This window comes from Bacillus sp. C28GYM-DRY-1 (assembly GCF_030519405.1).
In the GTDB taxonomy this organism is placed as follows: Bacteria; Bacillota; Bacilli; order Bacillales; family Bacillaceae; genus Bacillus; species Bacillus spizizenii_A.
In genome coordinates this window covers 1-47,512 of record NZ_JAUMKF010000024.1, presented here as the reverse complement: position 1 = coordinate 47,512, position 47,512 = coordinate 1, and the positions used below count along the sequence as shown (strand labels likewise).

Genomic DNA, 47,512 nt, shown 5'->3' with positions numbered 1-47,512 from the left:
AGAAGAATTTCTTGTGTGGAACATAAGAAAGACACCGTCCTTTTGAAGTCTTTCTTTTATTTTATTACAGGAGAATGGATATTTTAAGGGAAAATAAAGGCTGTCGAGATTTTCTCGACAGCCTGAGACAAACCAATAAGGTTTGTCTCTTTTTCAATTTAATGGCCGCCGCCGGGCATCATGATAAAAATCGAGTAATATGTAAAGCCGGCGAAGAAAATCGTTAAATAAGCTCCGAAAATATAAATATACATGCGTTCGGTTAAGTTCAAATACGATAGAAATACAAATAAGATCGTCTGTCCAAAAAATAAAAGGGAAGCATCTTTCATATCACCTAAATAAAACATGACTGCAAAAATTCCCGTCCAAAATCCTAACACCCGGAACATGCGATTCATTTTTATCCCCTCCCGAGAGTCCCTCTGACTGTTATTATAATAGATCACACCTATAAATGTAAACATTTTCATTATTGATATACAAATGGAATTTATTCCTTTGATTGTATTTTCTATTATATGAATGATCTTTTAAAATTAATCCGAAAAAAGTTTCTGTAAATGGTTTAAACGAAAAATGATCCGGGTAGTTATTCTACAAAGAGTTGGTTAACTGAGGAGGAAAATACAAATGGAACAATTAATTTTTTATTCATATCCAAGCTGCACGTCATGCCGAAAAACAAAACATTGGCTTAAGGCGCATCAAATTGAATTTAACGAACGGCACTTATTCAGAGAAACCCCGACAGTGGAAGAATTAAGGTACATCTTATCATTAACGACAGAAGGAATTGATGAAATTTTAGCGACAAGAAGCCAAACCTTCAAAAATTTAAACCTAAACATCGAAGAGATGACGGTAAATGAGGTGCTGGCACTTTTAGTCGAGAAGCCGAAGCTATTGCGACGTCCGATTCTTGTGGATAACAAAAAGCTGGTAATTGGTTATAATCCGGGAGAACTGTTGAAGTTATCGAAGAAGAAAACAGTTCATCAATCTGCATGATGAAAAACCGAAGATCCGCTGATTTACAAAATCAGCTTATCTTCGGTTTTTCACCTGTTCAGAAACTGGGCTAGCTGGATTCGAACCAACGATCACGGAGTCAAAGTCCATTGCCTTACCGCTTGGCTATAGCCCATTGAATGTAAACATAGTATGTGTAGGGGCAGACGGGATATACATATGAAGCATATATTTTTTAAAAAAACAGGAGGTAGCTCATTAAAATGATAGCTCTTGATCAGCATGTAACAGAGCACAAAGAAGATATTATGAAACAATGGCTGGATACTTGCTCGTCAAAAGGAAGCTGGCTGCATACCGCTAAAGATCAGCAAAAATTAGAACAAAAGTTAAAAGTCCAGAACGAATCATTAGTGACCATCGTGGCGAAATCCCTTAGAAAAGCAGAAGACGTAAAGGATGAGCTCAATCGATGGTCTCTTCAATGCGCAAGAGACCGTGCCGTTCATGAAGTGACTGTAACTGAAAGTGTTGGGCAGTTTAACGCCTTCAGGCATATCATGTTTGAATGGATTCAGAAATTCAGCGAATCCTACTCTCAAGAAATCAGCATCCAGGACATTTGTGAGTGGAGCAAAATTTTGAATCAAACCATTGATGAGATCATCGAAGTGTTTACTGAAGAGTATTACCAGGTCACTATGATACAATTAAACGCGCAAAAAGAGATGATTAATGAATTGAGTGCGCCGATTATGCCGATATCTGAGGGGATAGGGATTCTTCCGCTGGTCGGTGAAATTGATACGTACAGAGCGAGGACAATTTTGGAGTCGGTGCTGCAGCAGTGCTCAGCGTTAAAGCTCTCGTATTTATTTTTAGATATTTCGGGCGTTCCCATCGTTGATACAATGGTGGCTTATCAAATTTTTAAAGTGATTGACAGCACCAAACTGCTCGGCATTGAGACAATTATTTCAGGAATTCGACCTGAAATTGCTCAAACTGTGGTGAAGCTGGGTCTGGATTTTTCGAATGTGAAAACCGAGCAAAGTCTTGCTAAAGCCCTGGCCAATAAGGGATTTAAGATAAAAGAGTGTTGATGACATTGTGATGGTCCTCTGGAAAAAGCAGCTGAACAGCCTCCCTCGGGCTATTCAGCTTTTTTTACTTCTATAAATAAAATGTGATGACTGTCGATGTCTTTTACCTTAAAAGAGTAGCCGCCATATACAATAACACTTTCAGGCTTGGCGTCTATGTTTTGTGTGAGAAACCAGCCGCCCAAGGTGTCCACTTCTGCGTCTGACAGGTCTGTTCCAAGCAGGTTATTTACATCGCTGATTAATAATTTAGCATTTAATAAGTAGTGATTCTTTCCGAGCTCGCGAATATGAGGAACTTCATCGGCATCAAATTCATCACGGATTTCTCCTACAATTTCTTCAATAATATCTTCTGCAGTGACCAAACCGGAAGTCCCGCCATATTCATCAATGAGGATTGCCATATGAGTGCGTTCCTTTTGCATTTTCAGCAGTAATTGATAAATTGGAATTGTCTCAATAACGTGGATAACAGGCTGAATGAAAGGTTCAATTTGCTGTTTTTTAAGTGAAAAATCTTTCGACAGCATTGAAAACAGCACTTCTTTCATATTAATTACGCCGATGACATTATCTTTATCCTCCCTGACAACTGGGTACCGTGTATATTTTGTTTGCTTCACTGTTTCCTGCAGATTTGGAATGGAGTCTTCATCAAGTGACAAACTGACCATTTCATTTCGCGGCACCATGATTTCCTTTGCCATTCGTTTATCAAAGGTAAAGATATTATTCATGTATTTTAATTCGCTTTTTCTGATTTCACCGCTTTTATAGCTTTCAGCCAAAAGAACCCGCAGTTCTTCCTCCGTATATGCCAGCTCATGCTCTGATGCCGGCTTCAGCCCAAACGCCCCTGTAATCAACCGGGCTGAGTGGTTCAGCAGCCAAATGAATGGAAACATAATCTTATAAAACCAAATAAGCGGTTTGGCGAGCATCAATGTAATGCTTTCCGCTTTTTGAATGGCGAAACTCTTTGGCGCCAGCTCCCCGATGACGACGTTTAAATATGTCACCGTCAAAAAGGCGATGGCGAGTGATAGAAGGTGGGTCAGCGATTCATTTAAGCCTGCTTTATGAAAAAGCGGCTTAAGCAGAGTTTGCACAGTCGGTTCCCCAAGCCAGCCCAGTCCTAAAGCTGCAACTGTGATGCCCAGCTGACAGGCTGATAAATATTCATCAAGGTGAGTGATGACGTGCTTTGCTGCTTTAGCACCTTTCTTTCCTTTTGCGACAAACTGATCAATTCTGGATCGCCGCACTTTTACGATTGAAAATTCTACGGCAACAAAAAATCCTGTTAACAAAATAAGAATAGCGACTGCTAGTAAATTGATAAATTCCAAAACAACTGCCTTCTCCAAGGAAGGCATGCACCTCCCTTTTCCAATGTCTTTCTACATTCCATACCACCGGAATTTGCTCACAAAACATGCGTTGGAGCGGCTGACTGGTTTAGTAGTGCCTTTCTTTGGGCATTAAAGAATAAAGAACAAAAGTTTGGAGGAGCTTGACATGAAGGCACATACGGGAAAGGAATGGTTTTGGTACCAAATGGGGCCTCAGGAGAGAGATAAGGCAAGAGATCTGATCCATTTTTCTCACTGGCCTCAATGTGAAAAGTGGTTTGAAAATAACCATCATATTAATTTTTTGCGCGTAGACACGACTGAAACGGAAAATGAAGCGGTATTTGGCTCAATTGTATATGATCAGGGGCTGGATGAGGAAAAAGACCATACCGTTTTTCACTTTTATATAACCAGGCAATATTTTTTCACCATTAACTTTGATTTTTCAATTTTGAAGGAGATTAAGGGAAAACAAGTTGTCCAGCAAATGGAAAAAGCGGATAGTACCATGGAGGGATTTTTGATCCTTCTCGGCGAGTTAATGAATGCGTATCTAATCGGTTTAGATGAATTTGAAGTAAAGCTGAGAAAGCTCAGATGGCAAATCAAAGACGATAATAGCAAAAGCATTTTAAACCGTGTACATCGCCTGCACCATGAGCTGATGAGTTGGAAAGACTTAATCCTGGGCACTAAAAAAATTGAAATGGCATTGAAAGAAACCTTTTTGCCCCAAAATGAAAGTAAAAATGTTTATCAGCGGATACAACTTAAAATTGACAGGGGATTTACATACATCAGTGAATTTGAAGGGGAGCTTAATAGTCTGTTGCATTCAGAGGAAGTCATTACCTCTCACAGGGGAAATGAAATATTCAAAGCGCTGACCATTTTCACGACGCTCTTTACGCCGGTTACAGCACTCGGTGCCCTTTGGGGAATGAACTTTTCAGTGATGCCTGAGCTGAATTGGAAATACGGATATCTCTATTCTCTCTTATTGATTCTCACTTCGACGGTTCTGATCTACCTCTATTTGAAGAAGAAAGGGTGGACGGGAGATATGCTGCAGGAGCGGAAGAAGAAAAAGAAAACCCGAAAAAGGCGGACACTGTAGGATGTTTCATTTTTATTCAGCTGGTAAAGAATAAGAGAATTAAGTAAAATTTCTAAATCAGCATAGAAGGATGGAGTGAAGCAGGCATAGCAGGCATGATGATCATCATGCCTGCTTTTTTATTGGGAAAATAGCGAAATCAATGAGGTACATTCAGTTGAAATAATCTTTTCTGTCAACAAGAATTATATTTTCTGCATATAAAATCTCCAGAAATCACTTTTCCACGGTTTGATTACAGATCCTTCTTTTTCTACAATACGCATTGAAAGGAGAGGGAATTAAATTGGATTCAATAGAAAAGATAAGCAGGGCCTTGATTGAAGAGGCGTATACAACAAAGGCTTCTGACATTCACATTGTACCGAGGGAGCGGGACGCCATCATTCATTTTCGGGTTGATCATGCCTTGCTAAAAAAAAGGCACATGAAAAAAGAAGAGTGCATAAGGCTGATTTCACACTTTAAATTTCTCTCAGCGATGGACATAGGGGAAAGGCGGAAGCCGCAAAATGGTTCGCTTACGTTAAAGCTAGAAGAGGGACATGTTCATTTAAGAATGTCAACACTCCCCACAATTAATGAAGAAAGCCTCGTGATCAGAGTGATGCCTCAATACAACATCCCTTCGATCGATAAACTGTCATTATTTCCGAAGACGGGAGCCACTTTACTCTCATTTTTAAAACATTCGCACGGCATGCTCATTTTTACAGGGCCGACTGGCTCAGGGAAGACCACCACACTATACTCTCTCGTTCAATATGCAAAAAAACACTTTAATCGAAATATTGTCACACTGGAAGACCCTGTTGAAACAAGGGACGAGGATGTTCTTCAGGTGCAGGTGAATGAAAAGGCCGGTGTGACATATTCGGCAGGTCTGAAGGCTATTTTGCGCCATGACCCGGATATGATTATTTTAGGTGAGATCAGAGACGCGGAAACAGCTGAAATCGCAGTACGGGCAGCGATGACGGGGCATTTGGTGCTGACGAGCCTTCATACGAGAGATGCGAAGGGCGCGATTTACAGGCTGCTTGAATTCGGCATCAATATGAATGAAATCGAACAGACCGTCATTGCGGTAGCGGCTCAGCGCTTGGTTGATTTAGCTTGCCCGTTCTGTGAAAACGGATGTTCATCGGTGTATTGCCGCCAGTCACGAAACACCAGAAGAGCAAGCGTTTATGAGCTGCTTTACGGAAAAAACCTTCAGCAATGCATTCAAGAGGCAAAAGGAAATCATGCAAATTATCAATATCAAACGCTTCGGCAAATTATTAGAAAAGGGATTGCGCTTGGCTACTTGACGACAAACAATTATGACCGGTGGGTTTATCATGAAACAGATTAGAAAAACATGGCCTTTAAAGGATCAAGCTCAGTTATTGAAGCGGCTCGGTGAAATGACGGCGGGCGGGTATACACTTCTGGACGCCTTACGCCTGATGGAACTCCAGATGAACAAGAGGCAAGTGGCTGATTTGATTGACGCAGTCACTCGTTTGGGGGAAGGAGCGCCGTTTTATCAAGTACTAAAAAGTTTGTCATTTCATAAGGAAGCTGTAGGCATTTGTTACTTTGCTGAAACGCATGGGGAACTGCCTGCTTCCATGATCCAAAGCGGAGAGCTGCTGAAACGAAAAATTGCACAGGCAGACCAGCTGAAAAGGGTGCTGAGATATCCGCTTTTCCTCATCTTTACGGTCGCTGTCATGTTTTATATGTTACAGTCCATCATCATTCCTCAGTTTTCCGGTATTTATCAATCGATGAATATGGAAACCACACGTTCAACTGACATACTTTTTGCTTTTTTTCAGCACGTTGATCTTTTAATTATTTTGGCAGCTCTTTTTGCAGCAGGTTTCGGGCTTTATTATTGGCTTGTGTTTAAGAAAAAATCACCTGTCCGGCAAATGCTTATTTGGGTCAGAATTCCTTTGGCCGGAAACCTTGTCAGGCTGTTTAACAGCTACTTTTTTTCCTTGCAGCTAAGCAGTCTTTTACAATCGGGTCTTTCAATATATGACAGCCTTAACGCATTTAAACATCAAACGTTTCTCCCTTTCTACCGCTGCGAAGCTGAACAAGTAATTGAACGGCTAAAAGCTGGTGAATCACTAGAGACCGCTCTTAGCGGAAGCCCTTTTTATGAAGCTGATCTTACAAAAGTCATATCTCACGGCCAGCTGAACGGCCGACTGGATCGGGAGCTTTTCACATACAGTCAGTTCATAATGCAGAGGCTGGAACTCAAGGCGCAAAAATGGACAGGAATCCTTCAGCCAATGATTTATGGATTTGTTGCTGCGATGATTTTAGTTGTGTATTTATCTATGCTCTTGCCTATGTATCAGATGATGAATCAAATGTGAAAGGAAGAGGCTGATGAATGAGAAAGGATTCACACTTGTTGAAATGTTGATTGTGCTCTTTATTATTTCAATCTTGCTTTTAATTACGATACCGAACGTCACGAAACATAATCAAACCATTCAAAAAAAGGGCTGTGAAGGCTTGCAAAACATGATTAAGGCACAAATGACTGCATTTGAGCTTGACCACGAAGGACAGACACCGAGCCTTTCAGATTTACAATCAGAGGGCTATGTGAAAAAGGATGCAGTTTGTCCAAATGGGAATCGCATTATCATCAGTGGCGGAGAAGTCAAGGTTGAACATTAAAGTAAACAAGGAGAAGGGTTTTACCCTTCTAGAGAGCTTACTTGTGTTAAGCCTCGCCTCTATCCTCTTGATTGCCGTATTTACTGTACTTCCCCCTATTTATGCCAATACTTCTGTTCGCCAGGCGGCATGGCAGCTGAAAAACGACATTATGCTTGCACAGCAGACTGCAATTTCCAGTCATCAAAGAACAAAAATTCTCTTTCAGAGAAAAGAATATCAATTAGTTATGGGTGATACGGTAATTGAACGGCCGTATGCCAAGGGACTTTCTATAGAACCGCAGACATTAAAAGACCGTTTGGAATTTAATGAGAAAGGGCACCCGAATGCAGGCGGAAAAATACGCATAAAAGGACATACTTCTTATGACATGACGATTTATTTAGGGAGCGGAAGAGTCAATGTGGAGAGAAAATAAAGGCTTTTCTACAATTGAAACAATGTCTGCACTAAGTTTATGGCTGTTTCTGCTGCTGACAGTTACCCCCATGTGGGACAAGCTGTTAGCTGATGAAAATATGGCGGAATCACGAGAAATTGGTTACCAGTTAGCGAATGAAAGCATTAGCAAATATATGATGACTGGTGAAGGAACTGCGTCAAAAACAGTAACAAAGAACAATCATATTTATAAGCTGAAGTGGGAGGAGGAGGGGGAATATCAAAACGTATGCATATCAGCGGCAGCTTATAAAGAAAAAGCATTTTGCCTCACCATTCTGCGGACAGACTGGCTATACGCTTCTTAACGTATTATTTTCGCTCTCTGTCTTCTTGCTCATATCTGGATCGTTAGCTATGCTCTTCCATCTGTTTTTGTCACAGCAGCAGGAACATGACGGTTTCACACAGCAAGAATGGATGATTTCGATGGAACAGATGATGAACGAATGCAAGCAGTCACACGCAGCCAAGACAGCCGAGCATGGGAGCGTGTTGATCTGTACCAATCCTTCTGGGCAAGATATACGTTTTGAAATTTATCATTCAATGATAAGAAAAAGGGTAGATGGCAAAGGGCATGTTCCGATTCTAGATGATATTACAGCCATGAGAGCCGATATCAAAAATAATGTTATTTTTCTGGAAATAGAGAGTGAGCACCAAAAAGTGTATCAAACTGCTTTTCCGGTCTATTCGTATTTAGGAGAAGGATAAATGGACAGCACGAAAGGATTTATTTATCCCGCTGTTCTTTTTGTGTCTGCGCTAGTGCTGCTGATTGTGAACTTTACTGCGTCTCAATATATTTCACGCTGCATGTTTGAAAAGGAAACAAAAGAGTTTTACACAGGAGAGAATTTGCTTCAGAATGGCGCACTTCTGTCAATTCGGCATGTTCTAGAACAGCGGAAAGGCCAAAAGAATTCAAAGCAGTTTCCATATGGGCGGGTTTCTTATTGCATTCACGATACATCGATAAAAGAGCGAAAAGAAATCAACATAACAGCGTTGACGGAATCGGGAACAGAAAGAACTGCACAGATCATATTCGATCAAAAACAGAAAAAACTGCTGAGCTGGACAGAATAAAGCAAAGCAAAGGGTATAAAAAAAGTCATGTGAGCCAACACTTCATAATAATTGAATGATGAGGTGATCACGTGAAAACGAATGATTATGTCAAATACATGACTCAGCAATTTGTCAAATATATAGATACTCCGAGAGATGAGCGAAAAGAACGAAAAGAGGTGCGTAAAGAAACAAAAACGCCCGCTTCACAGCATTGGTTCGGTATTTTACCCTATGGTTTCAGGCTATGGCTGAAACGAAAAAAATAACCGCAAATATAACAAATAAGGTCCTCCAAACATGGAGGACCTTATTGATATTCTTCTAATATGACAACTTTATTAACCTTTTGGCTATAGGGATCAAATGAAATCGTGACAAATACGCCGAATTCCTTTGATCCTTCCCTCAGGGTTAAATGGTATTGCTTTACTGCTTCATCTTTTCTTTTGCGGTCCCATACTTTCTGTTTAAACAGTACCTGTGCGAGCGGGTACCTTTTTTTTGCTTCTTTTACTGCAAGCTCTTCCCATTTGGACATCTGGCGGGCGGTCACAAGCGGTGCTTCTTCTGCGTGAGCGGCAGCGGTGCCGAGAACGAGAAGAGAAAGACAAATCACACATTGTTTGATCATCATGCTGTCACCCCTTCTTTGTTTATTATTTCCAAAACATATTTTGGCATTCGTTCATTTTTTCACATAATACTACCAAAATTTTCAAAAAGATGAGCAATACTGAGTAAGGCTTTGTAATATGACGAAATATTCTCTTAAACGAACAAAATGGTCAATTTTGGTGTTTTTCAATCGACTGAACGTTGATTATACTTTATTTATAATATTCTTTAAAAAGAACGATCGTTGATCAAGTGGTGTTTTACAGGAGGTAAGATATGTTTCGATTGTTTCGCAATCAGCAAAATGCGAAGACGAAAATGAAAGTTATACTTATTTTTCAGCTATCGGTCATTTTCAGTCTGACTGCCGCGATATGCTTACATTTTTCCAGTGATACAAGCGCTGCTTTTCATGATATTGAAACATTTGATATCTCGCTTCAAACATGCACAGACTTTCAGCATACAGATAAAAACTGCCATTATGACAAAAGATGGGATCAAAGTGATTTGCACCTGTCAAATCAAACGGATACGAAAGGCATTGTATGCTCACCTATTTCTCTGTTTGCTGAGGTTGAAAATACAGGCAAGGAACTCAGGAAATCAAAGTGGAAGTGGGAGCTTCATAAGCTGGATAATGCCCGCAAACCGTTAAAGAATGGGAACGTCATTGAAAAAGGGCTTGTCTCGAAACAAATCGGGGCTTCACTTTATAAAATTGAGACGAAGAAAAAAATGAAACCCGGCATTTATGCATTTAAAGTATATAAACCGGCCGGGTACCCTGCAGACGGCAGTACATTTGAGTGGTCGGAGCCTATGACGCTTGCAAAGTGCGATGAAAAACCGACAGTCCCGAAAAAAGAAACGAAGCCGGCCGTCAAAAAGGAGAAGGAAACATCACAAAAGGATATACAAGAAAAATCAAATAAAGAAGATCTATCCGAAGAAACCGTAGCAGAAGAAAAAGAAACTCAATCAGTTCAAAAGGAAAGCGGGGAAGAGGATGAAAAAAGCAACGAAGCTGATAAGTAATATTCTCTACGTGATCATCTTTACTCTCATTATTATGCTGACACTTGTCGTGATTTCAACACGTTCATCCGGGGGAGAGCCGGCAGTGTTTGGATACACGCTGAAATCAGTTCTGTCAGGTTCGATGGAGCCGGAGTTCAATACAGGTTCTTTAATATTGGTCAAAGAAATCACTGATGTGAAGGAGCTCCAAAAGGGTGACGTCATTACATTTATGCAGGATGCAAATACGGCGGTCACCCACAGGATTGTTGACAAAACGAAGCAAGGAGACCATTTGTTATTTAAAACCAAAGGTGACAATAACGCAGCAGCTGATTCAGCGCTAGTATCGGATGAAAATGTCCGCGCACAATATACAGGTTTTCAGCTTCCATATGCCGGCTATATCCTTCATTTTGCCAGTCAGCCGATCGGAACTGCTGTTTTACTGATTGTTCCCGGCGTGATGCTGCTGGTGTACGCTTTTGTGACGATCAGCATGGCCATTAGAGAAATCGAAAGAAAATCTAAAGCCTTGGAAACAGATACAAAGGACAGCACCATGTCCACTTAACATCAGTTGTAAACCTGGTAACAGGTTTCGATATAATATCATTCAATAAAAGGGGAGTTTGCCATGGGTATGAAAAAGAAATTAAGTTTAGGAGTTGCTTCTGCGGCACTAGGATTAGCTTTAGTTGGCGGAGGAACATGGGCAGCATTTAACGACATTAAATCATCGGATGCTACTTTCGCTTCAGGAACGCTTGATTTATCTGCTAAAGAAAATTCAGCGAGTGTGAACCTGTCAAATCTAAAGCCGGGAGACAAATTGACGAAAGATTTCCAATTTGAAAATAACGGCTCACTTGCAATCAAAGAAGTATTAATGGCGCTGAATTACGGTGAATTTAAAGCAAATGGCGGCAGCAATACATCGGCAGAAGATTTTCTCAGCCAATTTGAAGTGACCTTATTGACAGTTGGAAAAGAGGGTGGCAATGGATATCCGAAAAATATTATTTTAGATGATGCCAATCTTAAGGATTTGTATTTAATGTCCGCTAAGAATGATGTAGCGGCCGCTGAAAAAATCAAAAAACAAATCGACCCTAAATTCTTAAATGCAAGCGGTAAAGTCAATGTAGCAACAATTGACGGTAAAACAGCTCCTGAATATGATGGTATTCCAAAAACACCGACTGATTTCGACCAAGTTCAAATGGAGATCCAATTCAAGGATGACAAAACAAAAGATGAAAATGGGCTCATGGTCCAAAATAAATACCAAGGCAATTCCGTTCAGCTTCAATTCTCGTTTGAAGCGACACAATGGAATGGTTTGACAATCAAAAAGGAACATACTGATAAAGACGGATACGTGCAAGAAAATGAAAAAGCGCACAGTGAGGATAGAAATTAATGACAGAAATAAAGAGACGGTCCAGTATGTCATATATTGGGCCGTCTCAATGTTTATTGACAAAAGAGGAGTTAGTGCCTCTGCTCAGGCACTACTCCTCTTTTTGGGATTTTCTCCATTTTTGATAATCTAAAAATTCACGAAATTGTTTTTTCGATACCCCGGATGTCATTGCATCGCGAACCAATTTCTCCCATTCACTATCTAATTGACCATCGTATTCGGTTTCATGTTTCTCATCGAGCAAAGTATGAACCGAGACGTCCAGAACAGCGGAGACTTTTTCGAGAAATTGAATGGAGGGGTTCGTTTGTAGATTTCGTTCTATTGAGCTTAAATAAGACTTCGCTACCCCAGCTTTTTCAGCTAGTTCCGATAGTGAGTAGCCTTTTTCTTTACGGTATTGTTTAATACGCTGGCCAATCAATGTCATCACCTTCCTTGTGATATTATAGCACATTCAGAAAGGATTTACGGTATGACTTCTGGCTGCCGGACCAGGATGAGCAGACTTTTTGTCTAAAAGTAAATATTTTCGTATTTCTTCCAGGCTGATATTTGCCTCTTTGGCTTCCATCATTAATTCAACCCATTCTTGATCTAATTCGAAGTGCTCTTGTTTTGCATTTTTCATGCAGTTCTCCTCCTAAAATACTTGTTTATGTATTTCAGCCAGTCCGGCCATGGCTCATTGTATGCTTCATTGGTCTCTGGAAGTCATTTTCCATAGTAATTGCCAGAATTTTTTTAAATGTACCTTTATTATAATCGCAATTTTTCAAAAAAAACGAGAACGATGTCGAATGGTAAAAAAAGTTAGACTGACATATTGCTTTGCAGATAAAATAATCCGCCATTTTCAATTTCAACTGATATCTTTGGCTGATACAAGGCTTTCAGCGCCTGTTTCTCTAGATGATACTCTTCTGGTTTTTCTTCTATATGCTCATAAAACTTGTCAAGCAATGTCGTATCATTTTTCCACCTGCTTACCGCCTGTTCTGCCCAGTCTGACGGTTCCTGCATGGCGGATTTGGCAATGTAGTTTTCCATCCGCTTAAGGCCGCTTTCTGGTTTGATCATAGGCGATATGGTGAAGCAATAGTCACATATTTGAGATGTGAGTGGCAGCTGTGTCAGTTTACAGTGAAAATCTTCAATTATGGTTCCAGAGACTAGGTGAAGACCTAGTGACAATAGTTTATCTTTTTTCATGTCGGACTGGTATGAAATCGTGACATTTATACCGAGCCAAGGCTGAAGTGAGACTTTAGCTCCGGCTGATTCAATTTTCTCATACATTCTGGTAAATCTCCCATTTTGTTTAACAGCTTTAAACATTTGAAAAAGGCGCGGTGCCCCAAAATAAATAAATTCGCCGTCTAGGTCTTTTGGGGCAGATTCTTTATCTGTAATAAAAGTGATTTTCATCGGATTCGGATCGCCGCCTGTCTTCTCGCGCCAGTGCCAGTAGAAAGGGCGGTTCATGATCTGTTTGTCCATTTCAACTGTAAGCTGCACTGTCATATAGCCTGAACCTTGATCGACAATTTGGCAGCTGTTTGCCTGAAAAAAACGAAGCAGAAACTCGTGAACCTCTTGCTGTCTCACTTATAAAACCTCCTTACAGGCTAAGATCCTCTTTTTTCAGCAGGATGCTGTTTTTTATAAGACAAAAATGAGGTTAAGTTATCCATTTTTAATTTCATTTCTTCTTCTGTTGCTGAATGGTACAAAATATCGTGCAGGTGCTCTTCAAAATTATTCACTTGAATTTTCGTTAAAATATCATCAAGTTCGCCGACCACTTTTTCAAACAAATGAATTTTTTCATATAGCAGCTTTAAAATATGCTCTTCCACCGTATGTTTTGTCGCCATGTTGTAAATGTGCACGTCACGCTCCTGCCCGAGCCTGTGAATTCTTCCGATTCTCTGCTCAAGACGCATCGGATTCCATGGCAGGTCATAGTTGATCATGTGATTGCAAAATTGCAGGTTGATCCCTTCGCCGCCTGCTTCAGTTGCAATCAGGACTTGGACTTTTCCGCCGCGAAAAAGATCCTTCATCCAGTCTTTTTTCCCGCGTTTAAATCCGCCTCTAAACGGTACAGAGCTGATACCGTTTTGCTGAAGAAACCATTGCAGGTAAATCTGGGTGGCTCGGTACTCTGTGAAAATAATGACTTTATCATCTATCTTTTTAATCAGGTCAACCACTTGAAGCGCTTTAGAGTTTTGTGTCACTTGATTGATGCGGTCTATTAAAACCGAAATGGTATGTTCATCAATGGCCGGTGCTTGCTTCTCTTTTTGGTCAAGCATTTTTTTCAGCGTCATGTACACAGCTTCCCTGCTCGAACAGCATTCTCTTTGCAGGGTCATAATAGAGAACATGCTGGCTGGCTTATTGATGCCTTCCTTCAGGCTGGAAATTTCATCGTAAAGCGCCTGCTCTGATGGAGAAAATTTAATTGGCACTGTTTCAACATGGCGCTGTTTCCAATTCAGCCCAGTATCATGCCGCCTGTTGCGGATCATGACTTTATTCACAAGATCTTTTAAATGCTCATGAGCTTCTAAACTGTTTTTCTTCTTGGCAAACTCTTCCTGGAAGTGATTCTGACTGCCTAAATGGCCAGGCTTTAATAAGGACACCAAATTGAAAATTTCTTCGATACGGTTTTGAATTGGCGTCGCAGTAAGAAGCAGGCAATATTTTTTTACAAGATTCCGGACAAATTCATAGTTCTTCGTTTTACTATTTTTTAATTTGTGTGCCTCATCAATAATGACGAGATCATATGGGATTGACAGCACAATTTCACGGTGGGGCGATCGCTTTGCAGTGTCGATTGATGAGACGACAATATCGCATTGCTCCCACACATAGCTTTTCTTTTGTTCAACAGCCGGGATCAAAAATTTTTCCTGAAGCTCTTTAACCCACTGAGACACAAGGGAAGCGGGCACAAGGATCAAAATCTTTTTGGCTAAACCGCGAATCATATATTCTTTTAGAATCAGTCCGGCCTCAACCGTTTTCCCGAGACCCACCTCATCTGCTAAAATCGCTTTCCCGTTCATTTTTTCAACCACTTTTTGCGCTACCTCCAGCTGGTGGGGGAGCGGTGTAAAGGAAGGCAGGTATAAAGGGGCTCGTAAGCCTTCAAATTCAGGAATGGCTAATGTTTTCTGGATTTCTGCAGAGAGTTTGTACAGTTCCCAGTTCGCCCACGGGCCATCGTTTTTCAGTCTTTCAGCGAATGTTTCAGGCCATTTTGCATCGTAGATCATTTCTGGATTCATTGCTTTGAACCGCCTTTCTTATTCTTCGATTCTTAAAATGAATAATATAAGAAAAATCTGCCCAAATTGCTGTTGCCCAGCATATAGTGATGATGGTAGGATATGAGTATGTATTTGATGTAAGATTTTGCTATAGTATGTCCATAACAGCATGAAAATATGAGCGAATGACAGCAAGGGGAGAGACCTGACCGAAAACCTCGGGATACAGGCGCCGAAGGAGCAAACTGCGGAGTGAATCTCTCAGGCAAAAGAACTCTTGCTCGACGCAACTCTGGAGAGTGTTTGCGCGGATGCGCAAGCCACCAAAGGGGACGTCTTTGCGAACGCAAAGTAAACTTTCAGGTGCCAGGACAGAGAACCTTCATTTTACATGAGGTGTTTCTCTGTCCTTTTTTGTATGTTTTTTAGCCGCGCCGTTGAAAAAGGGGAGGAATTCGATGCTGAAAAGAACGCCGTTATTTGAACTGTATAAGGAATATGGAGGGAAAACGATTGATTTCGGGGGCTGGGAGCTTCCTGTTCAATTTTCTTCTATAAAAAAGGAACACGAGGCTGTCCGAACTGCGGCCGGACTGTTTGATGTATCTCATATGGGAGAAATCGAAGTGTCAGGAGCCGATAGTCTGTCTTTTTTGCAAAGGCTTATGACAAATGATGTTGCCTCATTATCGGCAGGCCGTGCGCAATATACGGCGATGTGCTATCCAGATGGCGGAACCGTCGATGATTTACTTGTCTATCAAAAGGGAGAGAACCGCTACCTGCTGGTCGTTAATGCTTCTAATATGGATAAAGACCTGGCTTGGATGAAAGAACATGCAGCTGGTGATGTGCAGATTGACGATCTGTCAGATCAAATCGCACTCTTGGCTGTACAGGGGCCGAAAGCAGAAACTATCTTAAAAAATCTGACAGCTACAGATGTGTCTGCATTAAAGCCGTTTGGGTTTATTGACAACGCTCATATCAGCGGCTGCAAAGCACTTATTTCGCGCACCGGCTATACGGGTGAGGACGGGTTTGAAATTTACTGCCGCTCTGTTGATGCTGTGCATATTTGGAAACAAATCATTGATGCAGGGGAAGTATACGGACTGGTTCCATGCGGTCTCGGCGCACGTGATACGCTCCGGTTTGAAGCGAAGCTCCCGCTCTACGGCCAGGAGCTGACCCGGGATATTACACCGATTGAAGCAGGTATTGGCTTTGCCGTAAAACACAAAAAAGAATCTGATTTTTTCGGCAAGTCAGTATTGAGTGAACAGAAAGAAAACGGAGTGAAGCGAAAGCTTGTCGGACTCGAAATGACCGAAAAAGGGATACCGCGGCACGGATATGAAGTGTTCCATAATGGCAAGTCTGTCGGAAAGGTGACAACCGGCACGCAGTCGCCGACATTAGGAAAAAACGTCGGTCTTGCCCTAATTGCTGCAGAAGTGAGTGAAATCGGAACAGTTGTAGAGGTGGAGATTCGTAAAAAATTAGTGAAAGCAAAGGTTGTCAAAACACCATTTTATAAACGCTAATATTTTTTCTTGGGGAGGGGTCAACACATGAAGCACCGTTATTTGCCTGCAACAGAAGAGGATAAACAGGAAATGCTTGCCACTATCGGCGTAAGCGGCATCGATGAATTATTTGCTGATATACCGGAAAATGTCAGATATAAAAAAGAGTATCAAATCAAAAAAGCGAAATCAGAAACGGAATTAACAAGAGAACTGACAAAGCTGGCTTCTAAAAATCGTGATACGGTACAACACGCGTCTTTCTTAGGAGCAGGTGTATATGATCACTACCAGCCTGTCATTGTAGATCATGTCATTTCACGCTCTGAGTTTTATACGGCGTATACTCCTTATCAGCCGGAAATTTCACAGGGGGAGCTTCAGGCTATTTTTGAATTCCAAACGATGATTTGTGAACTGACAGGAATGGATATTGCCAACTCCTCTATGTATGATGGCGGAACAGCCTTGGCGGAAGCCGCAATGCTTGCCTCAGGCCACACGAAAAAGAAAAAAATCGTTGTGTCAAAAACCGTGCATCCCGAATCGAGAGAAGTGTTGAAAACGTACGCAAAAGGTCAGTATATTGAAGTCGTTGAAGTCCCCGCTGCAGATGGCGTTACCGATCTTGATGCTTTGCGCCAAACCGTTTGCGAGGACACCGCCGCCGTAATCGTTCAGTACCCGAATTTTTTTGGCCGGGTCGAACCGTTACAGGATATTGAGCCTATCGCTCATCAAGGGAAATCTATGTTTATTGTGTCAGCCAACCCGCTTGCGTTAGGTCTCCTCACTCCACCGGGCAAGTTTCAGTCTGATATCGTCGTCGGTGATGCGCAGCCTTTTGGCATTCCTTCAGCATACGGAGGACCGCATTGCGGCTTTTTTGCCGCCACCAAAAAATTAATGAGAAAGGTGCCGGGCCGCCTCGTCGGACAAACGGAAGACGAAAACGGAAAAAGGGGCTTTGTCCTTACTTTACAAGCTAGGGAGCAGCATATCCGACGGGATAAAGCGACATCCAATATATGCTCAAACCAAGCTTTAAATGCGCTGGCAGCTTCTGTCGCCATGACTGCTCTCGGAAAAAACGGTGTAAAAGAAATCGCCCGCCAAAATCTTTTAAAAGCCAACTATGCAAAGCAAGAAGCAAAAAAAGCAGGCCTTGCCGTTATGTTTGACGGACCGATGTTTAATGAGTTTGTCATCAGATTGGATGAACCGGTGAAAGCTGTGAACCAGCGTTTGCTGGCAAAAGGCATCATCGGCGGATATGATCTTGGGCTGACGTATCCGGAGTTGGACTGTCATATGCTGATTGCTGTTACGGAGCTGAGAACAAAAGACGAAATCGACGCACTCATTCAGGAATTGGGGGATCACCATGAATAATCAGGATCAGGCACTTATTTTTGAGCTTTCCAGAGAAGGCCGAATCGGCTACAGTCTGCCGGAACTCGATGTACCGGAAATCGAATTGGAGGAGCTATTGTCAGACGACTATATTCGTGACGAGGACGCAGAGCTGCCGGAGGTGTCCGAGCTGGATATTATGCGCCATTATACAGCGCTGTCCAAACGTAATCACGGGGTGGATTCCGGCTTTTACCCGCTCGGTTCTTGCACAATGAAATACAATCCGAAAATAAATGAAAAAATCGCGCGAATTCCCGGTTTTGCTGCGATTCATCCTCTTCAGGATGAAGACACGGTGCAAGGCGCTTTAGAGCTTTTATATGATTTAAGCAAGCACCTTGAGGAAATAACGGGAATGGATGAGGTCACGCTTCAGCCCGCTGCCGGAGCGCATGGTGAATGGACAGGGCTGATGATGATCCGCGCCTATCATGAAGCGCGTGGGGATTTCAAGCGGACGAAGGTCATTGTTCCTGATTCCGCGCACGGGACGAATCCTGCTTCAGCGACAGTAGCAGGCTTTGAAACGGTTACGGTGAAATCAAATGAAAATGGGCTTGTCGATCTAGAGGATTTAAAAAGAGCGGTGAATGAAGAAACTGCTGCTCTTATGCTGACGAATCCGAACACGCTCGGTTTGTTTGAGGAACAGATCACCGAGATGGCGGAAATTGTTCACCAAGCGGGGGGGAAACTGTACTATGACGGCGCTAATTTAAATGCGGTTTTAAGCAAAGCGAGACCAGGAGACATGGGATTTGACGTGGTGCACCTCAATCTGCATAAAACATTCACTGGCCCTCATGGCGGCGGCGGTCCCGGCTCAGGCCCTGTCGGCGTAAAGAAAGATTTGATTCCTTATTTGCCAAAACCAGTTTTAATCAAAAAGGAAGGGCACTTTACATTTGATTGTGACCGCCCTCACTCGATCGGCCGCGTGAAGCCGTATTACGGCAACTTCGGCATCAATGTCAGAGCGTATACGTATATCCGCTCCATGGGGCCTGACGGATTAAAGGCCGTTACTGAGAACGCAGTGTTAAACGCGAATTATATGATGAGAAAGCTCGCGCCTTATTATGATCTTCCGTTTGACCGTCATTGCAAGCATGAATTTGTATTGTCAGGAAAGCGTCAGAAAAAGCTGGGAGTGCGTACACTAGATATTGCAAAACGGCTGCTCGATTTTGGCTATCATCCGCCTACGATTTATTTCCCGCTTAATGTTGAAGAATGTATTATGATTGAGCCGACAGAGACGGAATCAAAGGAAACACTGGATGCGTTTATCGACGCTATGATTCAAATTGCAAAGGAAGCGGAGGAGAATCCGGAACTCGTCCAGGAGGCGCCGCATACGACGATTGTAAAAAGAATGGATGAAACAAAAGCGGCGAGACAACCGGTGCTCAGGTACGAGAAGGAAGAGAGATAAATAAAAACAGCTGTCTATGACAGACAGCTGTTTTGCTTTAATTCTTCGCTTTAATCTTTCCGCCCCATTTTTTAAAGCCGCCTTTTAGGTTGTAAATCTCAGTGCAGCCGTTTTTGCGCAGGGTTTGTGCCGCACGTCCGCTGCGGACACTGTTTTGGCAGTACAGATAGACAGGCTTGTCCGGACGGATTTCATTTTTTCTCTGTTTTAGCTGGGAAAGCGGAATGTTGCGGGCGCCTAAAATATGTCCGCCCTCAAACTCATTCGGTTCACGAACGTCAATGAGCTGTGCTTTTCGGTAACCCGCTCGGAATTCTTCTTCCGTAAGTGTTTTCATAATTCGCTGCTGATAAACATATGAAGCAATCATATAGATGATAAACGCAGCAAAAATAATCAAAACGATCATATTAGACAATGTAATTCTACTCCTTTAGCATATAAAATCAAAACCTTGCTTCTAAAAACAAGGTCATAGAGCCGTTTTCGACAAATACTATTATAGTAAAGCACAGCGTAATTGTCATCTATAATGGAACTAAAATATTTTCATTTTCCCGGCAGTTTGATAAACTGATTCTATTAAAACGGTAAGGAAGGTCTCAAAATGGAAAAAGAAACTTGGCGGTTTATAGACTCAGGTAATGCAAGTCCTGCATTCAATATGGCGCTTGATGAAGCGCTTTTATATTGGCACAGCGAAAAGAAAATTCCCCCGGTTATCCGTTTTTACGGCTGGAATCCGGCGACTCTTTCTGTAGGTTATTTTCAAAATATTAAAAAGGAAATCAATTTTGAAGCAGTACATAAGTATAAGCTCGGATTTGTCAGACGCCCGACCGGCGGGAGAGGTGTGCTGCACGATCAGGAATTGACATACAGCGTGATTGTTTCGGAAGAGCATCCTGAAATGCCGGCGACTGTTACTGAGGCATACCGGGTCATTTCAGAGGGCATACTTCAAGGCTTTAGAAATCTTGGTCTGGACGCTTACTTTGCCATCCCGAGAACCGAAAAAGAAAAAGAAAGCTTAAAAAACCCGCGGTCATCCGTTTGTTTTGACGCGCCTTCGTGGTATGAGCTGGTGGTCGAGGGACGCAAGGTGGCGGGAAGCGCGCAAACGAGACAAAAAGGCGTGATTCTTCAGCACGGGTCCATTCTGCTTGATTTGGATGAGGACAAGCTGTTCGATCTGTTTTTGTATCCGAGTGAAAGAGTCAGAGAGCGGATGCAGCGCAATTTTAAAAATAAAGCGGTTGCCATTAATGAACTTACTGATAAGCGGGTGACGATGGATGAGGCCCGTAAAGCCTTTAAAGAAGGGTTTGAAACAGGCCTTAACATTCATTTGGAGCCATACGAGCTGTCCCAGGAAGAGCTTGATTTTGTTCATCATTTGGCAGAAACGAAATACGCCTCAGATGACTGGAATTATAAGCGGTAAAAAGGGCTTTTGTCCCGTGGAGCATCCTTGTTTTTTCAAGTTCATTAGTGTAAACTTGTAATGGTTTATAAAGTTAAGGTGCTTTTTGGGAGGGTTTCGATGACAACACCAAGTATGGAAGATTATATTGAACAGATTTATATGCTGATTGAAGAAAAAGGATATGCACGGGTTTCCGATATCGCGGAAGCATTGGCAGTCCATCCCTCCTCTGTAACAAAAATGGTTCAAAAACTAGATAAAGACGAATATTTAATTTATGAAAAATATCGCGGTCTCGTGTTAACGTCTAAAGGAAAAAAAATAGGCAAACGGCTAGTATACAGACATGAATTGCTTGAGCAGTTTTTAAGAATCATTGGTGTTGATGAAGAGAAAATATATAACGATGTTGAAGGGATCGAACATCATTTAAGCTGGAACAGCATTGATCGCATCGGGGATCTTGTTCAATATTTTGAAGAAGATGATGCCCGTAAAGAAAATCTTAAAACAATCCAAAAGAAAACAGAACATCATAATCAGTAAAAAGGCGGTCTCAAAGGAGGCCGTCTTTTTTGATGCGCTGCTCACCGCGTCATTCATTGGTCTATTTTTTCGCGTGTTTTCTTAAAATGATAGTAAAGGATCGGATGAAGGGGGAGAGAATGAGATGTATATTGATGGTGTGTTTTCCGGCGGAGGAGTAAAAGGCATTGCGCTGGCAGGCGCTTACGAAGCGCTCGAGGAAAAAGGCTTCCGCTTTAAAAGGGTTGCGGGTACAAGCGCGGGCGCAATTATTGCCGCATTCATTGCGTCAGGTTACACCAGCAAGGAAATCCACGCTTTGATTGAAGAAGTGGACGGAGAGAAATTGCTGGACCAGCGATACTCATTTATCCCCTTAAAGATGCTCCAGTGGGTGTCCATCTACTGGCGTCTCGGCTTATACAAAGGCGACACGATAGAGAAATGGATTGCTGATCTGTTACGAGCGAAAGGCATAAGGGTTTTTGGTGATTTGCAGAAAGGGTCTCTGCGACTTATCGCTTCTGATCTGACAAACGGCACCATGATTGTTTTGCCGGACGATTTGGTCCGTTACGGGTTAAATCCCGATATGTTTCCTGTTGCCCGAGCTGTAAGAATGAGCTGCAGCATTCCGTATTTCTTTGAACCGATAAAATTAAGAACGGACACAGGCACCGCCACGGTAGTTGACGGAGGGGTGTTAAGCAATTTCCCCATATGGCTGTTTTCAAAGGAAAGAAAACGCCCTGTAATCGGTGTAACGCTTGCGCCGCGGGAAAGGGAGCGGCCGAAAAAAAATATCCGCAACGCTTTCGAACTGTTTGGCGCCCTGTTTGAAACGATGAAGGATGCACATGACGCAAGGCATATTGCGTCACGCTATGAACAAAACATCATTTTTCTGCCGGTAGACGACGTAATGGCGACCGATTTTCATTTAACACAACAAAAAAAACTAGCCCTGATTGAGCTAGGTAAAAGACAGACAGAGCAGTTTTTAAAACAGTGGACCTATTAAAAAAGCGCTCTGTTTTTCTTTTTATTTTTTTTCCCTTCTATAACAGTCAGTTGAGTCTGGCTTTTTTTCTTGAGAATCATCGGCTTAGGTTTGCTGGCGCTCGGAACGCTTCGCAGGTGGCTGACACGTCCTTTATGTCCGGCGCGGTGCTTTGCTTTTTGTTCGTTCATCCGGCGCCGTGATTGTTTCGCCGCTTTTTTGAAGGCTGCTCCTTCGCTGCCCGCATTTCGATTCATTACATATTTCACAATAAGATAAATAATGATACCTGCCACGATGACGGTTACCGCCATTTTTGCCATTTCTCCGGGATTGGTTACCAACACATATAGAAAACCGAACGCTCCCAGCGCAATTAATACAGCAATAATAGGTTGTACACGATGATTCATAACTGTCCACCTCCGAAAGTAATAGCAGGGCAACGGATACTAGATGACGTTGTGAGAAGGCTTCTTATTCTGTTCAGACATTTCTTCAAGCCTGAGAAGCTCGTTAAAGCTTTCGATAGCAACTTCAACCTGGTCATCCTTGGGTTCTTTTGTTGTTAACAGCTGCAGCCAGAGACCCGGGTAGCCAAGGAATTTCAGTCCGGGAATATCACGAACTTTGTTTGTCAGCTGCAGAACTTCAAAGGATATGCCGAGTACGACCGGTATCAGTGCAACACGATCTATAACACGCAGCCAAAGCGGATCTGTCGGAACAAGTAAATAGACAAACATGCCGACAATAATCGTAAACAAAATAAAGCTTGATCCGCAGCGGTAATGAAGCCGGGACTGGTTTTGAACATTCTCCACTGTAATTGGCAAATTCTGTTCATAACAGTTTATGACTTTATGTTCGGCTCCATGATATTGAAACACTCTTTTAATGAGCGGTGTCATGGACAAAAAATAAATGTAACCGAGCAGCAAAATCAATTTAAACAGGCTTTCAACCGCAATTTGCGCTATGTCTGTAGAGAAAATCGGCCTTGTCAGTTCGGCTAAGAAAACAGGAACCAATGTAAATACGAATTTACTGAACAAAAATGATAAGACGCCGATTACCGCGAGGCTGAGATACATAGATAGCCCAGAGGATTTTTTCTCTTCCTGCTCAAGTGTCTCGTCTTCAGCTGGATCAAGCCCGTAACGTTCGCTTGAAAAATTCAAATGCTTGGTGCCGTTTGCGCTCGCTTCAATAATGGCCGCGATTCCCCGTAAAAAGGGTATCTTTTTCACGATATTCAGTTTGGGATTGTGTTTGCGGGGAAGCTTAAAGAAGTCAATGCTTCCATCCGTTCTTCTGATGGCCGTAACGTAATGATGCTTTCCCCCAAACATAACGCCTTCCACAACTGCCTGCCCGCCGTAAGCGGGCGGAATTTTATGTTTTGACATATTATCAACCTGCCTATTTCTTTAGGATTGCTAACCATTTCCTTTCACTCTATTGTACAGGAAACAGCGCTAAACCTCTAGAATGACAGGCTGAAAAATTGTCATAGCCTTGCTTTTTCTACATGCATTATACCCGTTAATTTCAAATTTTACTCACTGCTGTCAAAAAGTGTGAGCTTTTTTATTGACATTTCATTTTTTGGGCACACTTTAACTGGAGGTGCCGTGATGACAAGCGAAAAAGATACAGAACAAGATCAACAATTGAATGAGAAGCAAGGGCCGCCTGTTCCGATGGCTGGAAGGGTGGCTGCAACAGGCTTTTGCGGAGGCGTATTATGGAGTTTCATTGCTTATATTGCATATTTATTTCATTTTTCTGAAATCAGCCCGAATATGATTTTGCAGCCGTTTGTGCTCGGAGATTGGAAAAAGCATGGACTGGGAACTGTAATCAGCATCATTTTGATCGGACTTCTTTCAATTGGCGCAGCGTTTCTTTATTTTTTTCTATTGAAACGTTTGAAAACAATGTGGCCAGGTGTTTTATACGGCTTGCTGCTTTGGCTGCTCGTATTTTTTGTTTTTAATCCGATTTTTCCTGATGTGCGTGCGGTGACCGAACTGAAAGCAGATACAGTTATTACATCCATTTGCATCTATTTGCTATACGGGCTGTTTGTCGGTTACTCTATTTCATTTGAATACAATGAGCTGAATTCGGAAAAGCTGGCACGTGCGCTGGGAACGCATAGAGAATAGTGTATTATCTTTTGCAGTATGATAAAATGTTCACGAGAAGTGAACATTTTTTACATGAGAAACCCTCGCGAAAAGGAGAGATTCGTGTGCCTCATTTTTTAATTTTGAACGGGCCGAATGTCAATCGGCTAGGGAAACGTGAGCCGAAGGTATTCGGTCGCCAGACACTGACCGATATTGAAACAGATCTTTTTCAATTTGCAGAAGCCCTACATATCCAACTCACTTTCTTCCAGTCTAATCACGAAGGTGATTTGATAGATGCGATACATGAGGCTGAGGAGCAATACGACGGGATTGTTCTGAACCCTGGTGCCCTGAGTCATTACAGCTATGCGATCAGGGACGCTGTTTCAAGTATCAGTCTTTCTGTGGTTGAGGTGCATTTATCAAACTTATACGCTAGGGAGGAATTCAGGCATCAGTCGGTTATCGCTCCGGTTGCGAAAGGGCAGATTGTCGGTCTTGGAGCTGAAGGCTACAAGCTTGCTGTTCGCTACTTAATAAGCCAGCAAGGGGGAGAATAAAGATGAAGCTAGAGAAAATAAGAAACCTGTTTGGACAGCTGGGGATTGATGGAATGCTGATTACGAGCAGTACGAATGTACGCTATATGACCGGATTTACAGGTTCGGCAGGCTTGGCTGTTATATCAGGTGACAGGGCAGCGTTTATTACGGATTTTCGTTATACAGAGCAGGCGAAAGTTCAGGTAAATGACTTTGAGATCATTGAACATGGTGGCAGCTTGATTCAGACCACTGCCGACACGATTGAAGCGTTCGGCATCAAGCGCCTCGGCTTTGAGCAGAACAGCATGACATACGGCACATACGCCTCGTACAGCACGGTTGTCAGTGAGGCTGAATTAGTCCCTGTGGCTGAATCCGTAGAAAAGTTGCGCTTGATTAAGTCTAGTGAAGAGATTAAGATATTAGAGGAAGCTGCGAAGATTGCAGATGATGCCTTTAGACATATCTTGACGTTTATGAAACCTGGCATTTCTGAAATCGCTGTTGCCAATGAGCTGGAGTTTTATATGAGGAGCCAAGGAGCTGACAGCTCTTCTTTCGATATGATTGTCGCCTCGGGGCTTCGGTCAAGCCTTCCGCATGGTGTGGCCAGTGACAAACTGATTGAAAGCGGAGACCTTGTTACACTTGATTTCGGCGCTTATTATAAAGGATATTGTTCTGATATCACCCGTACGGTCGCTGTAGGTCAGCCCAGTGATCAATTGAAGGAGATTTATCAGGTCGTATTTGATGCTCAGGCACTTGGCGTCGCACATATTAAGCCGGGGATGACAGGAATAGAGGCTGACGCCCTTACAAGGGATCACATTGCTGCAAAAGGCTACGGTGAATATTTTGGCCATTCAACCGGACACGGGCTCGGCATGGAAGTTCATGAATCGCCGGGATTGTCCGTCAGATCTTCAGCTATCCTTGAACCGGGCATGGTGGTCACAGTGGAGCCGGGCATTTACATACCAGAAACAGGCGGTGTCCGCATAGAAGATGACATCGTGATTACAGAAAACGGCAACCGGACAATCACCCATTCCCCAAAAGAACTTATTATTTTGTGATTGGAATATAGGAGGACATTAAACATGATTTCAGTTAACGATTTCCGTACAGGATTAACAATCGAAGTAGATGGCGGCATTTGGCGCGTCGTTGACTTCCAGCACGTAAAACCTGGTAAAGGTGCGGCGTTTGTCCGCTCTAAACTCCGCAACCTTCGCACTGGCGCGATTCAGGAAAAAACATTCCGCGCTGGTGAAAAAGTAGCGAAAGCGCAAATCGAAACAAAAACAATGCAATACCTATATGCAAACGGAGATCAGCACGTATTTATGGATACTTCTTCTTATGAGCAGCTTGAACTGAGCGCGACTCAAATCGAAGAGGAATTAAAATACCTGCTTGAAAACATGTCTGTGCATATCATGATGTACCAAGATGAAACGCTCGGTATCGAGCTTCCAAACACAGTTGAGCTGAAAGTTGTTGAAACTGAACCTGGCATTAAAGGTGATACAGCATCAGGCGGTACAAAACCTGCGAAAACTGAAACTGGCCTTGTTGTAAACGTGCCTTTCTTTGTAAATGAAGGCGACATACTTGTTGTCAATACATCAGACGGTTCTTACGTTTCTAGAGCATAGAAAGAAAAAAGAAGTCTGTTCCCAAAAGGGAGCAGGCTTTTTTTTGTGCCCAAAAACAGAATCTTTCTTTTATACGAAAATGACAAGACTACTTACGCAAGCTAGAGCATATCATATAAAAAAATGGGAGGTTGGGAGAGTGCTATGAAATTTTTGCTTGGAAATATCAATTCTACTGTTTTAACAATGGCCGGCTTGCGAGTTTTGTCCTCTATGATTGAGCTGACGGCAGCGATTATCATGCTTGTAACAAATGATGTCCGGAAGGCGGTTGTGGTTAACAGCATTCTCGCTATTGTCGGTCCGCTGATTTTTATTGTCACCATGACTGTTGGAATCTATCAAATTGCCGGGCAGCTATCATATGCAAAGCTGATTCTGATTTTCACGGGTGTTGTTTTAATTTTGGCGGGTGTTCATAAATAAAGAGAGGCTTGTCATAAAGTCTGCCTTACATCATACATTTTAAAGAAGCCAATCGGTAGAAAGGAGGAGGCTCTGTTGAATGAAATCGCTGAGGTTCTCCCTGAATCCATGAAAAATGCCCTTTCTGAAATACCGGAACAACAATGGCTGGAAATCGAAGAGGTCAGAATTCGGGTCAACCGCCCTGTAGAATTGATTCGAAGAGGACAACCTGTTTTTTTGTCTTATGCCGGCACGGTCGAGGATGCCCATCTGATCCTCAGCCGGCTCAGCAACTATAGTATGTATACGCTCGAAGAAGAGCTGAAGAAAGGGTATGTCACGATCAGAGGCGGCCACAGAGTCGGACTGGCAGGCAGAGTCATCACGGAAAACGGAGGGGTGAAAGGCCTACGTGACATCACATCTTTTAATATACGAATTGCCAGGCAAAAGCTGGGGATTGCGGAGCCGCTGCTTCCATTCTTATATCGAGACAGCTGGCTGAATACACTGATTATCGGTCCGCCGCAAACCGGTAAAACAACACTTCTTCGGGACCTTGCGAGACTCTCAAGCACCGGCAAAAACCACATATTGCCCGTAAAAACAGGAATCGTCGACGAACGGTCAGAAATTGCCGGATGCCTGCGCGGCATTCCGCAGCATCAATTTGGACAGAGGATTGACGTATTAGACGCCTGTCCAAAGGCTGAAGGGCTGATGATGATGATTCGCTCCATGAGCCCTGAGGTAATCATTGTCGATGAAATCGGGCGTGTGGAAGATACAGATGCACTTCTTGAGGCGCTGCATGCAGGTGTTTCAGTTATCGTCTCGGCGCATGGCTGGAGCATATCCGACCTGATGAAGCGTCCTTCATTGAAGCGTTTGTGGGAAGAAAGAGCCTTTGACCGCTATTTGGAATTATCGAGAGCAAAGGGACCGGGCACAGTAAGCCGCATTTATGACAAAGACGGAAATGTGCTGTCTGGGACGATGGGCGTGAAGACATGCTGAAGCTGCTGGGCGCTGTATTCATTGTGGTGGCGACAACATGGACAGGTTTTGAGATGGCGAAGATTTATAAAGAACGGCCGCGGCAAATCCGCCAGCTGCGTGCGGCGCTCCAATCCCTAGAGGCTGAAATCATGTATGGCCATACACCGCTTCATATCGCTTCACAGCAGATCGCCAAGCAGCTGGCACAGCCTGTTTCAGCTCTTTTTATCACGTTCAGTGATCAGCTGGAAAAGGGAAGTGATTCTGCGAAAACGGCGTGGGAGCAAAGCTTAAAGAAGGTGTGGGATACCATGTCTTTGAAAAAAAGCGAATATGAAGTGCTGAAGCAATTTGGTGAGACGCTCGGGATTCATGATCGAATCTCGCAGCAAAAGCACATCAAGCTGGCGCTGACACATTTGGAAGCCTCGGAAGCGGATGCTGAGCAGGCACAAGCGAAAAATGAAAAAATGATAAAAAGTTTGGGCTTTTTAGCGGGCTTGTTACTCATTCTTCTATTGATGTAAACGTGAGGGGAGCAAAAATAAAATGGGAGTAGACGTGAATGTCATATTTCAAATCGCCGGAGTGGGAATCGTGGTTGCATTTTTACACACGATTTTGGATCAGATGGGCAAAAAAGAATACGCCCAGTGGGTGACGCTGTTAGGTTTTATCTATATTTTATTTATGGTCGCAACGATTGTAGACGACCTTTTTAAAAAGATAAAAGCTGTGTTTTTATTCCAAGGATAGGGGGGCTTACAGATTGACATTGTTCAAATTGTAGGTTTAGGGCTGATCGCCACCTTCCTATCTTTGATTGTAAAAGAACAAAAGCCGACTTTTGCGTTTTTAATTGTCGTGTTTGCCGGATGTACCATTTTTCTTTATTTGGTAGACCAAATTTACGACATTATTCGAATGATAGAAAAAATTGCGATTAATGCAAACGTCAACATGGTCTATGTTGAAACCATTTTAAAGATTATCGGAATCGCCTATATTGCTGAATTCGGGGCGCAGCTCACAAAAGATGCCGGGCAAGGGGCCATCGCCTCGAAAATAGAACTGGCGGGGAAAATTTTAATTCTCGTTATGGCTGTGCCTATTTTAACCGTCATTATCGAAACGATTCTCGGACTTATACCTTCTATGTCATAACCGAAAGGAGGCGGTAGATTGAAGCGTTTTCGATGGGCTTTGCTTCTGGCCGTGCTGATCATAACAGGACATGCAGACATTGTACAAGCAGCCGGCGACGCCGAACAAACGGAAGACCATGCTGAAACGGCTGAGCAATTAGCGGAAAGGACAGCGACCACGCTTGAAACAGACAAGATTGGCGAATTTTGGAATGATATTATGACAGAGTACGGCGGACTGCTGCCGGAAAGTCAAAAAGGCAGCTTAATTGAGTTTATCAAAGGTGATAAATCATTTTCACCGCAAGAATGGCTGAAAGCTCTCTTCTCTTATTTGTTTCATGAAGTGCTTGCCAACGGAAAGCTGCTTGGCACATTGATTTTGCTCACGATATTCTGCGTTATCCTGCAGCTTCTGCAAAATGCGTTTCAACAAAGCACCGTCAGCAAGGTCGCTTACTCAATTGTGTACATGGTGCTGATTATTCTTGCGCTAAACAGTTTTCATGTAGCAATCAATTATGCGACAGAGGCCATTCAGACGATGACCAGCTTTATACTGGCGCTCATTCCGCTCCTCTTAGCGCTTTTGGCTTCGTCAGGCGGAGCTGTATCTGCAGCCTTCTTTCATCCTGTTATCCTCTTTCTGATGAACACGAGCGGTCTTTTGATTCAGAATATTGTCATGCCGCTCATTTTCTTATCAGCGATTCTGAGCATTGTCAGCACAATGACCGAACAATACAAAGTAACGCAGCTGGCCAACCTGCTCAGAAATATCGCCATCGGTTCTCTCGCCGTCTTCCTCACCATCTTTCTCGGCGTCATCTCTGTTCAGGGAGCCTCAGCTGCAGTGACAGACGGCATTACGCTCAGGACGGCTAAATTTATAACCGGAAACTTTATTCCTGTACTTGGCCGAATGTTTACAGACGCGACAGATACAGTGATCAGCGCTTCCTTACTGCTGAAAAATACAGTGGGAATTCTCGGAGTGGCTATTCTAATCTGTATTGCGGCTTTTCCGGCAATCAAAGTGCTTTCCCTCGCTTTTATTTATAAGCTGGCAGCCGCGATTCTTCAGCCGCTTGGAGGCGGGCCCGTCATAACTTGCCTCGACGTCATCAGCAAAAGCGTCATCTATATTTTTGCAGCTCTCGCCATTGTGTCTCTCATGTTTTTTTTAAGCCTTACTGTCATAATCACAGCCGGAAACCTCACGATGATGATGAAATAAAGGAGGCTGGCAGATGAGTTTTTTAACTGAATGGCTTACCACCATCGTGTTGTTTATCCTTTTTGCAATTGTGATTGATATGCTGCTGCCAAGCTCCAGTATGCAAAAGTACGCAAAAATGGTAGTCAGTCTGCTCTTGATTGTCGTCATGCTCACGCCGATTTTTAAGCTTTTCAACACAGACCCAGCAGTCATCTTTGAATACCTCACAAAAAACGGGCAGTCAGAGTCTGCCGACATAAAAAATCAAATCAATTCAAAAAAAATAGAAATACAAGCTTCCCAGCGCGCATATATTTTAGAAGAAATGGCTGTCCAACTAAAAAAGAAAGCGGAGGAGAGATTCAGTCATGAGGAATACAAAGTAGGCCACATCAAACTCACGGCAGGAGAAAAGGTAGATTCAGAAGAGGATATCAAAACAATCAGCGTGTATATGGCCCCGTCTTCTGAAAAAACGGTCCAAACGGTCGCGCCGGTCAACATTGATACAGATCATGCATACGTAACGAAAGAAGCAGCCGAACAGAAAGAAGCCAAACAGATCCAGTCGCAGCTTGCGGACATTTGGGAAATCGGAAGTGAGAAAATTACGGTTCATATGGAAGGCGGGGAGAGTGTCGGCAATGAATAAAAACGGATTATGGAATGTATTGAAAAAGCAGTTTCTTCCGGGGCAAACGAAGGACGGTGAAAAGCCGAAGCTGACCAAATATCATTACTTTCTGTTCGTTTTTGTTCTCGGAGTTTCCTTTATGCTTGTCAGTCAGCTGTTTTCTTCACCTGAGAAAACAGAGAACGCCAAAACAATAACGGCAGTATCATCACAAGATACCAAAGACAGCAAAGAGAAAACAGCCGAAGTGTTTAAAGCCTCAAAATCTGATGAACCTAAGAACTCGATCGATGATTATGAAAAAGAATACGAAAATCAGCTGAAAGAAATTCTTGAAACGATCATAGGTGTGGACGATGTCTCTGTAGTCGTCAATGTTGATGCAACGTCGCTGAAAGTATACGAAAAAAACAAATCAAACAAAAATACAACGACTGAAGAAACAGACAAAGAAGGCGGAACTAGGAGCGTTACAGACCAGACATCAGAAGAAGAAATTGTCATGATCAAAAACGGCGATAAGGAAACACCCGTCGTCGTCCAAACGAAAAAGCCTGATATACGCGGTGTACTCGTTGTTGCTCAAGGAGTGGACAACGTTCAAATAAAACAAACCATAGTTGAAGCGGTGACACGGGTCCTGGATGTTCCAAGCCACCGGGTTGCGGTTGCCCCTAAAAAAATAAAGGAGGATTCATAAATGCTCAAAAAACAAACCGTTTGGCTATTAACAATGCTCAGTCTGGTCGTGGTGTTAAGCGTCTACTATATCATGTCGCCGGAAAGCAAAAATGCCGTGCAAATGCAAAGTGAAAAAAGCGCGTCTGACAGCGGAGAGGTCGCAACTGAAAAAGCGCCTCCCCAGCAAGACACAAAGGAAAAAAACGGTACAGAAACTGAAACAGAAAAAGAAGATGGAACAAAGGGCACAAAAGATTCATCAGCAGACAAGGAAACATCCGCTGAAGCCAGTGAAAAAGGGACTGTTGTCACAGAAACAGCCGATGATGATCTGTTCACGACGTACCGTCTTGATTTAGAAGATGCCAGAAGCAAAGAAAGAGAGGAACTCAATGCCATTGTGTCAAGCGATGATGCAACAGCAAAGGAAAAGAGCGAAGCATATGATAAAATGACGGCTCTCAGTGAAGTGGAAGGAACTGAAAAACAGCTGGAAACGCTTATTAAAACACAAGGCTACGAAGACGCGCTTGTCAATGCTGAAGGAGATAAAATCAACATTACAGTCAAATCAGACAAACATTCCAAATCAAAGGCGACAGCCATTATAGACCTTGTGGCAAAAGAAATCAAAACAATGAAAGACGTCGCTGTCACATTTGAACCATCCAAGTAAAAAAGAGGAAAAACACGCCCGCTTACAAAGCGGGCTTTTTGGCGTGCCAATCATAATTAGAGTTGAATTCAAAAGTCCGCTCCTGTAAGATGAACATAGTATGTACTTTTAGTAGTAACCTATAAAAAAGAAATTTCATACATAGGAGTGCGATTGAATGTTAAATAGTAAAGAAATCCACGAGCTGATTAAAGCAATTGACGAGTCTACAATTGACGAATTCGTATATGAAAATGAAGGTGCATCCTTAAAATTGAAAAAACATGAAGCAGGCACTGTTCAAGTGATGCAGCAGGCGCCGGCAGCACCTGTACAGGCACAGGCTCCGCAGGCAGCTCAGCCGCAAGTGCAGCAAGCAGCACCTGCACCTGCCCAAGAAGAACCTAAGCAAGATGAGAATTTGCATAAAATCAAATCACCAATGGTAGGAACATTTTATGCATCTTCATCTCCGGAAGCTGGCCCGTATGTAACGGCTGGATCAAAAGTAAATGAAAACACAGTTGTCTGCATTGTAGAAGCGATGAAGCTTTTCAACGAAATCGAAGCGGAAGTAAAAGGCGAAATCGTTGAAGTATTAGTAGAAAACGGCCAGCTGGTCGAATACGGACAACCTCTATTTCTTGTAAAAGCAGAGTAAGGAGACTTAACATGATTAAAAAGCTATTGATCGCCAACCGAGGAGAAATTGCTGTCAGAATCATCAGAGCCTGCAAAGAGCTCGGAATTGAGACTGTCGCTGTTTATTCAGAAGCTGATAAAGATGCCCTTCATGTTCAAATGGCCGATGAAGCTTTTTGTATCGGACCGAAAGCATCAAAAGACAGCTATTTAAACGTTACAAACATTGTGAGTGTTGCGAAGCTGACAGGCACGGATGCTATTCATCCGGGATATGGGTTTTTAGCTGAAAATGCTGATTTCGCCGAATTATGTGAAGAAGTTAACGTCACATTTGTCGGTCCGAGTGCCGACGCCATTTCAAAAATGGGAACAAAAGATGTGGCGCGGGAAACGATGAAACAGGCGGGCGTGCCGATCGTACCGGGTTCACAAGGAGTTATAGAAAATGTGGAAGAAGCGGTTTCGCTAGCTAATGAAATTGGGTATCCTGTTATTATAAAAGCCACCGCAGGCGGAGGCGGAAAAGGAATTAGGGTTGCCCGCACCGAAGAGGAACTGATTAACGGCATTAAGATTACCCAGCAGGAAGCTGCAACTGCATTTGGAAATCCAGGTGTTTACATCGAAAAATACATAGAGGATTTTCGTCATGTTGAGATCCAAGTGCTTGCCGATAACTACGGAAATACCATCCATTTAGGGGAACGCGACTGCTCGATCCAAAGACGCCTGCAAAAGCTTTTGGAAGAATCACCATCTCCTGCGCTTGATTCAGAAATTAGGGAGCAGATGGGCGATGCGGCGGTAAAGGCTGCAAAAGCAGTTGGCTATACAGGCGCTGGAACAGTTGAATTTATATATGACTACAATGAACAGCGCTATTACTTCATGGAAATGAACACGAGAATTCAGGTAGAGCACCCAGTCACAGAAATGGTGACGGGAACTGACCTGATTAAGGAACAAATCAAAGTGGCATCAGGAATGGAATTGAGCCTCAAGCAAGAAGATGTTGAATTTGAAGGCTGGGCCATCGAATGCCGAATCAACGCAGAAAACCCAAGTAAAAATTTCATGCCGTCCCCTGGCGAAATTAAAATGTACCTGCCTCCTGGCGGTCTTGGTGTCCGTATTGATTCAGCTGCGTACCCGGGCTACTCCATCCCTCCGTACTATGACAGCATGATTGCAAAAGTGATTACATATGGAAAAACGAGAGATGAAGCGATTGCCCGTATGAAGCGCGCATTGAGCGAATTTGTCATCGAAGGAATTGAGACAACAATCCCGTTCCACTTAAAACTGCTTGAACACGAAACATTTGTTGGCGGAGAGTTTAATACGAAATTTTTAGAAACATATGATGTAATGGGCTCATAATTTTTACGGAGGTGAATTGAATGAAAGACAACAGCTTGCTTAAAATGGATCAAGAAGATACGCATTTGGGTAAGGTTGAGATTGCCCCGGAAGTCATTGAGGTCATTGCCGGCATTGCAGCTTCAGAAGTTGACGGTGTTGCCGAAATGCGCGGAAACTTTGCGACAGGCGTCGTCGAACGCTTCGGTAAAGTGAATCATGGCAAAGGTGTCAAAGTCGACCTGGCGGATGACGGAATTACGATTGATGTATACTGTGTCGTTACATTTGGTATTTCGATTCCGAAAGTTGCAGCGTCCGTTCAGGAAAACATTCGTCAAACCTTATTAAATATGACGTCTCTTTCAATTAACGAGATCAATATTCACATCGTCGGCATTCAATTTGACACAAAAGCCCAAGAAGTTCAAATCGACGAAGAAATGTAAATGGCTTAACACGAAACCAAGGGGAGGGCGGCCCTTTGGTTTTTTTACACGTTACCCTTTATTTCAAAGCATGAAGAAAGCCGGCTCAAGGCAGCCGAGTTTCTTCATGATCGTGAAATCCGAATGATCATAATAAGGTGCATGAAAATATTCGGCAATAGGGTGAAAAAACCTTGATTTCAATATGCGGATACGAAAAAAATATGTTATGATCTCTTTGTGGCTTAACGACAAGCGGATAAAGAGGATCAAAGGAGAAAGAAAATGAAAAGAAGAACAGCAAGAGAAAAAGCTTTGCAGGCACTATTTCAAATTGATGTCAGCGATATTGCAGTAAATGAAGCCATAGAACACGCACTGGATGAAGAAAAAACAGATCCTTTCTTTGAACAGCTTGTACACGGGGTTTTGGAACATCGAGTTCAGCTGGATGAAATGATCTCCAAGCATCTGGTGAATTGGAAGCTCGATCGGATTGCCAATGTTGACCGCGCGATTTTGCGTCTGGCAGCTTACGAAATGGCATATGCAGAAGACATTCCGGTGAATGTCTCTATGAATGAAGCGATTGAACTGGCAAAACGGTTTGGTGATGACAAAGCGACAAAATTTGTGAACGGGGTTCTTTCTAACATTAAATCTGATATTGAACAATCATAGGAGGAAAGAAAATGACTGCAACAATCATCGACGGAAAAGAAACGGCTAGAGAAAAACGCGAACAATTGGCAAAAGAGGTAGAAGAGCTTAAAAAGCAAGGCGTCACCCCTGGACTGGCGGTTATTTTGATTGGAGATGATCCTGCTTCTCACTCTTACGTGCGAGGAAAGAAAAAAGCGGCTGAAACAATGGGAATGAATTTCAAGCTTGATCAATTTGACAGCAGCCTCACAGAAGCTGAACTGCTTTCCATTATCGATCAATACAATCAAGACCCTGAGTTTCACGGCATTCTCGTTCAGCTTCCGCTTCCAGACCATATTTCTGAAAAAGCGGTGATTGAACGTATCTCTCCTGATAAAGATGTAGACGGTTTTCATCCGTTAAACGTAGGGAAAATGCTGCTTGGCGAAGATACGTTTCTTCCTTGCACGCCTCACGGAATTGTTGAGCTTTTGAAGAAAACCAATATTGACCTTTCCGGTAAAGAGGTTGTTGTAGTCGGCCGTAGCAATATTGTCGGCAAACCTGTCGGCCAGCTTTTATTAAATGAAAACGCGACAGTTACTTACTGTCATTCAAGAACACAAAATATTGCCGAACATACAAAAAAAGCGGACATCCTGGTGGTGGCAGTCGGCAGAGCTAACTTCATCAGTGCAGACCAGATCAAAGAAGGCGCTGTTGTCATTGACGTAGGCGTTAACCGTCTGGAAAGCGGAAAGCTTTGCGGAGACGTTGAATTTGAAGGGGCAAAGGAAAAAGCATCCTTCATCACGCCGGTTCCGGGCGGAGTAGGACCGATGACCATCACGATGCTTGCGCATAATACTGTTAAATCTGCGAAACGTACGTTATTATAGATAATTGGAGATATTCACAGGAGGGACGTTTTGCCCGCCGTGAATATGAGCACGATACCCGCTTCTTCAGGCTCCTAAAGCCAGGGCGGGTTTTTCTTTAGTTATGGTGCAGGAATGCTTATGAGAGGAGTTTGAGACATGGGTGAAACAGCGTTTGTTACCGTCTCAGCGCTGACAAAGTATATAAAACGAAAATTCGATGTAGATCCTCACCTTGAAAATATTTGGATTAAAGGCGAATTATCGAATGTAAAAATACACACAAGAGGCCACATTTATTTTACATTGAAAGACGAAAACGCCAGAATGCAGTCGGTGATGTTCGCGAGACAGAGCGAGCGTCTGCCTTTTAAACCTGAAAACGGCATGAAGGTGCTGGTCAGAGGCGGAATTTCAGTATATGAACCGAGCGGAAACTATCAATTATATGCCAAAGAAATGCAGCCTGACGGGGTCGGAGCACTTTATTTAGCGTACGAAGAGTTAAAAAAGAAGCTTGCCGGAGAAGGTTTATTTGACGATCGCTACAAAAAACAAATCCCCGCATTTCCAGCCACAATCGGGGTTGTGACATCTCCGACGGGTGCCGCTGTCAGAGACGTCATTACAACTCTCAAAAGAAGATATCCCCTTGTAAAAGTCATTGTTCTTCCAGCGCTCGTACAAGGCGAAAATGCGAGCAGATCCATCGTTAGCCGCATTAAAGAGGCAAATGAAAAAGAGATGTGTGACGTATTAATTGTCGGAAGAGGCGGCGGTTCGATTGAAGAACTGTGGGCATTTAATGAAGAAATTGTAGCACGTGCGATCTTTGCTTCTAACATTCCGGTCATATCGGCTGTCGGGCATGAGACGGACTTTACGATCAGTGATTTTGTCGCTGATATCAGAGCTGCTACACCGACAGGAGCAGCTGAGATTGCCGTGCCGCATACCACTGATTTAATCGAACGGACAAAAACAGCGGAAGTCAGAATGACAAGAGCGATGCAGCAGCATCTCGGCCAGAAAAAAGAACGGATTCAAACGCTGCAATCCTCGTATGCCTTTCGTTTTCCAAAGCGTTTATATGCGCAAAAAGAGCAGCAGTTTGACCTTGCCTATCAGCAGTTTCAAACCCAGCTGACGGCTCTAATAGATCGGAAAAACAGACAGCTGGAGCGTGAAACATACAGATTAGAGGCGTTGCATCCTCATGAACAGCTAAAGCAAGCGAGAACACGATATGAGGAACAAACAAATCAGCTTAGAAAAAATATGAATATCCAAATGAAGCAGCTGCATTCCCAATTTCAAACGGTTCTTGGCAAGCTGAATGCCTTAAATCCTCTTCAAGTGATGGAAAGAGGATATAGCTTGGCTTATAAAGAAGACGAACTCATTAAAAGTGTCAGTCAAATAGAAGAGAAGGACCAGCTTGAGGTTAAGTTGAAGGATGGCGTGCTGACCTGTGAAGTATTAGAAAAGAGAGGGGAAGAGTAATGACAGACGTGAAAAAAAATGAAAACATGACATTTGAAGAAGCAATGAAAGGGCTTGAGAGCATTGTGTCAAAGCTTGAAGAGGGCGATGTGCCTTTAGAGCAAGCAATTAACTATTTCCAAGAAGGCATGGCTCTTTCAAAAATGTGTCACGAAAAGCTGCAGAAAGTCGAAAAACAAATGGACTTCATTTTAAAAGAAGACGGCGAACTGGCACCTTTCAGTGTTCAGGAGGAAGATGAAGATGACAAATAAAATAATGAACTTTCTGGCAGAGCGAAAAAAAACGATTGAAAATCAGCTTTCTATTTATACAGAGAATCTCGATATGCCGGACTCATTAAAAAAATCTATGCTGTATTCCCTTGAGGCTGGCGGAAAGCGGCTTCGTCCTCTCATTGTACTAGCCGTTTTAAACGCATACGGGAAAAGTGAAAAGGACGGCATTCCGGTCGGATGTGCTGTCGAAATGATTCATACGTATTCATTAATTCATGATGACCTTCCTTGTATGGATGATGACGATTTGCGCCGCGGGAAGCCGACAAACCATAAAGTGTTCGGTGAAGCAACAGCAGTATTAGCGGGTGACGGCCTCCTGACGGAAAGCTTTAGGCTGATCACCTCCCACGTGTCAGACGAGGTGTCAGCAGAAAAGCGCCTTCGGCTCGTGAAAGAACTGGTTTCAGCGGCAGGCACTGAAGGCATGGTCGGGGGACAAATAGCTGATATGGAAGCGGAAAACCGCCAAGTCACGCTTAAAGAACTTGAATCCATTCATGAACGGAAAACGGCCAAGCTCCTTAGTTTTTGCGTCATCGCCGGCGCTATTTTGGCGGATGCGCCTGAGGAAGATATCGAAACGCTGCGTACCTTCAGCAGTCATATTGGAATCGGTTACCAAATTAGAGACGATATTTTAGATGTAGAAGGCAGTGAAGAGAAAATCGGCAAACGTGTCGGCTCGGATACAACAAACGAAAAATCGACTTACCCGTCACTTCTTTCACTGGAAGGGGCCAAACATAAGTTGGATGTTCACATAAAAGAGGCGAAGCGGTTGATCGGCGGACTCTCTGTTCAAAAAGATCTTTTATTTGAGCTTTGTGATTTAATTGCGGCAAGAGATCACTAACCAATCCTAATTTGAAGCGGCTGCACGAGATATGGTAAAATGTAAGCAGTTTATATGAAAAAAAGGAAAAGCGCATTTGTCTTTTTTTATGTCTGAGAGTGGCTGCTGTCCAGCTCGACATGCAGAAGACATGTATCATTGCAGAAATTCATGCTGAAAGTGAGTTGATCCGCTTTGGATCTTTTATCAATACAGGACCCGTCGTTTTTAAAAAACATGTCCATTGATGAATTAGAGAAATTAAGTGATGAAATCCGTCAATTTTTAATTACAACTTTATCCGCTTCCGGCGGCCACATCGGCCCAAACTTAGGTGTCGTAGAGCTTACTGTTGCGCTGCATAAGGAATTTAACAGCCCAAAAGACAAATTTTTGTGGGATGTAGGCCACCAGTCGTATGTCCATAAGCTGCTGACAGGACGCGGAAAAGAATTTGCGACGCTTCGCCAGTACAAAGGACTTTGCGGATTTCCAAAGCGGAGTGAAAGCGAGCATGATGTTTGGGAAACCGGGCACAGCTCAACTTCTCTGTCAGGCGCGATGGGAATGGCAGCTGCGCGTGATATTAAAGGAACGGATGAATTTATTATACCGATTATTGGTGATGGCGCGCTGACTGGCGGAATGGCGCTTGAAGCCTTGAACCACATCGGCGACGAGAAAAAAGACATGATTGTTATCCTAAATGATAATGAAATGAGTATTGCGCCGAATGTCGGTGCCATTCATTCCATGCTCGGACGTCTGCGCACTGCCGGGAAATACCAGTGGGTCAAAGATGAGCTCGAATACTTGTTCAAAAAGATTCCGGCAGTTGGAGGCAAACTTGCCGCCACGGCGGAACGGATCAAAGACAGCCTGAAATACATGCTCGTCTCCGGAATGTTTTTTGAGGAGCTTGGTTTTACGTATTTAGGCCCGGTGGACGGACATTCTTATCATGAGCTGATTGAAAATCTTCAATACGCCAAAAAAACGAAAGGCCCTGTTCTCCTGCATGTCATCACGAAAAAAGGGAAGGGGTACAAACCGGCTGAGACCGATACGATTGGAACATGGCACGGCACCGGCCCATATAAAATCAATACCGGTGACTTTGTAAAACCGAAGGCAGCAGCTCCTTCATGGAGCGGCCTGGTTAGCGGCACTGTGCAGCGAATGGCGCGCGAGGACGGACGCATTGTAGCCATTACACCGGCTATGCCTGTCGGCTCAAAGCTAGAAGGCTTTGCAAAGGAATTCCCTGACCGCATGTTCGACGTAGGTATCGCAGAACAGCATGCCGCAACGATGGCTGCAGCAATGGCAATGCAGGGGATGAAGCCGTTTTTGGCGATTTATTCAACCTTCCTGCAAAGGGCATATGATCAAGTGGTTCATGACATCTGCCGCCAAAACGCCAATGTGTTTATTGGAATTGACCGCGCAGGACTTGTAGGTGCTGACGGTGAGACACATCAAGGGGTGTTTGATATTGCGTATATGCGCCACATTCCAAACATCGTCTTAATGATGCCGAAAGATGAAAATGAAGGACAGCATATGGTTCATACAGCTCTCAGCTATGACGAAGGCCCGATAGCGATGCGTTTTCCGCGCGGAAACGGACTTGGCGTAAAAATGGATGAACAGCTGAAAACGATTCCGATCGGCACGTGGGAGGTTCTGCGTCCGGGGAATGATGCTGTCATCTTAACATTTGGAACAACAATCGAAATGGCGCTTGAAGCAGCTGAAGAGCTGCAAAAAGAAGGCCTTTCCGTGCGCGTTGTAAATGCGCGTTTTATTAAGCCAATTGATGAAAAGATGATGAAGGGAATCCTAAAAGAAGGCTTGCCAATCTTAACGATTGAAGAAGCGGTCTTAGAAGGCGGTTTCGGAAGCTCGATTTTAGAATTCGCTCATGATCAGGGTGAATATCTTACGCCGATTGACAGAATGGGTATCCCGGATCGGTTTATCGAACACGGAAGCGTAACGGCGCTTCTTGAAGAGATTGGACTAACAAAACAGCAGGTGGCAAACCGTATTAGATTGCTGATGCCGCCAAAGACACACAAAGGAATTGGATCATGACGTCAAAGAAAGAACGATTAGATGTATTACTAGTAGAAAGAGGACTGGCGGAAACGCGGGAAAAAGCTAAGAGAGCCATTATGGCAGGGATCGTCTATTCAAATGAAAACCGCTTGGACAAACCCGGGGAAAAGATTGACCGCGACCTTCCGTTAACCGTCAAAGGAAACCCGCTCAGATATGTGAGCAGAGGCGGTTTAAAGCTTGAAAAAGCGCTGAAGGAGTTTCCTGTCTCTGTTAAGGATAAAGTTATGATTGATATTGGCTCCTCCACCGGCGGTTTTACGGACTGCGCTTTGCAAAACGGAGCTAAACAGTCATATGCGGTCGATGTAGGCTACAATCAGCTTGCGTGGAAGCTTAGACAGGATGAACGTGTCGTTGTGATGGAACGGACAAACTTCCGTTACGCGACACCAGCAGACTTCACAAAGGGCATGCCGGAGTTTGCCACAATTGATGTGTCCTTTATTTCACTGAGGCTCATCCTGCCTGTCCTCAAAACATTGCTTGTACCGGGCAGTGACTGCATGGCTCTTGTTAAGCCGCAGTTTGAAGCGGGACGGGAATCCGTCGGCAAAAAAGGAATTGTCAGAGATCCTAAAGTGCATGCTGATGTTCTCAAGCGAATGATCAGTTTTTCTGCGGCTGAAGGCTATATTTGCAAAGGCCTGTCATTTTCACCAATCACAGGAGGAGATGGAAATATAGAATTTCTCCTTCATTTGCATTGGCCGGGAGAGGGGCAGGAAGGACAGGAGCTGCCGGAAGAAGAGATCATCCGCGTTGTAGAAGAGGCACATAAGACGTTAAAAGAAAAAAAAGCAGAAGTACCGGAATAATAGGGCGCTATTATTCCTTTTTTCTGCATTCATGTACAATTTGCAGAGAATCATATAACATAAAAGAACAGATAAGCTGGAAATAGAGGTGCTTACATGAACAAAGGCCAGAGGCATATTAAAATCAGAGAGATCATTACAAGCAATGAAATTGAAACGCAAGATGAATTGGTCAACATGCTGAAGCAGGATGGATACAACGTAACACAAGCCACGGTTTCACGGGATATCAAAGAACTTCACCTTGTAAAAGTGCCTACGAATAACGGCTCTTACAAATACAGTCTTCCGGCAGACCAGCGTTTCAATCCATTGTCCAAGCTGAAGCGGGCATTGATGGACGCATTTGTGAAAATAGACTCGGCAAGCCATATGATTGTGCTGAAAACGATGCCGGGAAACGCCCAGGCAATTGGCGCGCTGATGGACAATTTGGATTGGGATGAAATTATGGGGACCATTTGCGGAGATGACACGATTTTAATAATTTGCCGGACTCCTGAAGATACAGACTGCGTAAAAAACAAGCTGCTTGAGCTGCTGTAACAGAAATCTAACAAAGATAAGAGGTGTAATGCTGTTTGTTAGCTGAACTATCGATTAAAAACTTTGCCATTATTGAGGAACTGACGGTTTCTTTTGAACGCGGACTCACGGTTTTAACAGGAGAAACCGGAGCCGGCAAATCCATCATCATAGATGCCATTTCTCTTTTAGTCGGAGGCCGCGGATCATCTGAATTTGTCAGATATGGGGAGACAAAAGCCGAGCTTGAAGGGCTTTTTCTATTGGATAGCGGCCATCCCGTTTTTGACGTATGCACTGAGCAGGGAATCGACGTTTCAGACGAAATGATCGTCATGAGAAGGGATATCAGCACGAGCGGAAAAAGCGTTTGCCGTGTTAATGGCAAGCTTGTCACGATTGCTTCGCTAAGAGAGATCGGCAGGCTTTTATTAGATATTCACGGGCAGCACGATAACCAGCTGTTAATGGAGGACGAAAATCATCTCCAGCTTTTGGACAAGTTTGCCGGAGCCGAAGTAGAAAGCGCGCTTCAAGCGTATCAGGAAGGATACCAGCGGTATATGAAGCTGCTTAAAAAGCTAAAACAGCTTTCTGAAAGCGAACAGGAAATGGCCCACCGCCTGGACCTCATTCAATTTCAGCTTGAAGAAATCGAATCGGCAAAGCTTGAGCTTAATGAAGATGAACAGCTCCAGGAAGAGCGCCAGCAAATTTCAAACTTTGAGAAGATCTATGAATCGCTGCAAAATGCATATAACGCGCTTCGCAGTGAGCAGGGCGGATTGGATTGGGTCGGAATGGCATCAGCGCAGCTTGAAGATATATCCGATATTAACGAACCGCTGAAAAAACTGTCCGAAAGTGTGTCGAACTCCTACTATCTTCTAGAGGACGCTACATTTCAGATGAGAAATATGCTGGATGAGCTTGAATATGACCCGGAACGCCTGAATTATATTGAGACGCGTCTTAATGAAATTAAACACCTAAAACGAAAATACGGTGCAACTGTTGAGGACATTTTGGAATATGCTTCTAAAATTGAAGAAGAGATTGACCAGATTGAAAACAGGGACAGCCATCTTCAAAGCGTGAAGAAGGAGCTTGACTCAGTCGGAAAAGATGTTGCGGTAGAAGCGGCAAATGTTTCACAAATCCGGAAAGCATGGGCGAAAAAGCTGGCCGATGAGATTCATCGCGAATTAAAAAGCCTCTACATGGAAAAGTCAACATTTGATATGGAATTTAAGGTCAGAACAGCGTCTCACAATGAGGAGGCGCCGATTGTAAACGGCCAGCCTGTTCAGCTGACTGACCAGGGGATTGATCTGGTCAAATTTTTAATTTCAACCAACACAGGCGAGCCTCTGAAATCCCTTTCGAAAGTTGCTTCCGGAGGAGAGCTGTCCCGGGTGATGCTTGCCATAAAAAGCATTTTTTCTTCGCAGCAGGATGTGACGTCGATTATATTCGATGAGGTGGATACCGGTGTAAGCGGCAGAGTTGCACAGGCAATCGCTGAAAAGATCCATAAAGTCTCAATAGGATCACAAGTGCTGTGTATTACACACTTGCCTCAGGTGGCTGCCATGGCCGATACGCATCTTTATATTGCGAAGGAGTTAAAAGACGGCAGAACCACAACACGTGTCAAGCCGCTGTCTAAGCAGGAAAAGGTAGTGGAAATCGGGCGCATGATTGCCGGAGTCGAAGTAACAGACTTGACGAAACGCCATGCGAAAGAACTTTTAAAACAAGCAGATCAAGTCAAAACAACTGGGTAAGCTGCGCGAGAAGCGCAGCTTATTTTTTTCTGCACACATCCATTCGTTCATCAGTATATCCAATGTTTTTCTTTATATGACAGTTATAAATAAGGTGCCAGAAGGCAAAATTAAAGATGTAGCAGCAAGACATAAAGAAGGTGTGGGATAGGAGCGAGGAGAGTGAAGTAGTGAATGCCCGATAACATCAGAAAAGCAGTAGGTTTAATTCTCCTTGTTTCGTTATTAAGTGTAGGTTTATGCAAACCGCTAAAAGAGTATTTACTGATTCCAACGCAAATGAGAGTATTTGAAACCCAAACACAAGCGATTGAAACGGGTTTATCGGTAAACGCTCATGCACAAGAATCATCTGAAGCGTTTACAGTAAAGAAAGACCCGCATGAAATCAAGGTGACAGGCAAAAAATCAGGTGAGTCAGAGTTAGTCTACGATCTTGCCGGATTTCCAATCAAAAAAACAAAAGTGCAAGTTCTTCCTGATTTAAAGGTCATACCTGGCGGACAATCAATCGGTGTAAAGCTTCATTCCGTCGGTGTTCTTGTCGTCGGTTTTCATCAAATCAATACAAGTGAAGGCAAAAAATCTCCAGGTGAAACGGCCGGTATTGAAGCGGGCGACATCATTATTGAGATGAATGGACAGAAAATTGAAAAAATGAATGATGTGGCCCCATTTATTCAGAAAGCCGGTAAAACCGGAGAATCTTTAGATTTGCTCATTAAACGTGACAAACAAACAATCAAAACAAAGCTCATTCCCGAAAAGGATGAAGCAGAAGGCAAGTACAGAATTGGTTTATACATCAGGGATTCTGCTGCTGGCATCGGCACGATGACATTTTATGAACCGAAAACCAAAAAATACGGAGCACTTGGCCACGTGATTTCCGACATGGACACAAAGAAACCAATCGTAGTGGAGAATGGAGAAATCGTCAAATCAACTGTAACATCCATTGAAAAAGGGACAGGCGGAAATCCGGGAGAAAAACTGGCGCGATTTTCCTCAGAACGCAAAACGATCGGGGATATTAACAGAAACAGCCCATTTGGCATTTTCGGCACACTGCATCAGCCGATTCAAAACAATATTTCAGATCAAGCCTTGCCGGTTGCGTTTTCTACAGAAGTCAAAAAAGGGCCTGCTGAAATTTTAACGGTTATTGATGATGACAAAGTAGAAAAGTTTGATATTGAAATCGTCAGCACGACGCCGCAAAAATTCCCTGCGACAAAAGGATTGGTCTTAAAAATAACCGATCCAAGGCTGCTAAAAGAAACAGGCGGCATCGTACAGGGGATGAGCGGGAGTCCGATCATTCAAAATGGAAAAGTGATCGGCGCTGTCACCCATGTATTTGTAAATGACCCGACAAGCGGATACGGCGTTCATATTGAATGGATGCTGTCAGAAGCAGGAATTAATATTTATGGAAAAGAAAAAGCAAGCTGACTGCCGGTATTTCCGGCAGTTTTTTGTTTTGATCCCTCTTCACTTCTCATAATACATACGGTAAAATATACAAAAGAAGATTTTTCGACAAATTCACGTTTCCTTGTTTGTCAAATTTCATTTTTAGTCGAAAAACGGAGAAAAACATAGAATAACAAAGATATGCCACTAATATTGGTGATTATGATTTTTTTTAGAGGGTATATAGCGGTTTTGTCGAATGTAAACATGTAGCAAGGGTGAATCCTGTTAACTACATTTGGGGAGGAAGAAACGTGGAGAAAATTAAAGTTTGTGTTGCTGACGATAATCGAGAGCTGGTAAGCCTGTTGAGTGAATATATAGAAGGACAGGAAGACATGGAAGTGATCGGTGTTGCCTATAACGGACAGGAATGCCTGTCGCTGTTTAAAGAAAAAGATCCCGATGTGCTCGTATTGGATATTATTATGCCGCATTTGGATGGACTTGCGGTTTTAGAGCGGCTGAGGGAATCAGATCTGAAAAAACAGCCGAATGTCATTATGCTGACAGCCTTTGGACAGGAAGATGTCACGAAAAAGGCCGTTGATTTAGGCGCTTCCTATTTTATTCTCAAACCGTTTGATATGGAAAACCTTGTCGGTCATATTCGCCAGGTCAGCGGAAATGCCAGCAGCGTGACGCATCGCGCGCCATCATCGCAAAGCAGCATTATACGCAGCAGCCAGTCTGAACCAAAGAAGAAAAATCTCGACGCGAGCATCACAAGCATTATCCATGAAATCGGCGTCCCAGCCCATATTAAAGGCTATCTCTATCTGCGCGAAGCAATCTCAATGGTATACAATGACATCGAATTGCTCGGCAGCATTACAAAAGTCCTCTATCCGGACATCGCCAAAAAGTTTAACACAACCGCGAGCCGTGTAGAAAGAGCGATCCGCCATGCGATTGAAGTGGCATGGAGCAGAGGGAATATTGATTCCATTTCATCGTTGTTCGGCTATACTGTCAGCATGACAAAAGCCAAACCTACCAACTCAGAGTTCATTGCGATGGTTGCTGATAAGCTGAGATTAGAACATAAAGCTTCTTAAGCATGAGGATGTTATCGGATGATTAAATCAAACGTCTTTTATTTATTAGTTTACACTGATAAATAAAAGACGTTTTGTTTTGGGTACATTTACTTCATGTTCCGCAAGGAGGAGTGATACAGGGTGTTTGAAAAATACCGAATACTCATGTCGTTATTTATGCTGGTTTTTTATGTCGTCAATTTCGAACATCTTTACAAAACAGAATCACGCTTACTAGGGACCATGATAATTATATCTCATATGCAGTCATCGTTCCATGTGTTTTCACTGCTTGGATCATAAAAAACAAACAAACAAACAAACAGGAACACGTTGAAACCTTTTCCCAGGTAAAATCGTAAGTAAGGAAGCATTCATGAACAAAGGAGACGTACGAATGAAAAGAAAAAAAGCCAGAAGGCGTGACGGATTTCTCCTAAATTTGCTTCCCGAAGCAGTTGGCGAGCTCCTTCTCTTACTGTTTAGATGTTTGCATAAATTGATTTAAAGTTAAAAAAAGACTCAGACTGTTGACAAAATAGTCGGATCTTTATGATCCGACCTATTTTTGTCCAATTTATTCTGTTTTTCGGTCGAATAGGCTGGCGAGTTGGTCCTTTCCAAGTCCAATTCGCCAGTTTTTTTAGA

The 47,512-nt window shown here is 43.1% G+C and carries 57 protein-coding genes, 1 tRNA gene and 1 riboswitch; of the genes, 47 read left to right on the top strand and 11 right to left on the bottom strand.

What is annotated here, in order from left to right; genetic code table 11:
- Window positions 1-158 precede the first annotated feature (158 nt).
- Window positions 159-401, bottom strand: a complete 243-nt coding sequence (locus tag Q3W56_RS18115; RefSeq protein ID WP_019714971.1) for a DUF2626 domain-containing protein — start codon at window positions 399-401, stop codon at window positions 159-161.
- Between the two features lie 232 nt (window positions 402-633).
- Here Q3W56_RS18115 and mgsR point away from each other — a divergent pair, with 232 nt between their 5' ends.
- Window positions 634-1,011 carry a transcriptional regulator MgsR gene (gene mgsR, locus Q3W56_RS18110; RefSeq protein WP_302896378.1) on the top strand — a complete coding sequence of 126 codons (378 nt, stop codon included), beginning with the start codon at window positions 634-636 and terminating at the stop codon, window positions 1,009-1,011.
- Between the two features lie 65 nt (window positions 1,012-1,076).
- Here the strand turns inward: mgsR and Q3W56_RS18105 are convergent.
- Window positions 1,077-1,147 (bottom strand) — tRNA-Gln (locus tag Q3W56_RS18105).
- 88 nt (window positions 1,148-1,235) lie between these two features.
- Here Q3W56_RS18105 and Q3W56_RS18100 point away from each other — a divergent pair.
- Window positions 1,236-2,075, top strand: a complete 840-nt coding sequence (locus Q3W56_RS18100) for an STAS domain-containing protein (RefSeq protein WP_302896377.1) — start codon at window positions 1,236-1,238, stop codon at window positions 2,073-2,075.
- Window positions 2,076-2,125: 50 nt separating this feature from the next.
- Here the strand turns inward: Q3W56_RS18100 and Q3W56_RS18095 are convergent, their stop codons facing one another.
- Window positions 2,126-3,454, bottom strand: coding sequence for a hemolysin family protein (locus tag Q3W56_RS18095; protein WP_302896376.1), 1,329 nt, complete (start codon window positions 3,452-3,454; stop codon window positions 2,126-2,128).
- 142 nt (window positions 3,455-3,596) lie between these two features.
- Here Q3W56_RS18095 and Q3W56_RS18090 point away from each other — a divergent pair, with 142 nt between their 5' ends.
- From Q3W56_RS18090 to Q3W56_RS18050, 9 genes are all read left to right on the top strand, one after another.
- Window positions 3,597-4,550, top strand: coding sequence for a magnesium transporter CorA family protein (locus tag Q3W56_RS18090; RefSeq protein WP_302896375.1), 954 nt, complete (start codon window positions 3,597-3,599; stop codon window positions 4,548-4,550).
- A 286-nt stretch (window positions 4,551-4,836) separates the two neighbouring features.
- Window positions 4,837-5,907: a competence protein ComGA gene (gene comGA, locus Q3W56_RS18085; RefSeq protein ID WP_302896374.1), complete on the top strand. Its 1,071-nt coding sequence runs from the start codon at window positions 4,837-4,839 to the stop codon at window positions 5,905-5,907.
- The gene (comGB, locus tag Q3W56_RS18080) at window positions 5,894-6,931 is read left to right on the top strand and encodes a competence type IV pilus assembly protein ComGB (protein ID WP_302896373.1); all 1,038 of its coding nucleotides are present in this window, start codon (window positions 5,894-5,896) and stop codon (window positions 6,929-6,931) included. The genes comGA and comGB overlap by 14 nt, the downstream gene beginning before the upstream one ends.
- Before the next feature lie 13 nt (window positions 6,932-6,944).
- Entirely contained in the window at window positions 6,945-7,241 is a 297-nt protein-coding gene (gene comGC / locus Q3W56_RS18075) for a comG operon protein ComGC (protein WP_302896372.1), read from the top strand.
- Window positions 7,231-7,662, top strand: coding sequence for a competence type IV pilus minor pilin ComGD (gene comGD / locus Q3W56_RS18070; RefSeq protein WP_019714963.1), 432 nt, complete (start codon window positions 7,231-7,233; stop codon window positions 7,660-7,662). Before comGC ends, comGD begins: the two co-directional genes overlap by 11 nt.
- Window positions 7,646-7,993, top strand: coding sequence for a competence type IV pilus minor pilin ComGE (gene comGE, locus Q3W56_RS18065; protein WP_019714962.1), 348 nt, complete (start codon window positions 7,646-7,648; stop codon window positions 7,991-7,993). Before comGD ends, comGE begins: the two co-directional genes overlap by 17 nt.
- A 25-nt stretch (window positions 7,994-8,018) precedes the next feature.
- On the top strand, window positions 8,019-8,402 hold the full coding sequence (gene comGF / locus Q3W56_RS18060; RefSeq protein WP_302896371.1) for a competence type IV pilus minor pilin ComGF: 384 nt from the start codon (window positions 8,019-8,021) through the stop codon (window positions 8,400-8,402).
- On the top strand, window positions 8,403-8,777 hold the full coding sequence (gene comGG, locus Q3W56_RS18055; RefSeq protein WP_302896370.1) for a competence type IV pilus minor pilin ComGG: 375 nt from the start codon (window positions 8,403-8,405) through the stop codon (window positions 8,775-8,777). It begins immediately after the preceding gene.
- Between the two features lie 71 nt (window positions 8,778-8,848).
- Window positions 8,849-9,028, top strand: a complete 180-nt coding sequence (locus tag Q3W56_RS18050) for a YqzE family protein (protein WP_003226330.1) — start codon at window positions 8,849-8,851, stop codon at window positions 9,026-9,028.
- Window positions 9,029-9,069: 41 nt separating this feature from the next.
- On the opposite strand, the gene Q3W56_RS18045 is transcribed toward Q3W56_RS18050, so the two are convergent.
- Window positions 9,070-9,396 carry a YqzG/YhdC family protein gene (locus Q3W56_RS18045; protein WP_019714959.1) on the bottom strand — a complete coding sequence of 109 codons (327 nt, stop codon included), beginning with the start codon at window positions 9,394-9,396 and terminating at the stop codon, window positions 9,070-9,072.
- Between the two features lie 257 nt (window positions 9,397-9,653).
- On the opposite strand from Q3W56_RS18045, the gene tapA reads away from it, so the two are divergent.
- From tapA to tasA, 3 genes are all read left to right on the top strand, one after another.
- The gene (gene tapA, locus Q3W56_RS18040; RefSeq protein WP_302896369.1) at window positions 9,654-10,415 is read left to right on the top strand and encodes an amyloid fiber anchoring/assembly protein TapA; all 762 of its coding nucleotides are present in this window, start codon (window positions 9,654-9,656) and stop codon (window positions 10,413-10,415) included.
- Window positions 10,387-10,971, top strand: a complete 585-nt coding sequence (sipW, locus tag Q3W56_RS18035; RefSeq protein ID WP_302896368.1) for a signal peptidase I SipW — start codon at window positions 10,387-10,389, stop codon at window positions 10,969-10,971. The genes tapA and sipW overlap by 29 nt, the downstream gene beginning before the upstream one ends.
- Window positions 10,972-11,034: 63 nt before the next feature.
- Window positions 11,035-11,820, top strand: a complete 786-nt coding sequence (gene tasA, locus Q3W56_RS18030) for a biofilm matrix protein TasA (RefSeq protein WP_302896367.1) — start codon at window positions 11,035-11,037, stop codon at window positions 11,818-11,820.
- A 91-nt stretch (window positions 11,821-11,911) separates the two neighbouring features.
- On the opposite strand, the gene sinR is transcribed toward tasA, so the two are convergent.
- The 4 genes from sinR to Q3W56_RS18010 form a co-directional block, all read right to left on the bottom strand.
- Window positions 11,912-12,247, bottom strand: coding sequence for a transcriptional regulator SinR (sinR, locus tag Q3W56_RS18025; RefSeq protein WP_003226345.1), 336 nt, complete (start codon window positions 12,245-12,247; stop codon window positions 11,912-11,914).
- Window positions 12,248-12,280: 33 nt separating this feature from the next.
- Window positions 12,281-12,454, bottom strand: a complete 174-nt coding sequence (gene sinI, locus Q3W56_RS18020) for an anti-repressor SinI (RefSeq protein WP_019714954.1) — start codon at window positions 12,452-12,454, stop codon at window positions 12,281-12,283.
- 182 nt (window positions 12,455-12,636) lie between these two features.
- Window positions 12,637-13,431, bottom strand: a complete 795-nt coding sequence (locus tag Q3W56_RS18015) for a YqhG family protein (RefSeq protein WP_302896366.1) — start codon at window positions 13,429-13,431, stop codon at window positions 12,637-12,639.
- A gap of 20 nt (window positions 13,432-13,451) precedes the next feature.
- A complete protein-coding gene (locus Q3W56_RS18010; RefSeq protein WP_302896365.1) occupies window positions 13,452-15,128 on the bottom strand; it encodes a DEAD/DEAH box helicase in 1,677 nt (558 codons plus the stop codon).
- Window positions 15,129-15,295: 167 nt separating this feature from the next.
- Window positions 15,296-15,397: riboswitch (glycine riboswitch) on the top strand.
- A gap of 171 nt (window positions 15,398-15,568) precedes the next feature.
- On the opposite strand from Q3W56_RS18010, the gene gcvT reads away from it, so the two are divergent.
- The 3 genes from gcvT to gcvPB are packed head-to-tail and all read left to right on the top strand — an operon-like array spanning window position 15,569 to window position 19,490.
- Window positions 15,569-16,657: a glycine cleavage system aminomethyltransferase GcvT gene (gene gcvT / locus Q3W56_RS18005; protein WP_302896364.1), complete on the top strand. Its 1,089-nt coding sequence runs from the start codon at window positions 15,569-15,571 to the stop codon at window positions 16,655-16,657.
- A gap of 27 nt (window positions 16,658-16,684) precedes the next feature.
- Window positions 16,685-18,031 carry an aminomethyl-transferring glycine dehydrogenase subunit GcvPA gene (gene gcvPA / locus Q3W56_RS18000; protein ID WP_302896363.1) on the top strand — a complete coding sequence of 449 codons (1,347 nt, stop codon included), beginning with the start codon at window positions 16,685-16,687 and terminating at the stop codon, window positions 18,029-18,031.
- Entirely contained in the window at window positions 18,024-19,490 is a 1,467-nt protein-coding gene (gcvPB, locus tag Q3W56_RS17995) for an aminomethyl-transferring glycine dehydrogenase subunit GcvPB (protein WP_019714949.1), read from the top strand. The genes gcvPA and gcvPB overlap by 8 nt, the downstream gene beginning before the upstream one ends.
- A 37-nt stretch (window positions 19,491-19,527) precedes the next feature.
- Here gcvPB and Q3W56_RS17990 read toward each other — a convergent pair whose 3' ends face one another.
- Entirely contained in the window at window positions 19,528-19,908 is a 381-nt protein-coding gene (locus Q3W56_RS17990; protein ID WP_268400075.1) for a rhodanese-like domain-containing protein, read from the bottom strand.
- Between the two features lie 189 nt (window positions 19,909-20,097).
- On the opposite strand from Q3W56_RS17990, the gene lipM reads away from it, so the two are divergent.
- From lipM to Q3W56_RS17975, 3 genes are all read left to right on the top strand, one after another.
- On the top strand, window positions 20,098-20,934 hold the full coding sequence (lipM, locus tag Q3W56_RS17985; protein ID WP_019714947.1) for an octanoyltransferase LipM: 837 nt from the start codon (window positions 20,098-20,100) through the stop codon (window positions 20,932-20,934).
- Window positions 20,935-21,033: 99 nt separating this feature from the next.
- On the top strand, window positions 21,034-21,462 hold the full coding sequence (gene mntR, locus Q3W56_RS17980) for a transcriptional regulator MntR (RefSeq protein WP_268400073.1): 429 nt from the start codon (window positions 21,034-21,036) through the stop codon (window positions 21,460-21,462).
- A 124-nt stretch (window positions 21,463-21,586) separates the two neighbouring features.
- Window positions 21,587-22,462 carry a patatin-like phospholipase family protein gene (locus Q3W56_RS17975; RefSeq protein ID WP_019714944.1) on the top strand — a complete coding sequence of 292 codons (876 nt, stop codon included), beginning with the start codon at window positions 21,587-21,589 and terminating at the stop codon, window positions 22,460-22,462.
- On the opposite strand, the gene Q3W56_RS17970 is transcribed toward Q3W56_RS17975, so the two are convergent.
- Complete coding sequence (locus tag Q3W56_RS17970; protein ID WP_302896362.1) at window positions 22,459-22,854, bottom strand: SA1362 family protein; 396 nt, start codon at window positions 22,852-22,854, stop codon at window positions 22,459-22,461. The two genes, Q3W56_RS17975 and Q3W56_RS17970, sit on opposite strands and share 4 nt — an antisense overlap.
- A 39-nt stretch (window positions 22,855-22,893) precedes the next feature.
- Window positions 22,894-23,850: a DUF1385 domain-containing protein gene (locus Q3W56_RS17965; RefSeq protein ID WP_302896361.1), complete on the bottom strand. Its 957-nt coding sequence runs from the start codon at window positions 23,848-23,850 to the stop codon at window positions 22,894-22,896.
- A gap of 225 nt (window positions 23,851-24,075) precedes the next feature.
- Here Q3W56_RS17965 and Q3W56_RS17960 point away from each other — a divergent pair, with 225 nt between their 5' ends.
- The 27 genes from Q3W56_RS17960 (at window position 24,076) to spo0A (ending at window position 46,882) form a co-directional block, all read left to right on the top strand.
- Window positions 24,076-24,612, top strand: coding sequence for a YqhR family membrane protein (locus Q3W56_RS17960; protein ID WP_080010323.1), 537 nt, complete (start codon window positions 24,076-24,078; stop codon window positions 24,610-24,612).
- 86 nt (window positions 24,613-24,698) lie between these two features.
- A complete protein-coding gene (gene aroQ / locus Q3W56_RS17955) occupies window positions 24,699-25,139 on the top strand; it encodes a type II 3-dehydroquinate dehydratase (RefSeq protein ID WP_302896360.1) in 441 nt (146 codons plus the stop codon).
- A gap of 2 nt (window positions 25,140-25,141) precedes the next feature.
- Window positions 25,142-26,203, top strand: a complete 1,062-nt coding sequence (gene papA, locus Q3W56_RS17950; protein ID WP_302896359.1) for an aminopeptidase PapA — start codon at window positions 25,142-25,144, stop codon at window positions 26,201-26,203.
- 24 nt (window positions 26,204-26,227) lie between these two features.
- Window positions 26,228-26,785: an elongation factor P gene (gene efp, locus Q3W56_RS17945; protein WP_019714938.1), complete on the top strand. Its 558-nt coding sequence runs from the start codon at window positions 26,228-26,230 to the stop codon at window positions 26,783-26,785.
- 144 nt (window positions 26,786-26,929) lie between these two features.
- Window positions 26,930-27,211 (top strand): YqhV family protein, encoded by a 282-nt coding sequence (locus Q3W56_RS17940; protein ID WP_268400068.1) that lies wholly within the window; start codon window positions 26,930-26,932, stop codon window positions 27,209-27,211.
- Window positions 27,212-27,286: 75 nt separating this feature from the next.
- Entirely contained in the window at window positions 27,287-28,210 is a 924-nt protein-coding gene (gene spoIIIAA, locus Q3W56_RS17935) for a stage III sporulation protein AA (protein ID WP_302896358.1), read from the top strand.
- Window positions 28,204-28,719: a stage III sporulation protein SpoIIIAB gene (gene spoIIIAB / locus Q3W56_RS17930; protein ID WP_302896357.1), complete on the top strand. Its 516-nt coding sequence runs from the start codon at window positions 28,204-28,206 to the stop codon at window positions 28,717-28,719. The genes spoIIIAA and spoIIIAB overlap by 7 nt, the downstream gene beginning before the upstream one ends.
- 22 nt (window positions 28,720-28,741) lie before the next feature.
- Window positions 28,742-28,948, top strand: a complete 207-nt coding sequence (gene spoIIIAC / locus Q3W56_RS17925; protein ID WP_003153142.1) for a stage III sporulation protein AC — start codon at window positions 28,742-28,744, stop codon at window positions 28,946-28,948.
- Between the two features lie 12 nt (window positions 28,949-28,960).
- Window positions 28,961-29,356, top strand: a complete 396-nt coding sequence (spoIIIAD, locus tag Q3W56_RS17920) for a stage III sporulation protein AD (RefSeq protein ID WP_080010322.1) — start codon at window positions 28,961-28,963, stop codon at window positions 29,354-29,356.
- A gap of 18 nt (window positions 29,357-29,374) precedes the next feature.
- Entirely contained in the window at window positions 29,375-30,574 is a 1,200-nt protein-coding gene (gene spoIIIAE / locus Q3W56_RS17915; protein WP_302896356.1) for a stage III sporulation protein AE, read from the top strand.
- 13 nt (window positions 30,575-30,587) lie between these two features.
- Window positions 30,588-31,208, top strand: a complete 621-nt coding sequence (gene spoIIIAF, locus Q3W56_RS17910) for a stage III sporulation protein AF (protein WP_268400064.1) — start codon at window positions 30,588-30,590, stop codon at window positions 31,206-31,208.
- Window positions 31,201-31,890: a stage III sporulation protein AG gene (spoIIIAG, locus tag Q3W56_RS17905; protein WP_302896355.1), complete on the top strand. Its 690-nt coding sequence runs from the start codon at window positions 31,201-31,203 to the stop codon at window positions 31,888-31,890. The genes spoIIIAF and spoIIIAG overlap by 8 nt, the downstream gene beginning before the upstream one ends.
- Entirely contained in the window at window positions 31,891-32,547 is a 657-nt protein-coding gene (gene spoIIIAH / locus Q3W56_RS17900; RefSeq protein WP_019714932.1) for a stage III sporulation ratchet engulfment protein SpoIIIAH, read from the top strand.
- Between the two features lie 157 nt (window positions 32,548-32,704).
- The gene (gene accB, locus Q3W56_RS17895; protein ID WP_302896354.1) at window positions 32,705-33,187 is read left to right on the top strand and encodes an acetyl-CoA carboxylase biotin carboxyl carrier protein; all 483 of its coding nucleotides are present in this window, start codon (window positions 32,705-32,707) and stop codon (window positions 33,185-33,187) included.
- Window positions 33,188-33,198: 11 nt separating this feature from the next.
- A complete protein-coding gene (gene accC / locus Q3W56_RS17890; protein ID WP_302896353.1) occupies window positions 33,199-34,551 on the top strand; it encodes an acetyl-CoA carboxylase biotin carboxylase subunit in 1,353 nt (450 codons plus the stop codon).
- A 20-nt stretch (window positions 34,552-34,571) separates the two neighbouring features.
- The gene (gene yqhY / locus Q3W56_RS17885) at window positions 34,572-34,979 is read left to right on the top strand and encodes a fatty acid biosynthesis protein YqhY (RefSeq protein ID WP_003226398.1); all 408 of its coding nucleotides are present in this window, start codon (window positions 34,572-34,574) and stop codon (window positions 34,977-34,979) included.
- Window positions 34,980-35,243: 264 nt separating this feature from the next.
- On the top strand, window positions 35,244-35,639 hold the full coding sequence (gene nusB / locus Q3W56_RS17880) for a transcription antitermination factor NusB (RefSeq protein ID WP_019714929.1): 396 nt from the start codon (window positions 35,244-35,246) through the stop codon (window positions 35,637-35,639).
- Window positions 35,640-35,650: 11 nt separating this feature from the next.
- Window positions 35,651-36,502 carry a bifunctional methylenetetrahydrofolate dehydrogenase/methenyltetrahydrofolate cyclohydrolase FolD gene (folD, locus tag Q3W56_RS17875; protein WP_019714928.1) on the top strand — a complete coding sequence of 284 codons (852 nt, stop codon included), beginning with the start codon at window positions 35,651-35,653 and terminating at the stop codon, window positions 36,500-36,502.
- A gap of 138 nt (window positions 36,503-36,640) precedes the next feature.
- Entirely contained in the window at window positions 36,641-37,984 is a 1,344-nt protein-coding gene (gene xseA, locus Q3W56_RS17870) for an exodeoxyribonuclease VII large subunit (RefSeq protein ID WP_268400063.1), read from the top strand.
- The gene (locus Q3W56_RS17865; protein WP_302896352.1) at window positions 37,984-38,238 is read left to right on the top strand and encodes an exodeoxyribonuclease VII small subunit; all 255 of its coding nucleotides are present in this window, start codon (window positions 37,984-37,986) and stop codon (window positions 38,236-38,238) included. Before xseA ends, Q3W56_RS17865 begins: the two co-directional genes overlap by 1 nt.
- On the top strand, window positions 38,228-39,118 hold the full coding sequence (locus tag Q3W56_RS17860) for a polyprenyl synthetase family protein (protein WP_302896351.1): 891 nt from the start codon (window positions 38,228-38,230) through the stop codon (window positions 39,116-39,118). Before Q3W56_RS17865 ends, Q3W56_RS17860 begins: the two co-directional genes overlap by 11 nt.
- A 174-nt stretch (window positions 39,119-39,292) precedes the next feature.
- On the top strand, window positions 39,293-41,194 hold the full coding sequence (dxs, locus tag Q3W56_RS17855; RefSeq protein WP_268400060.1) for a 1-deoxy-D-xylulose-5-phosphate synthase: 1,902 nt from the start codon (window positions 39,293-39,295) through the stop codon (window positions 41,192-41,194).
- A complete protein-coding gene (locus tag Q3W56_RS17850; RefSeq protein WP_019714924.1) occupies window positions 41,191-42,036 on the top strand; it encodes a TlyA family RNA methyltransferase in 846 nt (281 codons plus the stop codon). Before dxs ends, Q3W56_RS17850 begins: the two co-directional genes overlap by 4 nt.
- 96 nt (window positions 42,037-42,132) lie before the next feature.
- Window positions 42,133-42,582 carry an arginine repressor ArgR gene (argR, locus tag Q3W56_RS17845; protein ID WP_302896350.1) on the top strand — a complete coding sequence of 150 codons (450 nt, stop codon included), beginning with the start codon at window positions 42,133-42,135 and terminating at the stop codon, window positions 42,580-42,582.
- A gap of 35 nt (window positions 42,583-42,617) precedes the next feature.
- Complete coding sequence (recN, locus tag Q3W56_RS17840; RefSeq protein WP_302896349.1) at window positions 42,618-44,348, top strand: DNA repair protein RecN; 1,731 nt, start codon at window positions 42,618-42,620, stop codon at window positions 44,346-44,348.
- 174 nt (window positions 44,349-44,522) lie between these two features.
- Window positions 44,523-45,803, top strand: a complete 1,281-nt coding sequence (gene spoIVB / locus Q3W56_RS17835; protein ID WP_302896348.1) for a SpoIVB peptidase — start codon at window positions 44,523-44,525, stop codon at window positions 45,801-45,803.
- Window positions 45,804-46,078: 275 nt separating this feature from the next.
- Entirely contained in the window at window positions 46,079-46,882 is an 804-nt protein-coding gene (spo0A, locus tag Q3W56_RS17830; RefSeq protein ID WP_302896347.1) for a sporulation transcription factor Spo0A, read from the top strand.
- The last annotated feature ends 630 nt before the right edge of the window (window positions 46,883-47,512 follow it).

Bases quoted from the DNA above. Each gene is read 5' to 3' on its own strand.
- spoIIIAF (WP_268400064.1), top strand. From the start codon at position 30,588: ATGAGTTTTTTAACTGAATGGCTTACCACCATCGTGTTGTTTATCCTT.
- gcvT (WP_302896364.1), top strand. From the start codon at position 15,569: ATGCTGAAAAGAACGCCGTTATTTGAACTGTATAAGGAATATGGAGGG.
- Q3W56_RS18100 (WP_302896377.1), top strand. From the start codon at position 1,236: ATGATAGCTCTTGATCAGCATGTAACAGAGCACAAAGAAGATATTATG.
- Q3W56_RS18095 (WP_302896376.1), bottom strand. From the start codon at position 3,454: ATGCCTTCCTTGGAGAAGGCAGTTGTTTTGGAATTTATCAATTTACTA.
- gcvPA (WP_302896363.1), top strand. From the start codon at position 16,685: ATGAAGCACCGTTATTTGCCTGCAACAGAAGAGGATAAACAGGAAATG.
- sinI (WP_019714954.1), bottom strand. From the start codon at position 12,454: ATGAAAAATGCAAAACAAGAGCACTTCGAATTAGATCAAGAATGGGTT.
- mntR (WP_268400073.1), top strand. From the start codon at position 21,034: ATGACAACACCAAGTATGGAAGATTATATTGAACAGATTTATATGCTG.
- Q3W56_RS17970 (WP_302896362.1), bottom strand. From the start codon at position 22,854: ATGAATCATCGTGTACAACCTATTATTGCTGTATTAATTGCGCTGGGA.
- Q3W56_RS17865 (WP_302896352.1), top strand. From the start codon at position 37,984: ATGACAGACGTGAAAAAAAATGAAAACATGACATTTGAAGAAGCAATG.
- sipW (WP_302896368.1), top strand. From the start codon at position 10,387: ATGAAAAAAGCAACGAAGCTGATAAGTAATATTCTCTACGTGATCATC.
- Q3W56_RS18010 (WP_302896365.1), bottom strand. From the start codon at position 15,128: ATGAATCCAGAAATGATCTACGATGCAAAATGGCCTGAAACATTCGCT.
- Q3W56_RS17965 (WP_302896361.1), bottom strand. From the start codon at position 23,850: ATGTCAAAACATAAAATTCCGCCCGCTTACGGCGGGCAGGCAGTTGTG.
- efp (WP_019714938.1), top strand. From the start codon at position 26,228: ATGATTTCAGTTAACGATTTCCGTACAGGATTAACAATCGAAGTAGAT.
- Q3W56_RS18115 (WP_019714971.1), bottom strand. From the start codon at position 401: ATGAATCGCATGTTCCGGGTGTTAGGATTTTGGACGGGAATTTTTGCA.
- tasA (WP_302896367.1), top strand. From the start codon at position 11,035: ATGGGTATGAAAAAGAAATTAAGTTTAGGAGTTGCTTCTGCGGCACTA.
- accB (WP_302896354.1), top strand. From the start codon at position 32,705: ATGTTAAATAGTAAAGAAATCCACGAGCTGATTAAAGCAATTGACGAG.
- tapA (WP_302896369.1), top strand. From the start codon at position 9,654: ATGTTTCGATTGTTTCGCAATCAGCAAAATGCGAAGACGAAAATGAAA.
- Q3W56_RS17860 (WP_302896351.1), top strand. From the start codon at position 38,228: ATGACAAATAAAATAATGAACTTTCTGGCAGAGCGAAAAAAAACGATT.
- spoIIIAG (WP_302896355.1), top strand. From the start codon at position 31,201: ATGAATAAAAACGGATTATGGAATGTATTGAAAAAGCAGTTTCTTCCG.
- Q3W56_RS17850 (WP_019714924.1), top strand. From the start codon at position 41,191: ATGACGTCAAAGAAAGAACGATTAGATGTATTACTAGTAGAAAGAGGA.
- Q3W56_RS17975 (WP_019714944.1), top strand. From the start codon at position 21,587: ATGTATATTGATGGTGTGTTTTCCGGCGGAGGAGTAAAAGGCATTGCG.
- Q3W56_RS18045 (WP_019714959.1), bottom strand. From the start codon at position 9,396: ATGATGATCAAACAATGTGTGATTTGTCTTTCTCTTCTCGTTCTCGGC.
- gcvPB (WP_019714949.1), top strand. From the start codon at position 18,024: ATGAATAATCAGGATCAGGCACTTATTTTTGAGCTTTCCAGAGAAGGC.
- spoIVB (WP_302896348.1), top strand. From the start codon at position 44,523: ATGCCCGATAACATCAGAAAAGCAGTAGGTTTAATTCTCCTTGTTTCG.
- argR (WP_302896350.1), top strand. From the start codon at position 42,133: ATGAACAAAGGCCAGAGGCATATTAAAATCAGAGAGATCATTACAAGC.
- spoIIIAH (WP_019714932.1), top strand. From the start codon at position 31,891: ATGCTCAAAAAACAAACCGTTTGGCTATTAACAATGCTCAGTCTGGTC.
- yqhY (WP_003226398.1), top strand. From the start codon at position 34,572: ATGAAAGACAACAGCTTGCTTAAAATGGATCAAGAAGATACGCATTTG.
- folD (WP_019714928.1), top strand. From the start codon at position 35,651: ATGACTGCAACAATCATCGACGGAAAAGAAACGGCTAGAGAAAAACGC.
- accC (WP_302896353.1), top strand. From the start codon at position 33,199: ATGATTAAAAAGCTATTGATCGCCAACCGAGGAGAAATTGCTGTCAGA.
- Q3W56_RS17940 (WP_268400068.1), top strand. From the start codon at position 26,930: ATGAAATTTTTGCTTGGAAATATCAATTCTACTGTTTTAACAATGGCC.
- xseA (WP_268400063.1), top strand. From the start codon at position 36,641: ATGGGTGAAACAGCGTTTGTTACCGTCTCAGCGCTGACAAAGTATATA.
- lipM (WP_019714947.1), top strand. From the start codon at position 20,098: ATGGAAAAAGAAACTTGGCGGTTTATAGACTCAGGTAATGCAAGTCCT.
- comGE (WP_019714962.1), top strand. From the start codon at position 7,646: ATGTGGAGAGAAAATAAAGGCTTTTCTACAATTGAAACAATGTCTGCA.
- comGC (WP_302896372.1), top strand. From the start codon at position 6,945: ATGAATGAGAAAGGATTCACACTTGTTGAAATGTTGATTGTGCTCTTT.
- comGG (WP_302896370.1), top strand. From the start codon at position 8,403: ATGGACAGCACGAAAGGATTTATTTATCCCGCTGTTCTTTTTGTGTCT.
- papA (WP_302896359.1), top strand. From the start codon at position 25,142: ATGAAGCTAGAGAAAATAAGAAACCTGTTTGGACAGCTGGGGATTGAT.
- spoIIIAB (WP_302896357.1), top strand. From the start codon at position 28,204: ATGCTGAAGCTGCTGGGCGCTGTATTCATTGTGGTGGCGACAACATGG.
- Q3W56_RS18090 (WP_302896375.1), top strand. From the start codon at position 3,597: ATGAAGGCACATACGGGAAAGGAATGGTTTTGGTACCAAATGGGGCCT.
- nusB (WP_019714929.1), top strand. From the start codon at position 35,244: ATGAAAAGAAGAACAGCAAGAGAAAAAGCTTTGCAGGCACTATTTCAA.
- mgsR (WP_302896378.1), top strand. From the start codon at position 634: ATGGAACAATTAATTTTTTATTCATATCCAAGCTGCACGTCATGCCGA.
- spoIIIAC (WP_003153142.1), top strand. From the start codon at position 28,742: ATGGGAGTAGACGTGAATGTCATATTTCAAATCGCCGGAGTGGGAATC.
- comGB (WP_302896373.1), top strand. From the start codon at position 5,894: ATGAAACAGATTAGAAAAACATGGCCTTTAAAGGATCAAGCTCAGTTA.